Source organism: Verrucosispora sp. WMMC514 (genome assembly GCF_027497295.1).
Taxonomy (GTDB): Bacteria; Actinomycetota; Actinomycetes; order Mycobacteriales; family Micromonosporaceae; genus Micromonospora; species Micromonospora palythoicola.
In genome coordinates this window covers 5,091,057-5,146,534 of the sequence record NZ_CP114906.1, presented here as the reverse complement: position 1 = coordinate 5,146,534, position 55,478 = coordinate 5,091,057, and the positions used below count along the sequence as shown (strand labels likewise).

Annotated in this window: 57 protein-coding genes and 1 other annotated feature (2 of these 58 cut by a window edge); of the genes, 25 read left to right on the top strand and 32 right to left on the bottom strand. The window is 71.0% G+C overall.

The window, feature by feature from the left end:
- The 3 genes from sulP to O7597_RS23905 all read left to right on the top strand — a co-directional run.
- A protein-coding gene (gene sulP / locus O7597_RS23915) for a sulfate permease (protein WP_269740966.1) crosses the window boundary here: on the top strand, positions 1–324 show its final stretch. The gene continues 1,440 nt to the left of window position 1, outside the view; the window shows 324 of its 1,764 coding nt (coding positions 1,441–1,764); its start codon lies beyond the left edge, outside the window; its stop codon occupies positions 322–324.
- A 2-nt stretch (positions 325–326) separates the two neighbouring features.
- On the top strand, positions 327–743 hold the full coding sequence (locus O7597_RS23910; protein ID WP_269740965.1) for a carbonic anhydrase: 417 nt from the start codon (positions 327–329) through the stop codon (positions 741–743).
- Positions 744–815: 72 nt separating this feature from the next.
- On the top strand, positions 816–2,204 hold the full coding sequence (locus O7597_RS23905; protein WP_281583311.1) for an MBL fold metallo-hydrolase: 1,389 nt from the start codon (positions 816–818) through the stop codon (positions 2,202–2,204).
- Positions 2,205–2,286: 82 nt separating this feature from the next.
- Here the strand turns inward: O7597_RS23905 and O7597_RS23900 are convergent, their stop codons facing one another.
- Positions 2,287–2,742 (bottom strand): DUF3291 domain-containing protein, encoded by a 456-nt coding sequence (locus O7597_RS23900; protein WP_281580792.1) that lies wholly within the window; start codon positions 2,740–2,742, stop codon positions 2,287–2,289.
- Between the two features lie 22 nt (positions 2,743–2,764).
- Positions 2,765–3,382 carry a helix-turn-helix domain-containing protein gene (locus O7597_RS23895; protein WP_281580791.1) on the bottom strand — a complete coding sequence of 206 codons (618 nt, stop codon included), beginning with the start codon at positions 3,380–3,382 and terminating at the stop codon, positions 2,765–2,767.
- A 118-nt stretch (positions 3,383–3,500) separates the two neighbouring features.
- Between O7597_RS23895 and O7597_RS23890 the strand changes: the two genes are divergently transcribed.
- From O7597_RS23890 to O7597_RS23865, 6 genes are all read left to right on the top strand, one after another.
- Complete coding sequence (locus O7597_RS23890; RefSeq protein ID WP_281580790.1) at positions 3,501–4,106, top strand: YdeI/OmpD-associated family protein; 606 nt, start codon at positions 3,501–3,503, stop codon at positions 4,104–4,106.
- 107 nt (positions 4,107–4,213) lie between these two features.
- Positions 4,214–4,615 (top strand): DUF6069 family protein, encoded by a 402-nt coding sequence (locus tag O7597_RS23885; RefSeq protein ID WP_281580789.1) that lies wholly within the window; start codon positions 4,214–4,216, stop codon positions 4,613–4,615.
- Between the two features lie 34 nt (positions 4,616–4,649).
- On the top strand, positions 4,650–5,003 hold the full coding sequence (locus tag O7597_RS23880) for a YciI family protein (protein WP_281580788.1): 354 nt from the start codon (positions 4,650–4,652) through the stop codon (positions 5,001–5,003).
- Between the two features lie 17 nt (positions 5,004–5,020).
- Entirely contained in the window at positions 5,021–6,220 is a 1,200-nt protein-coding gene (locus tag O7597_RS23875; RefSeq protein ID WP_269740958.1) for an RNA polymerase sigma factor, read from the top strand.
- The gene (locus O7597_RS23870) at positions 6,217–6,795 is read left to right on the top strand and encodes a dihydrofolate reductase family protein (RefSeq protein ID WP_269740957.1); all 579 of its coding nucleotides are present in this window, start codon (positions 6,217–6,219) and stop codon (positions 6,793–6,795) included. Before O7597_RS23875 ends, O7597_RS23870 begins: the two co-directional genes overlap by 4 nt.
- Before the next feature lie 37 nt (positions 6,796–6,832).
- The gene (locus tag O7597_RS23865) at positions 6,833–7,438 is read left to right on the top strand and encodes a class I SAM-dependent methyltransferase (RefSeq protein ID WP_269740956.1); all 606 of its coding nucleotides are present in this window, start codon (positions 6,833–6,835) and stop codon (positions 7,436–7,438) included.
- A gap of 7 nt (positions 7,439–7,445) precedes the next feature.
- On the opposite strand, the gene O7597_RS23860 is transcribed toward O7597_RS23865, so the two are convergent.
- The 5 genes from O7597_RS23860 to O7597_RS23840 form a co-directional block, all read right to left on the bottom strand.
- Entirely contained in the window at positions 7,446–8,186 is a 741-nt protein-coding gene (locus O7597_RS23860; protein ID WP_269740955.1) for an alanyl-tRNA editing protein, read from the bottom strand.
- Positions 8,187–8,298: 112 nt separating this feature from the next.
- On the bottom strand, positions 8,299–8,598 hold the full coding sequence (locus O7597_RS23855) for an AzlD domain-containing protein (protein ID WP_281580787.1): 300 nt from the start codon (positions 8,596–8,598) through the stop codon (positions 8,299–8,301).
- Positions 8,598–9,305 carry an AzlC family ABC transporter permease gene (locus tag O7597_RS23850; RefSeq protein WP_269740953.1) on the bottom strand — a complete coding sequence of 236 codons (708 nt, stop codon included), beginning with the start codon at positions 9,303–9,305 and terminating at the stop codon, positions 8,598–8,600. Before O7597_RS23850 ends, O7597_RS23855 begins: the two co-directional genes overlap by 1 nt.
- Positions 9,302–9,553: a hypothetical protein gene (locus O7597_RS23845; RefSeq protein WP_281580786.1), complete on the bottom strand. Its 252-nt coding sequence runs from the start codon at positions 9,551–9,553 to the stop codon at positions 9,302–9,304. The genes O7597_RS23850 and O7597_RS23845 overlap by 4 nt, the downstream gene beginning before the upstream one ends.
- 26 nt (positions 9,554–9,579) lie before the next feature.
- Positions 9,580–10,653, bottom strand: coding sequence for a L,D-transpeptidase family protein (locus tag O7597_RS23840; RefSeq protein ID WP_281580785.1), 1,074 nt, complete (start codon positions 10,651–10,653; stop codon positions 9,580–9,582).
- Between the two features lie 151 nt (positions 10,654–10,804).
- On the opposite strand from O7597_RS23840, the gene O7597_RS23835 reads away from it, so the two are divergent.
- Both O7597_RS23835 and O7597_RS23830 read left to right on the top strand, forming a co-directional pair.
- Positions 10,805–11,158: a DoxX family protein gene (locus tag O7597_RS23835; RefSeq protein ID WP_281580784.1), complete on the top strand. Its 354-nt coding sequence runs from the start codon at positions 10,805–10,807 to the stop codon at positions 11,156–11,158.
- Entirely contained in the window at positions 11,155–11,517 is a 363-nt protein-coding gene (locus O7597_RS23830) for an FAD-dependent monooxygenase (RefSeq protein WP_281580783.1), read from the top strand. Before O7597_RS23835 ends, O7597_RS23830 begins: the two co-directional genes overlap by 4 nt.
- On the opposite strand, the gene O7597_RS23825 is transcribed toward O7597_RS23830, so the two are convergent.
- From O7597_RS23825 to O7597_RS23785, 9 genes are all read right to left on the bottom strand, one after another.
- Entirely contained in the window at positions 11,450–14,446 is a 2,997-nt protein-coding gene (locus O7597_RS23825; RefSeq protein ID WP_281580782.1) for an AAA family ATPase, read from the bottom strand. The genes O7597_RS23830 and O7597_RS23825 overlap by 68 nt on opposite strands.
- 57 nt (positions 14,447–14,503) lie before the next feature.
- Positions 14,504–14,872 (bottom strand): 4'-phosphopantetheinyl transferase superfamily protein, encoded by a 369-nt coding sequence (locus O7597_RS23820; RefSeq protein ID WP_269740948.1) that lies wholly within the window; start codon positions 14,870–14,872, stop codon positions 14,504–14,506.
- On the bottom strand, positions 14,856–16,088 hold the full coding sequence (locus tag O7597_RS23815) for an acyl-CoA dehydrogenase family protein (protein WP_269740947.1): 1,233 nt from the start codon (positions 16,086–16,088) through the stop codon (positions 14,856–14,858). Before O7597_RS23815 ends, O7597_RS23820 begins: the two co-directional genes overlap by 17 nt.
- Positions 16,081–16,683: a hypothetical protein gene (locus tag O7597_RS23810; RefSeq protein WP_269740946.1), complete on the bottom strand. Its 603-nt coding sequence runs from the start codon at positions 16,681–16,683 to the stop codon at positions 16,081–16,083. The genes O7597_RS23815 and O7597_RS23810 overlap by 8 nt, the downstream gene beginning before the upstream one ends.
- Positions 16,680–17,528 (bottom strand): hypothetical protein, encoded by an 849-nt coding sequence (locus tag O7597_RS23805; RefSeq protein WP_269740945.1) that lies wholly within the window; start codon positions 17,526–17,528, stop codon positions 16,680–16,682. The genes O7597_RS23810 and O7597_RS23805 overlap by 4 nt, the downstream gene beginning before the upstream one ends.
- 37 nt (positions 17,529–17,565) lie before the next feature.
- On the bottom strand, positions 17,566–17,823 hold the full coding sequence (locus tag O7597_RS23800; protein ID WP_269740944.1) for a phosphopantetheine-binding protein: 258 nt from the start codon (positions 17,821–17,823) through the stop codon (positions 17,566–17,568).
- Between the two features lie 91 nt (positions 17,824–17,914).
- A complete protein-coding gene (locus O7597_RS23795) occupies positions 17,915–19,294 on the bottom strand; it encodes an alanine racemase (protein WP_281580781.1) in 1,380 nt (459 codons plus the stop codon).
- Positions 19,287–20,678, bottom strand: coding sequence for an ATP-grasp domain-containing protein (locus tag O7597_RS23790; RefSeq protein ID WP_281580780.1), 1,392 nt, complete (start codon positions 20,676–20,678; stop codon positions 19,287–19,289). Before O7597_RS23790 ends, O7597_RS23795 begins: the two co-directional genes overlap by 8 nt.
- Before the next feature lie 11 nt (positions 20,679–20,689).
- Positions 20,690–21,649, bottom strand: a complete 960-nt coding sequence (locus O7597_RS23785) for a 3-oxoacyl-[acyl-carrier-protein] synthase III C-terminal domain-containing protein (RefSeq protein WP_281580779.1) — start codon at positions 21,647–21,649, stop codon at positions 20,690–20,692.
- Positions 21,650–21,980: 331 nt separating this feature from the next.
- Between O7597_RS23785 and O7597_RS23780 the strand changes: the two genes are divergently transcribed.
- From O7597_RS23780 to O7597_RS23765, 4 genes are read left to right on the top strand one after another with little or no spacing between them, the layout of a single operon-like run.
- Positions 21,981–23,753: a condensation domain-containing protein gene (locus tag O7597_RS23780; protein WP_281580778.1), complete on the top strand. Its 1,773-nt coding sequence runs from the start codon at positions 21,981–21,983 to the stop codon at positions 23,751–23,753.
- Positions 23,750–25,489: a condensation domain-containing protein gene (locus tag O7597_RS23775; RefSeq protein ID WP_281580777.1), complete on the top strand. Its 1,740-nt coding sequence runs from the start codon at positions 23,750–23,752 to the stop codon at positions 25,487–25,489. The genes O7597_RS23780 and O7597_RS23775 overlap by 4 nt, the downstream gene beginning before the upstream one ends.
- Positions 25,490–25,491: 2 nt before the next feature.
- Complete coding sequence (locus tag O7597_RS23770) at positions 25,492–26,499, top strand: ATP-binding cassette domain-containing protein (RefSeq protein WP_269742721.1); 1,008 nt, start codon at positions 25,492–25,494, stop codon at positions 26,497–26,499.
- The gene (locus tag O7597_RS23765) at positions 26,483–27,244 is read left to right on the top strand and encodes an ABC transporter permease (protein WP_269740938.1); all 762 of its coding nucleotides are present in this window, start codon (positions 26,483–26,485) and stop codon (positions 27,242–27,244) included. Before O7597_RS23770 ends, O7597_RS23765 begins: the two co-directional genes overlap by 17 nt.
- Before the next feature lie 374 nt (positions 27,245–27,618).
- On the opposite strand, the gene O7597_RS23760 is transcribed toward O7597_RS23765, so the two are convergent.
- On the bottom strand, positions 27,619–28,587 hold the full coding sequence (locus O7597_RS23760; protein WP_281580776.1) for a glycoside hydrolase family 6 protein: 969 nt from the start codon (positions 28,585–28,587) through the stop codon (positions 27,619–27,621).
- Between the two features lie 163 nt (positions 28,588–28,750).
- Here O7597_RS23760 and O7597_RS23755 point away from each other — a divergent pair, with 163 nt between their 5' ends.
- Positions 28,751–29,875, top strand: a complete 1,125-nt coding sequence (locus tag O7597_RS23755; RefSeq protein WP_332317144.1) for a LacI family DNA-binding transcriptional regulator — start codon at positions 28,751–28,753, stop codon at positions 29,873–29,875.
- 563 nt (positions 29,876–30,438) lie between these two features.
- On the top strand, positions 30,439–31,899 hold the full coding sequence (locus O7597_RS23750; RefSeq protein ID WP_281580775.1) for an SDR family oxidoreductase: 1,461 nt from the start codon (positions 30,439–30,441) through the stop codon (positions 31,897–31,899).
- Between the two features lie 188 nt (positions 31,900–32,087).
- Here O7597_RS23750 and O7597_RS23745 read toward each other — a convergent pair whose 3' ends face one another.
- From O7597_RS23745 to O7597_RS23720, 6 genes are all read right to left on the bottom strand, one after another.
- Positions 32,088–32,717 (bottom strand): TetR/AcrR family transcriptional regulator, encoded by a 630-nt coding sequence (locus O7597_RS23745; RefSeq protein ID WP_281580774.1) that lies wholly within the window; start codon positions 32,715–32,717, stop codon positions 32,088–32,090.
- The gene (locus tag O7597_RS23740) at positions 32,612–33,961 is read right to left on the bottom strand and encodes a methyltransferase (RefSeq protein ID WP_281580773.1); all 1,350 of its coding nucleotides are present in this window, start codon (positions 33,959–33,961) and stop codon (positions 32,612–32,614) included. Before O7597_RS23740 ends, O7597_RS23745 begins: the two co-directional genes overlap by 106 nt.
- Complete coding sequence (locus O7597_RS23735) at positions 33,958–34,857, bottom strand: hypothetical protein (RefSeq protein WP_269740933.1); 900 nt, start codon at positions 34,855–34,857, stop codon at positions 33,958–33,960. Before O7597_RS23735 ends, O7597_RS23740 begins: the two co-directional genes overlap by 4 nt.
- Positions 34,858–35,225: 368 nt before the next feature.
- A complete protein-coding gene (locus O7597_RS23730) occupies positions 35,226–36,569 on the bottom strand; it encodes an MFS transporter (RefSeq protein WP_281580772.1) in 1,344 nt (447 codons plus the stop codon).
- The gene (locus O7597_RS23725) at positions 36,566–37,393 is read right to left on the bottom strand and encodes an SDR family NAD(P)-dependent oxidoreductase (RefSeq protein WP_281580771.1); all 828 of its coding nucleotides are present in this window, start codon (positions 37,391–37,393) and stop codon (positions 36,566–36,568) included. The genes O7597_RS23730 and O7597_RS23725 overlap by 4 nt, the downstream gene beginning before the upstream one ends.
- Positions 37,390–38,733, bottom strand: coding sequence for an NAD(P)-binding domain-containing protein (locus O7597_RS23720; protein WP_281580770.1), 1,344 nt, complete (start codon positions 38,731–38,733; stop codon positions 37,390–37,392). The genes O7597_RS23725 and O7597_RS23720 overlap by 4 nt, the downstream gene beginning before the upstream one ends.
- A gap of 126 nt (positions 38,734–38,859) precedes the next feature.
- On the opposite strand from O7597_RS23720, the gene O7597_RS23715 reads away from it, so the two are divergent.
- Entirely contained in the window at positions 38,860–39,990 is a 1,131-nt protein-coding gene (locus tag O7597_RS23715; protein WP_269740930.1) for a PucR family transcriptional regulator, read from the top strand.
- Positions 39,991–40,193: 203 nt separating this feature from the next.
- On the opposite strand, the gene O7597_RS23710 is transcribed toward O7597_RS23715, so the two are convergent.
- Positions 40,194–40,505 (bottom strand): hypothetical protein, encoded by a 312-nt coding sequence (locus O7597_RS23710; RefSeq protein WP_281580769.1) that lies wholly within the window; start codon positions 40,503–40,505, stop codon positions 40,194–40,196.
- A gap of 122 nt (positions 40,506–40,627) precedes the next feature.
- Between O7597_RS23710 and O7597_RS23705 the strand changes: the two genes are divergently transcribed.
- Positions 40,628–41,026, top strand: coding sequence for a transposase (locus tag O7597_RS23705; RefSeq protein ID WP_281580768.1), 399 nt, complete (start codon positions 40,628–40,630; stop codon positions 41,024–41,026).
- On the top strand, positions 40,933–41,703 hold the full coding sequence (locus O7597_RS23700; protein WP_281580767.1) for an IS701 family transposase: 771 nt from the start codon (positions 40,933–40,935) through the stop codon (positions 41,701–41,703). Before O7597_RS23705 ends, O7597_RS23700 begins: the two co-directional genes overlap by 94 nt.
- Here the strand turns inward: O7597_RS23700 and O7597_RS23695 are convergent.
- Positions 41,681–42,955 carry an IS701 family transposase gene (locus tag O7597_RS23695; protein ID WP_281583310.1) on the bottom strand — a complete coding sequence of 425 codons (1,275 nt, stop codon included), beginning with the start codon at positions 42,953–42,955 and terminating at the stop codon, positions 41,681–41,683. The two genes, O7597_RS23700 and O7597_RS23695, sit on opposite strands and share 23 nt — an antisense overlap.
- 153 nt (positions 42,956–43,108) lie before the next feature.
- Between O7597_RS23695 and O7597_RS23690 the strand changes: the two genes are divergently transcribed.
- The 3 genes from O7597_RS23690 to O7597_RS23680 all read left to right on the top strand — a co-directional run bounded on the left by O7597_RS23690 (position 43,109) and on the right by O7597_RS23680 (position 45,157).
- Entirely contained in the window at positions 43,109–43,306 is a 198-nt protein-coding gene (locus O7597_RS23690) for a hypothetical protein (protein ID WP_281580766.1), read from the top strand.
- A 64-nt stretch (positions 43,307–43,370) separates the two neighbouring features.
- Positions 43,371–43,637, top strand: coding sequence for a hypothetical protein (locus O7597_RS23685; protein WP_281580765.1), 267 nt, complete (start codon positions 43,371–43,373; stop codon positions 43,635–43,637).
- A gap of 470 nt (positions 43,638–44,107) precedes the next feature.
- Positions 44,108–45,157, top strand: a complete 1,050-nt coding sequence (locus O7597_RS23680; RefSeq protein ID WP_348650768.1) for a methyltransferase domain-containing protein — start codon at positions 44,108–44,110, stop codon at positions 45,155–45,157.
- Positions 45,158–45,323: 166 nt separating this feature from the next.
- On the opposite strand, the gene O7597_RS23675 is transcribed toward O7597_RS23680, so the two are convergent.
- The 6 genes from O7597_RS23675 to O7597_RS23650 form a co-directional block, all read right to left on the bottom strand.
- Positions 45,324–46,250: an IS3 family transposase gene (locus tag O7597_RS23675; RefSeq protein ID WP_281580763.1), complete on the bottom strand. Its 927-nt coding sequence runs from the start codon at positions 46,248–46,250 to the stop codon at positions 45,324–45,326.
- Positions 46,179–46,292 (bottom strand) — a sequence feature (AL1L pseudoknot). It overlaps the preceding gene by 72 nt.
- Positions 46,247–46,558, bottom strand: a complete 312-nt coding sequence (locus tag O7597_RS23670) for a transposase (RefSeq protein ID WP_269742286.1) — start codon at positions 46,556–46,558, stop codon at positions 46,247–46,249. It overlaps the preceding feature by 46 nt. Before O7597_RS23670 ends, O7597_RS23675 begins: the two co-directional genes overlap by 4 nt.
- Before the next feature lie 50 nt (positions 46,559–46,608).
- Positions 46,609–47,163, bottom strand: coding sequence for a hypothetical protein (locus tag O7597_RS23665; protein ID WP_281580762.1), 555 nt, complete (start codon positions 47,161–47,163; stop codon positions 46,609–46,611).
- A 37-nt stretch (positions 47,164–47,200) separates the two neighbouring features.
- Entirely contained in the window at positions 47,201–48,538 is a 1,338-nt protein-coding gene (locus O7597_RS23660) for a hypothetical protein (protein WP_281580761.1), read from the bottom strand.
- 1 nt (position 48,539) lies between these two features.
- Positions 48,540–49,076: a type VII secretion system-associated protein gene (locus O7597_RS23655; RefSeq protein ID WP_281580760.1), complete on the bottom strand. Its 537-nt coding sequence runs from the start codon at positions 49,074–49,076 to the stop codon at positions 48,540–48,542.
- Positions 49,076–50,704, bottom strand: a complete 1,629-nt coding sequence (locus O7597_RS23650) for a hypothetical protein (protein ID WP_281580759.1) — start codon at positions 50,702–50,704, stop codon at positions 49,076–49,078. The genes O7597_RS23655 and O7597_RS23650 overlap by 1 nt, the downstream gene beginning before the upstream one ends.
- Before the next feature lie 431 nt (positions 50,705–51,135).
- On the opposite strand from O7597_RS23650, the gene O7597_RS23645 reads away from it, so the two are divergent.
- Positions 51,136–51,435 carry a hypothetical protein gene (locus tag O7597_RS23645; RefSeq protein WP_281580758.1) on the top strand — a complete coding sequence of 100 codons (300 nt, stop codon included), beginning with the start codon at positions 51,136–51,138 and terminating at the stop codon, positions 51,433–51,435.
- A 20-nt stretch (positions 51,436–51,455) separates the two neighbouring features.
- Positions 51,456–52,094: a hypothetical protein gene (locus tag O7597_RS23640; RefSeq protein ID WP_281580757.1), complete on the top strand. Its 639-nt coding sequence runs from the start codon at positions 51,456–51,458 to the stop codon at positions 52,092–52,094.
- 177 nt (positions 52,095–52,271) lie between these two features.
- On the opposite strand, the gene O7597_RS23635 is transcribed toward O7597_RS23640, so the two are convergent.
- On the bottom strand, positions 52,272–55,478 hold the 3' portion of the coding sequence (locus tag O7597_RS23635) for an FtsK/SpoIIIE domain-containing protein (protein WP_281580756.1). 1,170 nt of this gene lie beyond the right edge of the window; 3,207 of the gene's 4,377 nt are visible here — the last part of the coding sequence; its start codon lies beyond the right edge, outside the window; the stop codon is at positions 52,272–52,274.

Below are 55,478 nucleotides of genomic sequence, written 5' to 3'. Positions count from 1 at the left end.
CTGCTCGGCCTGGCCGAACGCCGGCCGGAGCTGACGGCGCTGGTGCTCGACGCCAGCGCGATCGGCGACGCCGACGTCGACGGTGCCCATGCCGTCGCCGAGCTGCACGAACGTCTCGCGACCCGGGGTGTGGCGCTGCACCTGGCAACGGTTCGTGGGCCGGTACGCGACCTGCTCGCCCGGGCGGGCGTGTGGCAGACGGTGCACGGCGCCAAGCGGGTGCACCCGGATCTGACCGCCGCACTGGCCGCCGTCGACGGCCGGGCGGTGGAGCCGTTGGCCGACGCCGCCGCACGGCCGCCGTCACCCCAGGAGGTGCTGTAGCCGTGTCCGATCGGTTCGCCACCCTGCTCAGTTGCATCGACGGTCGCATCCAGCGCCCCCTCGACGAGTGGGTGCGCCGGCATCTCGACGTCGAGTACCTCGACACCATCACCGAGCCCGGACCGGAGGCGGTGCTGGCCACGACGGGTGAGGCCCGGCTGGACGCGCTCCTGGCCAAGGTGCGGGTCTCGCAGCGTGCGCACGGCAGCGCGACCCTGGTCGTCGCCGCGCACTCCGACTGTGCGGGGAACCCGGTGAGCCTGGCCGAGCATCATCGCCAGCTGCGTGCCGGCCTGTCCCGGCTGGCCGGACGGCTGCCGGGCACCCGCTTGCTGGCCGTGCACGCGGGCCGCTGCGGCCACCGGTGCTGGGCACCGGAACTCGTCGCGGAGGTGACACCGCCGGAGAGCGGCCCGTAACTCTTTGCCCATCACATACCCCCAGGGGTATACATGAACCTGACAGCCGTACCGTCCCTGAAGGAGCTGACCATGCTGTTCACCCAGTACTACCTGGACTGCCTGTCCCAGGCGTCGTACCTGATCGCCGACGACACCACCGGCCGGGCGATCCTGGTCGACCCGCGCCGCGACGTCGAGGAGTACCTCGCCGACGCCCGGGCCCGCGGGCTGAGCATCGAGGGCGTCATCAACACCCACTTCCACGCCGACTTCCTCGCCGGCCACTTGGAGGTGGCCGCGGCGACCGGCGCGTGGATCGGGTACGGCCGGCGTGCCGAGACCGAGTACCCGATCCGCAAGCTGGCCGACGGCGACCGGATCAGCCTCGGCGAGGTGACCCTGCAGATCATGGAGACGCCCGGCCACACCCCGGAGTCGGTGAGCGTGCTGGTGTACGAGCACGCCGACGACCAGGTCCCGTACGGGGTGCTGACCGGTGACGCGTTGTTCATCGGCGACGTGGGTCGACCCGACCTGCTCGCCTCGCTCGGCGTGACCGCCGACGAGCTGGGCAGCATGCTCTACCACAGCGTGCACCACAGGCTCATGGCCCTGCCCGACCAGGTGCGGGTCTTTCCGGCCCACGGCGCGGGCTCGGCCTGCGGCAAGAACCTGTCGACCGAGCGGCAGTCCACGATCGGTGAGCAGCGCCGCACCAACTACGCCTGCGCGCCGATGAGCGAGGAGCGGTTCGTCGCGCTGGTCACCGGCGGCCAGCCGGCGGCGCCGGGATACTTCGCGTTCGACGCGGTGCTCAACCGCAAGGCCCGCGAGCTGTTCGACCACGCCCGCCGCCCCGCCCGGCCGCTCACCACCGCCGAGTTCCTCGCCGCCCGGGCCGACGGCGCCGTCGTCGTCGACACCCGCGACCCACACGAGTACGCCGCCGGGCACGTTCGTGGCGCGCTCAACATTCCCGCCGACGGCCGCTTCGCCGAGACCGCCGGCAGCGTCGTCACCCCGGATCGCACCATCCTCGTCGTCGCCCACCAGGACCGCGAGGAGGAGATCGTGACCCGCCTCGCCCGGATCGGCTTCGACCATGTCGCCGGTTACCTGCGCGACCCCGAGCAGGCCTTCCGCGAGATGGTCGCCGAGCTGACCCCGGCCAGCCGGGTCACCGCCACCGAGCTGCGCGACGCCCTGGACCGGGCCGAGCCGCCGCGCGTACTCGACGTGCGCAACGCCGGCGAGCGCGAGCAGGGCGCCATCGACGGGTCGCTGCACATCCCGCTGGCCGAACTGCCCGGGCGACTCGCCGAGGTGCCCGACGACCGGCCCGTCGTCGTGCACTGCGCCGGTGGCTACCGCTCCTCCGTCGCGGCCAGCCTGCTGCGGGCGGCCGGCCGTACCGACGTCTCCGATCTGCTCGGTGGCTACGGCGCCTGGCAGGCGCTGCGACAACCCACCGCGGCCTGAGCCCGATCGGGTGCGGGCGTGGCCGCGACGGCGGCGGCCACGCCCGCACCCGGTCGCACCGTTCGTGCCGTCCCCCGAACGGTCACGCGGCTCGCGCGCCGGGCGAGGGGTACGGCTCACGAAGGGTGAACGCCTCCGGCGACGGGCCGGCGGTCAGCAGTTCCAGCCGTTCGGCAGCCTCGGTGATGGTCGGCAGGACGCCCACGGGAATCCACCACAGCACGAGGTGGGGACGGTCGAGCGGGACGAACCACTCCCGCCGCCGGCGCATCGGCTCCAGGTGCGCCGTCCGGTACACGAAACCGCGCACTGACTCGACCGACTGCCAGACGGTCAGGTTCACGATGATGTCCGGCCCAAAAGGCCGCAGCGCGGTGGCGTCGCCGGACTCGTCCTGCAGTCGCCAGACGTAGCCGGGCGACCGCTCGGCCAGGTCGTTGATCTCCGGAAGTTGGGCGACGAAGTCGGCGAGTTCGGGGCTGTCGATGGGGGCGCGCAGTCGGGCGATGTTCAGTTGCGCCAGATGATGGTCGGCCATGCGACCAAGCCTAGGTTCTATGTCAATCCTGATTGTTTTTAGAGCGGATCACGACGCAGCACCCGGTCGGGCCGGGGTCGAGCCGGACGTCCCAGCCACGCTCGCCCACCAGACCGTCGAGCAGCGCCAGGTTCAATCCGCAGACCAGCGCGGGATACGCCTCGGCCAGCGCGTGGAAGGGACAGTTGCGCAGTCGGACCGTCTGGTCGGCGTCCGCGAACGGCTCGTAACCGAGTGTCCCCAGGCGCGCGAACACGTCACCGCCGGCTAGCTTCGCACCCAGTTCGCGCGCTGCAGCGTGGACCGCCGGTTCCACACCGGACCGCTCGACCGCGCTCGCCAGCACATCGGCCAACAACCGGTAGTCGCGCGGCGGCAGCGTCACCGCGTGCTCGGCGGCCGACCGGCGGTACAGCTTGGCCGGCCGGCCCGCACCCGGCCCACCGCTGCGTGGCGCGTAGGCCGTCTCCAGCAGCCCCGCCTCGGTCAGCTTCTCCAGGTGAAAGGCGGCCAGGGTACGGCCGATGGCCGTCGCCTCGGCCACCTCGTTGCGGCTCACCGGCTCCGCCCGCGCGACCACGTACTCATAGACTGCCCGGCGCACCGGCTCCCGCAGCGCCCCGACGGCCTCCAACGACATGCTGCCGACGCTACCCGCCCGAGCACGGTCACCGGCCGAGGCGGCGGCGTCCGACCAGGGTCGCCGGTCCGGGCGGCGACGCCGCCAACATGTCCGGGTACCGCACTAGTCTGCCGTCATGGCGAGCGCTGAACTGGATGAGTTGATCGTCGCGGACGCCGAGGCGCTGCGTGCCTGGTTGTCGGCCAACCACGCCACCTCACCCGGCGTCTGGCTGGCCCTCACCAGGAAGGGCGGCTCGGTCACCACCCTCACCTGGCAACAGGCGGTCGACGAGGCCCTGTGCTTCGGCTGGATCGACGGGCAGGCCCGGAAAGGGGATCACGAGACCTCCTGGATCCGGTTCACCCCGCGCCGGTCGCGCAGTTCCTGGTCTCAGCGCAACGTGGCACACGTCGCCCGACTGGAGGCGCAGGGGCGGATGCTGCCACCGGGTCGCGCCGTCGTGGAGGCCGCGCAGGCGGACGGCCGATGGGCGGCCGCGTACGCCCCACCGTCGGAGGCCGAGGTGCCGGCCGACCTGCTCGCCGCCATCGCGACGGAACCCGCCGCCCAGGCCATGTTCGACGTCCTCACCAAGACCAACCGGTTCGCCCTCATCCACCGGCTCAACGCCGTCAAGCGGGCCGAGACCCGCGAACGGAAGATCGGCGAGTTCGTCGCCATGCTGGCCCGCCACGAGACGTTCTATCCGCAGAAGGCCCGGCCCGCACCGGCGGACTGAACCTCCTCGAAAAAATTCTGGCGCACCTGTCGATCGGGGCTGGTCCTCTTCGTAGCTGTGGTGAGAGCCCGGCACCGAGCCGGGACACACGCCGCCTGGAGGGCACGATGAGCACCACCGCGAACACGACCCGCGCCATCACGTCGACCATCGGGACCGGCGTCGTCGCCACGGCTGCCGCCAGCGTCGCCACGATGGCCGTCGCCGCCGCCGGCAACGCGGTGGGCATCAGCCTCGACATCGGCGGAGCCCCCATCCCGATCACCGGGTTCGGCGTGCTGACCGCGGTCTTCTCGCTGCTCGGCGTGGCCATCGCCGCGCTGCTGTCCCGCTTCGCCCGGCATCCCCGGCGTGCCTTCGTCCGTACGACGGTGGTGCTGACGATGCTGTCGCTGGTGCCGGACGTGATCGTCGACGCCGCTCCGGCGACCAAGGCGCTGCTGATGCTCACCCACCTGGTCGCGGCCGCGATCGTGATCCCCGCTGTCGCGCGCCGCCTGGCCGCCTGACCACACCCACCCATCGAACCATCGGAGGATCGTCATGAAGCAGTACCTGCTGTCCGTGCACTTCGTCGAGGGCGCGCCGGAGCCGACCGAGGAGGAGATGCAGACCGTGTTCCGGGAGACCGCTCTGATCAACGACGAGATGCAGGCCGCCGGCGCCTGGGTCTTCGGCGGCGGACTCCGGTCGCCGGACACCGCCACCGTCGTCCGGAACGACAACGGCGCCACCACCATGAGCGACGGGCCGTTCGCCGAGACGAAGGAACACATCGCCGGCTTCTGGGTCATCAAGTGCGCCGACCTGGACGAGGCCCTCGCCTGGGCCGAGAAGTGCGCGGCGGCCTGCGGCCCGGTCGAGGTGCGCCCCTTCGACGACCTGTCCCAGGCCTGAGGAGCCGGGCACCCGAGATGGATCTGGCGAGCGTCTACCGCGCGGAGTACGGCCGCTGCGTCGCCACCCTGACCCGCCTCCTCGGCGACCTGCACCTCGCCGAGGAGGCGGTCCAGGACGCCTTCGCCACGGCGGTGCAGAAGTGGCAGACCCTGCCGCCGAACCCGGGCGCCTGGATCGTGACCACCGCCCGTAACCGGGCCGTCGATCGGCTCCGCCGGGAGACGACCCGCGAGGCCCGGCACGCCGAGGCGCTGCTGCTGCACCAACAGGACGAACCCCAGGAGGTGGGACCGGTGCGGGACGACCAGCTACGACTCATCTTCACCTGCTGCCACCCGGCCCTCGCCCCCGACGCGCGTACCGCCCTCACCCTGCGCCTGCTCGGTGGCCTCGACGTACCGGAGATCGCCCGGGCCTACCTGATCCAGGAGGCGACCGTCGCCCAGCGCATCGTGCGGGCCAAGAAGAAGATCCGTGACGCCGGCATCCCGTACCGGGTACCCGCCGAACACGAGTTGCCGGATCGGTTGCCGCCCGTGCTCACCGTGCTCTACCTGATGTTCAACGAGGGCTACACCTCCACCGCGGGGCCGCTGATCAGGACGGACCTGTGCGGCGAAGCGATCCGGCTCGCCCGGGAACTCGCCGCGCTGATGCCCGACGAACCCGAGGTGCTCGGCCTGCTCGCCCTGCTGCTGCTCACCGAGGCACGCCGGCCGGCCCGGCTCGACCCGGCCGGCGACCTGGTGCCGCTGGCCGAACAGGACCGGTCGTTGTGGGACCGGACGCTCATCGCCGAGGGCCACGAACTGGTCCGCCGCTGCCTGCGCCGCAACCGGCCCGGGCCGTACCAGATCCAGGCCGCGATCGGCGCGGTGCACACCGACGGTGCCGCAACCGACTGGCGCCAGGTGCTGGCACTGTACGACCAACTGCTCGCGCTGGTGCCGACCCCGGTCGTCGCGCTCAACCGCGCGGTGGCGGTGGCCGAGGTGCACGGGCCGGCGCAGGCCCTCGCCGCGTTGGCGGAGATCGACCTCCCCGGCTACCACCGGCTGCCCGCCACCCGCGCCGAGCTGCTGGCCCGGCTCGGTCGCGACACCGCCAGCCGGGCCGCCTACGACGAGGCCATCGCGCTGGTCACCAACGAGACCGAACGCGCCCACCTGGAGCGGCGTCGCACCGAACTCACCCGTACGAGGAGAACATCATGACCGCGACCTACACCTTCGACGTCTTCTCCAGCCTCGACGGCTTCGGTACCCATCGCGGGGACTGGGGCGGCTACTGGGGCAAGCAGGGCCCCGAACTGCTCGCGCACCGCCTCGCCGCGTACCGCCCGCGGCAGCGCATGGTCTTCGGTGCCGACACGTACCGGGTCTTCGCGCGGTTGCTGGCCGAGAGCACCGACGAGTCCGAGGTGCGGGACGCCTGGGTCACCCGGATGCGCCAGCTACCCGCGACGGTGGTGTCGTCCACCCTCGACGGGCCGCTCGACTGGCCGGACGCGACGATCGCGCGCGGTGACGCCGTCGACGTAGTCGCCCGGCTGAAGGAGGAGTCCGAGGTGCCCCTGCGGTCGCACGGCAGCCTGTCGATGAACCGGGCACTGATGGCCGCCGGTCTGGTCGACCACGTCCAGGTGACGATCTTCCCGGTGATCACGGGCCGGACCGGCACCGAGCCGATCTTCCAGGACGCGGCCGACTTCGACCTGGAGCTGATCGAGAGCCGGACCCTCGACGGTCACACCCAGGAGCTCGTCTACCGTCCCACCCTGCACGGCTGACCACGCGGCCACGCCCGAAACCGTCGGAGGTGACCCCATGACGTTCCACACCGAGGTGCCCGCCCGGGTGCGCCGCGCGCTCGCCCGCGCGTCCGAGCTCGGCTTTCCGGGCGTCTGCGAGGACCCGGTGGGCCCGCTGCTGGCGACGTTGGCGGCCGCGGTCCCACCGGACGGGCGGATCCTGGAACTGGGCACCGGCACGGGTGTCGGCACCGCCTGGCTGGCGGAGGGGCTCGGCCAGCGCGGCGACGCGCGGCTGGAGACGGTCGAGCTGGACGAGTCCCTGGCCGCGGCCGTCCGGGCGGACGACTGGCCGCCGTACGTGACGGTCCACACCGGTGACGCCGAGACGTTGCTGCCCACGCTGGGCCGCTTCGATCTCGTCTTCGCGGACGCGGTGGCCGGCAAGTGGACCGGCCTCGATCTGACGATCGACGCGCTGGCGCCCGGTGGATTGCTCGTCGTCGACGACATGGAGCTGGCCCGGTACACCGACCCGCGGCACCGTGCCGCGGTGTTGCGGGTCGAGCGGACCCTGGCCGAGGACCCCCGGCTCGTCGTGGCGCGGATCTCCGCCGGCACCGGCCTGATCATCGGCACCCGACGGCCGGACCACCGCCCGTCCCGGAGCCGGTACAGCTAGTGCGGTGTCACGTCAGTCTGATGCGGACCCGCCGGTTCTGCCGGCCCTTGCTCTCGACCTTCGTGACGGTGACCCGGCCGATCTGCGCGGTCGACGCCACGTGCGTACCGCCGTCGGCCTGCACGTCGAGGCCGACGATGTCCACCACCCGCACCTGCGGCAGTTCCGGTGGGGCCTTGAACTGGGTGCGTACCAGGTCGGGGGTCGCGTCCGCCTCCTCCCGGGAGAGCATCCGCACGACGATTTTGCGGTCCGCGGCGATCTCGGCGTTCACCGCGTCCTCCAGGCTCTGTTTGAAGCCCGGCGGGATTTCCGGCAGGTTGAAGTCCATCCGCGCCTCGCCGGGCTCCATGTTGCTCCCGGTCACCAGGACGTTGAAGTCGCGGAAGACGGTGCCGCAGAGCACGTGCAAACCCGAGTGGGTACGCATGAGCGAGCTACGGCGCTCGTCGTCGATCGCACCGGTCACCGTGGCGCCGGCCGGCGGCACCGGGTCCCCCGGAGCGGGCAACAGGTAGAGGTCGTCGCCCTTGCGGGTGCCGACGATCCGCGTCTGCACGCCCTGCCAGATCAGCACGCCGTGGTCCGGCGGCTGACCGCCACCGCCGGGATAGAACGCGGAGCGGTCCAACACGATGCCCTGCTCGGGATCCGCCGGATCCGACCACAGGACCGTGCAGTCCCACTCACGGAGGGTGACGTCCGCCCAGTCCAGCCGTTGGGTCCGGCCGTGGTGATCAATACCCATAGGTTGATGGGAGGGCGGCCGTCACCGACCCGCCACTCCGTCTCCCTTCAGCACTCGTATGGTCATCAGGACTACTCGTACGGTGGACACCGGCAACGAACGTCCGGTGTCGCTAAGTGATCAGACGCAGCACCGCCGCGGTACCGGCGCCCAGGGCGACGACCAGCAGGAACGGTGCCCGCAGCAACGCCGCCACCAGGGCGACGGCGAATCCGGCGGCGCGCGCGTCGAGCACCAGATCGTGGCCGGTGGCGAAGGTCTGCACCGCCACCAGCGCGGCCAGCAGCGCCACCGGCAGCAACGCCGACGCCTGCTGCACCTGCGGCTGCTCCAGCATCGACTTCGGTACGCACAGCCCGACCAGCTTGAGCAGGTACACCCCGAGGGTGCCCAGCAGGACCGCCGTCCACATCAGCGGCCACCCGTGCGACGGGCGGCGAACGCCGCGACGACGGCGGTCAGCCCGGCCACCAGCACCGGTGTCCCGGCCGGCAGCAGCGGCACCATGACCAGCGCGAGCCCGGCCGCGGCGACCGCGAGCGCCCACAGCCGCCGGCCGCGCAACCGCGGCAGCAGCAGGGCGACGAACGCGGCCGGTGCGGCCACGTCAAGACCGAGCGCCTCCGGGTCGGGCAGCACGTGCGCGCCGAGCGCGCCGCCCAGCGTGGCGATGTTCCAGAGGACGAAGACGCTGATCCCGGTGGCCCAGAACGCCAGCCGTGCCTCGCGGGAATCGGTGCGGGCCATCGCCATCGCCGAACTCTCGTCCAGCACCAGATGGGCGCCGACCAGGCGCCGCACCCCCCGTAGTCGCAGCAGGGACGCCAGGTTCAGGCCGTAGAGGCTGTTGCGTACCCCCAGCAGGGTTGCCGTGGCCGCGCCGGTCAGTGCGCCGCCACCGGCACCCAGCACCCCGACGACGGCGAACTGCGACGCGCCGGAGAACATCAGCAGCGACAGCGCACAGGTCTGCGCGACGGAGAAACCGGCAAGTACCGACAGCGCGCCGAAGGAGAGGCCGAGCGCACCGACGGCCACGCCCACTCCGACCGCGTCGCGGAGGACGGCGGTACGCGCTCTCGGCCAGTCTCGATCCGCGATCATGCCTGTCGTACTCACGTCGGCGTCCCTTCGCGTAGCTGCTCGGTGAGCCCTACACCGCACCGGCTCGCGCGCCGGATCGCGGCGGGCGCGGCCGGAAGGTCGGTGGCACCGAGAATCCGGCGGAGCCGCACCTCGACAGGCGACTCCACGCAGCGGGCGAGGGTGGCGACGGTCCGCAGGCAGCCCTCACGGCGTTCGCCAAGCAGAATACCGAGGTAGGTACCGCTGTGGGGGGCGCCGACCCGAGCGACCGGCCGCGTCACCGGGCGCCGACCACGGTCTGCGCTCCTCAGTAGACCCAGACCGTGGTGCCGATCGGCATCTGGTCGGTACGCCACAGCCAGTCCATGGCGGCGATGGTCACCCGGACACAGCCGTGCGATGCCGGGTAGGGCGGAACCTCGGGATAGCCGTGGACGGCGATCCCCTGGCTGTGGAAGTACTTCGGCCGGTACAGCCGGCCGAGCGGGCCCGGGTCCCAGGCGTCCACCTGCCAACCGATCTCCCAACGCCCGCGTGGCGTGTCCGCCAGAAAGCGTTCACCGTCGTGGGTGTAGTACTCCCAGGTGCCGGTCGAGGTGCTGAAGATCTGCTCGACAGTGCCGTCGTCGACAAGCATCATCAGCTGCTGATCGAGATCCACCTCCACCACCCGGCCCTTGTCGCTGCGGGCCGACGGGCGGATGCCCTCGTCCAACGCCTCCCGGGTTTCGGGCCCGACGATGCCGTCCCGGCTGCCCCCGGCGGCCTTCTGGACCGCGTAGACCGCCTGCTCGGTCAACTCACCGAAGACCCCGTCCACCGGGCCGACCCAGTACCCCAGCTCGCGCAGCCGCCGCTGCACCGTCTCGACCGCCTCGCCGGTGTCACCACGCCGCAGCAGCTCCGAACCGGGCGGAGTCGGCGAAGGTTCGTCAGGCGGCGCATCCGGCGGTGTGGTCGGAGGCCCGGTCGTGGTCGGAGGCATGGTGGTGGTCAGTGGCGTGGTGGCTGGCGGGCTCGTACGCGGCGGCGTACCGCTCGGCGTCGTGGCGCTCGGCGTCGCCACGGTGGGCGGACCCGTCGGCCCGGCCTGCTGCCCGTTGTCCGATCCGCATCCGCTGGTCCCGACGAGCACAGTCGTCCCGACGATCGCCAGCCACCCGGCGAACCTTCGCATCGCTGGTGCCTCCTCCGATTTCGTCTCGGGCTGACCGGCCGCCAACACCGCGCCGTCCACCAGCGCGAACGCACCGACGATCACCCTGTTCAGGTCGAGGTCGAGCCACCCCAGCAAACCACCCACGGCCGCTCCGACCACCGCGTCAACGGCGGCGAGTCGCGCCACCACCGCGGGCCGGTGCCGCCGGCCGCTGCTGGTCACCAGCCCTCGCGAGCGGGCCGGCACCGGCGAGTCCGGCAGCGGGGAGCGCTGCGGGCGCGGGCGCCCGGCGACCGCCGGGAGCACGACGGATTTGGGGTGGAAAGGCGATCCTGGGCCGTCATGCCATCGAATGGCGATTGGAACTTGTCTGATGACGCTCGTCGCGACCATCCTCGCTGTGCTGCTCGCGCTGGTCTTCCTCACCCTGGGCACGGCCAAGACCCTGGCCCTGCAATCGATGCGCGAACGTGCCACGGAGGCCGGTTTCTCCGTCGCCGCCTATCGCCGCATCGGCCTGCTCGAGGTCGCCGGTGCGGTCGGACTGCTCGTCGGCCTGATCGTGCCGCCCATCGGCGCCCTCGCCGGCGCCGGGCTGCTGCTCCTGCTGATCGGGGCCCTCGCGGTGCATCTGCGCAAGGGAGACGGCCCTCAGAAGTACGCACCGGCCCTCGTCTGCGGGCTCCTCGTCGCCGCCTACCTCGTCCTCCAGTGGCTGACGCGATGACAGCGGTTCCGGTGGTGATCGTCGGCGCTGGCCCCACCGGGCTCACCGCCGCGACGCTGCTCGCCCAGTACGGCGTCGAGTGCCTGATCCTCGAACGGTGGGATTCGACCTACCCCCAGCCCCGGGCCGTCGCCCTCGACGACGAGGTCCACCGCATCCTGGCGCGGCTCGGGCTCGGGGACGAGTTCGCCGCGATCTCCCGGCCGCACCTGGGTCTGCGCCTGCTCGACCGGGACATGCGGGTGTTGGCCGAGTTCCGGCGCGACCACCGTTCGAGTTTTCGGGAACGCGTCAGGAGGACTGTGCCGACGCGAGCCCGCCGAGGTGGAAGCGGCGTACCAGGGCGGCCCGGTTGGTGACGCCCATCTTGGCGTACACGTGGGACAGGTGCATCTCCACGGTCTTCTGGGTGACGAACAGGCGGGCCGCCACCTGCCGGTTGGTCAGTCCTTCGCTGACCAAGGCCGCCACCTGGGTTTCCCGCCGAGTCAGGGTCGGCGAGCCGCCTTGGCGGCGGGCCCGCCGGGCGCCGCCCGAGCGGTCCGCCAGCAGCCGCCGTCGCTCGGTGTTCACCTGGCGGGCGAAGAGACCGGCGCCGCAGCGGTCGAAGATCTCCTCGGCCAGCCGCAGCGTCGCGACGGCCCGATCCGGGTCGCCGTCGGCCACCAGCGCTCTCGCGGCCACGATGTGGGCCTGCGCGGCGTCCAGCGGCATTCGGACCCGCGTGAGCGTCTCCGCGGCGGCCGCCGCGGCCTCGGCGGCGGCGGCGGGGTCCCGCAGCGCCAGCACGCGGGCCCTCGCGGACGCGGCCAGCGCACTGCGGCCCGGCCGACCGAGTCGCTCGGCCAACTGGTACGCGCGCTGCGCCCACTCCTCCGCTGCGTCCGGATCGCCCTCGGCCAGGGTGGCCCGGGTCAACAGTTCGTACCAGCCGACCTGCGCCCAGGGTTCGAGCTCGGGCAGTCCGGCGGTCGCGGCCACGGCCAGGCACCCGGCGGTATCCCCCAGCGCGAGCAGCGTCTCGGCGTTCGCGCTCAGCGCCAGCCTGCCCGGCCAGCCGGAGGCGGGCAGATCCAGGGTGTACGGAACCACGGCTGGTTCGACCTCTTCGGTTCCGCTCCAGACGGTCAGCAGTCGACCCATCGCCTCGGCCGCGACGTGCAGTTCCCGGAACTGTGTGCCGGACGCCAGTCGTAGCACCTCGGCGCAGTCGGCGGACGCCTCCGCCAGCCGCCCGGCGCACCGGTGGGCCAGGCTCCGGGTGCACAACAGGTGCAGCAGGGAAAAGTAGCTCCGGGCTCCGGGTGAGACGTCGATGGCCCGGCTGAGGTGGTGCACCGCGGCGTCGGAGCGGTCCAGCAGGATCTCGCTCCAGCCGACCCAGAGGGCGCTCTCCGGCTCGTCACCGAGTTCGGCGTCCAGCGTGGTGTTGAGCTGCAAAGCGGCCTGGTTGGTCTCGCCGCCGGCGGCCCGGTTACCGCGCAGGTGGCTCGCCGCCGCGAGCAGACCCAACGCGTGCGCCCGTACCGCCCCCGGGATGGTCGTGGCGCGACGGGCGGCGCCCAACGCGGCTGCCGCCCACCGGCGTGCCTGCCCGGCCCGGCCGCTGGTCAGTTCCACCGCACCGAGCGCGAGTGCCAGCGCCGCCCAGTCCGCCGGTTGGGCCTCGTCGGGTCGCGTCAGACCGGTGCGGAGCAACGCCGCCGCTGCCCCGTGCCGGCCGAGCTGACGTTCGACCTGGGCGCAGAGCAGGCTCGCCGTGGTGCGGTACGCGGACGGGCGCTTGTCGAGCAGCCGCAGGGCGTCGTGCAGTACCGCTCGGGCGGCTCTCGGGTGGCCGGCTGCGGCCAGCGCCTGGCCGAGTCGCACCGTGAGCATCACGCGGGGCTCGCTGGGGTTCGCGCTGCTCGGCGAGAGCCGGATCGCGGCACCCAGCCACCGGACGGCGGTGTGCGGGGCCCGGTCGAGCACGGCGGTGGCCGCCTCGCTGAGTACCTCGACGGCGACCGTGTCGCCCGGCACCGCCAACCGCAGCAGGTGCGGTGCCTGGGCGGCGGCGCTGCTCCGGCGGCGACGCAGCTCCGCCAGCGCGCGGGCGTGCGCGGTCAGGCGCCAGCCGGCGTCGGTGGTGAGGTACGCCGCGTGTTGGACCACGGGATGTCGGAAGGCGAAGCACCCACTGCCGGTCACTGGGCGCAGCAGGTCGGCGGCGACGAGTTCGTCGATGGCGGCCGGCACCTGCTCGGCGGCGATCCCGGCCACCGCGGCCAGCAGGCCGGTGTCGACCGGTTCGGGCCCGAGCACCGCCGCGGCCGAGGCCACCTGGTGGGCCGCGCGGGACAGCAGTTCGAGTTCGGCGGCCAACGCGGCCTCCACCTCGGCTGGGAGCGCTCCCAGCTCCACGTGTTCACTCGCCGGGCCGTGCGGCAGCGCGCCGGCCAGCAACGCCGACAGGTACTGCGGGTTACCCTCCGACAGCTCGTGCAGCACGGCACGCTGACCGGCCGACAGCGGTAACTCGGTCAACTCGTCGAGGTGCGCCCGCTGCAGCGGCGTCACCTCGATGCGGGTCACCTGTCCGGCGGTGTCCAACGCCAGCCGCAGCCTGGCCGGCGACTGGCGACGGCGATGCGCGATGACCAGCAGCAACGGCGTACGCAGGGGCGCGTCGAGCAGGTGGCAGACCAGGTCGATGGTGGCCCGGTCGCCGTTGTGCAGGTCGTCGATCGTGATCAGCAGCGGCCGTTCGGCGGCCAGCGTCTCCAGCAACAGCCGTACGGCGCGCAACTGCCGGGCGCCCGCCGGCACCCCGGCCGGCGCCAGTGAGCGGGCGCCCGGCAGGCGCAGCGACGGAAAGGTGTCGTTGAGCAGTTGCGCGTGATCGGAGCGGAGTTCGGCCAGCCGGGCCGGGGAGACCTGGGGCAGGTACGGGTCCAGCGCGTCGACGATCGCCGCCATCGGCACGTCCGAACCGGGTACCGGTGCCCGGCCGGCGAGCACCTGTACTCCGTGTTCTCGTGCCACTGCGGCCACCTGGTCCAACAGCCGGCTCTTGCCGATCCCCGGCTCCCCCGTCACCTCGACGATTCGTCCCGTGCCGTCGAGTAGGGCGGCCACGGCCGCGGCCAGCGCCGCGCTCTCCCGTTCCCGGCCCACCAACGGCCGGCGGTGCTCGTCGGCCACCGCCGGCGGGCCGGGCGGCAGGGACGACGACGCCCAGCCTGCCGGTCGGGACAGCTCCGACCTCCGCTGGTGCCGATGGCCGGAACGGATCGAGGACCGGGTCAATGTGTGCTCCTCAGGGACGGGTACGGCGGGGTGGTGGTGCTGGTCACCGAACAGGCGTCACCATCCGGCGGCGACCACGGCGACCAGGTCCCGCTTGTGGGTGACGGAGACGGTCACGTGGGTGATCGAGGCCGACCGCGCTGCCTGAGCGGCACTGCCCCGCAACGTGACGCTGGGCGACCCGCCGGGCTGACGCGGCAACGCGATGTCCCGGGGAGCCACCCCCTCGAACAGGCCCGTGCCCAGAACCTTGAGCACGGCTTCCTTCGCGGCGAACCGCCCCACCAGGTACTCCCGACGTCGGCTGTCGCCCAGCGCCGCGGCCTGAGCCAGTTCCTCGGCCGCGAAGAAGTACCGCAGGAACCAGCCCCGGCGCAGGAGACGGTCCAGTTCGTCCAGGGCGACAAGATCAATGCCGAGCCGCACCGTCGACCGCCCGCTCCGTCACCGGCCGCTGGGCGGCCCGGTCCCGCAGCAGTCGTTGGAACACCGACATGGCGTGCAGGTTCGTCGTTCCCTCCATCAGTTCGAACGCCCGCACGTCGCGGTAGGTCTTCTCGACCCAGGGATGCTCGATCAGGCAGGCCGGACCCAGCAGCTCGGCCACGAGGCGGGTGGCGTCCTCGGCGACCCGCGCCGCCCGCGCCTTGACCGCACCGATGCCGGCCACGTCGATCACACCGGCGTCGATGTCGCTGGCCACCGCGTACGTCCGGTGCCGGACCGCGGCGATGCGGTCCAGGATGTTGTCGAGTCGGTGCCGGTCGCGCCGGGGCAGCGTCGGGCGGTGCGTGACCAGGTAGTCGCAGGCGGCCTGCGCGCAGCCGATCGCCATCGCCGCGATGCCCGGGCGGAACCGGTAGAGGATGTAGGTGGCACCGTAGAGCCCTCGGCGGCTGGGTGACCGTTGCGCCCCGAGCACGTCCTCGTCGGCCACCGTGACGTCCTGGAAGCGCAGCCGGCTGATCCGCGCGCCGCGCAGGCCGACGGTGGGCAGCAGTTCGCCGCTGAACCCCGGCGCGCTGGTGTCCAGCAGCACTGCCTCGATGCCCCACGGTCCGGGTGCTCGCCGGCAGAACACCACACCGAGTTGAGCGCGTGCACCGTTGCCGATGTAGCACTTCACCCCGTTGAGCAGCCACCCGCCGCCCGGCGCCGGGGTCAGCGTCGTCTCCAGTTCCGTCGCGGCCGAGCCCTTGCCCGGCTCGGTCAGGGCGAAGAACGTGTGGGTGGGGTTGGACGCCAGCCGACCGAAGTACCGCTTCCGCTGCTGCTCGTCGGCGAGCGCCTGGACGGCCCCGCCGGACAGCGACGGCCCGGGGCTGGCCAGGAGCACGTTGGGATCGCCGTAGGACACCTGCTCGGTGGCGACCACCTGACCGAGGACGGTGCTGCTCACCTCCACCAGCCGCGCCGGGAACTCGCCCACCGACCGGTACTCCGGCGGCAGCATGCCCTGAACGGGGAAGCGCACCTCCGGCGCGTGCAGGAACTCGGTGATGACGTCCGGGTCCTGGTCCAGCCGCATTCCGATCGCGCGTAACCTGCCGGCCATCGCCGCGCAGTAGTCGGCCAGCTCCCGGGTGCGTTCGTCGAGCAGGTCCGTCCCGGCGGGCGCGGCGGCCTCGCGAAGCTCATTCATCGGCGTTCTCCGTGTCGGCGTGCAGGTAGACGTTGCCGACCACCTCGGCGAGGTGCAGGTCGCCGGCGGGGCCGTCGGCGAGGAAACCGCTGGCGCCGAGCAACCGCAGCAGGTCCCGGCCGATGTCGACCAGCCTCAGGTGACAGCGCCAACGGGCGTCCCGGTCGGCGTGCCGACGCGCCTCGGGAACGGCCGTGTCCTCGGCCAGCCGCAGCGCGATGTCGGCCAGTTGTCCGGCCACGAGTTGCTTGGCCAGCAGCGTGGTGTTCGCTGAGGTGCGTCCTTCGAGGTGACGCAAGGTGTGGGTGAGGGTGACGTCGAGCAGTTCGCGGTGCGTCGCCAACAGGGCCACCGCGAAGCGGTCGGCGGCCGGCCCTTCGCCGAAGGCGGACTCGGGGGTGGCCTCGGCGACGGCCAGGCCGAAGCGGGTCAGCGGCCCGGCCGGTGCGTCGGGCAGCGCCACCGTGGAGGCGAGAACATGGCCGGTGGGAGACGCGACCAGCCGGCCGGGTGCCACCCGACCGTGCAGCGCGTCCAGGACGAGGGGGTAGGGCGTCCCCGCCGCCTGCGGCGACACGGGGGGTGCGGGTTTCATGGTCGGGCCTCCCTGCACTCGGGCGCGCCGGCGTTGGACAGTACGGCGAGTTGGCTGCGCCCGGTCCGCGGATCGGTGTCACAGAGGACGAGGTTGGCGTAGCGGGTGGCCCATTCCTCGTGGTGACGGGCCAGGTCCAGCCAGACGCTGGTGCAGTAGCCGCCGGGCTGGCAGCGGTGCACCGGCAGATCGACGCCGCTGAGCTGATCGTCCGCTGGCCACGGGCCGGCGACCAGCAGCGTCGGCCCCGGCGCGAGCGCCGTGCGGTGGTCGGCCAGCAGGTCACCCAGCGGTACGTCCACGCCGGCCGCCCGGCTTGCGGTGAAGCGGAAACCGGATCGGGAGTCGGTGTCGAAGTAGAGCAGGACGCCGGTGTCCAGCAGGGGGGTGTCGTGCACCAGCGGATCCCGGTACGGCAGCGTGGTCTGTTCGCAGACGAACAGGGCCAGGCTGGCCTTCTTACCGGACCGGGTGTACGCGTCGGCGACGCGCAACGCGGTGAACGGCGCCCGCAGGCCCTGTTCGGAGACGGCGAAGCTGTGGCTGCGCCCGCCGAACAGGGCGTTGAGCCGCGTGGTGACGGTCTTGAGGGGATATCGGTCGGGCAGGCCGTAGGCCAGGATCAACAGGTCCGGCGGCCCGAATGGACTCGGGCGCCGGTCCATCAGTTCCTCGGCCAGTTCGCGGAACCCGATGTTCCGGGACTGCTTCATCAGGTCCTCGTCGACCTCGATGCCGTACGGCGCGAGCAGGTCCCGGTGGTAGGCCAGCAGAGCCTCGTCGGGTTCGTAGGGGAGGCCGTCGGGGCGTACGAGCGCCGCCGCGCCGCGCAGGGTCAGGGACATGACCACGTCCTCGGTGATGGGGCGGTGGGCGCGGCGGTCAGGAACGCACCTTCCGCGCGCGCTCCAGGAAGTCCGTCAGGGTGCCCACCGTGCGGAAGTCGTCCATGTCCAGGTTCTCGGGATCCACCTCGATGCCGATGTTGTCCTCCAGCGCCATGAGCAGTTCGAGAATGGCGGTGGAGTCCAGGTGCATGTCCTCGAAGAGCCGGGTTCCCTCGGCGAGCGGACCGAAGTCGCGCATCAGCACCTCGGTCAGCGCGGCCCGGATGTTCTCGACGATCTCGTGGCGTTCCATGTTTCTTCCTCTCGGGATACCCGGTCCGCGGACCGGGTGACGCGGGACTGCTGGGGTCGGCGGCGGTCACCCCGACGGCGGTGGGACGGGCTCAGGTCGCTGCCCGTCCGGCGGGCACCGGTGCGGACGACGGCCGCGGTGGGGCATCGGCTGACGGTGGGCCCGGCGGCGACACGCTCGCGGCCGGCACGACGAGGTGCTGCGGCCGGAGCAGGTCCTCGACGGTGTCCGCGCGGCGGACCAGGTGCGCCACGCCGTCGAGGACGAGCACCTCCGACGGGTGACCGTGGCTGAGAAAGAGCACCGGAGACGCGCTCGGTCCGTAGGCGCCGGAGCGCTCGACACCGATCAGGTCGCCCGGGCGGACCTCGGGCAGCGGCACCCTCTTGCCGATGACATCGTTGGGAGTGCAGAGCGGACCGGTGACGGTGTAGTCGCGCGCCGGCGGGTCGGCGGGACGGCTCAGCGACCGGATGGGGAAGTTCCGCTTGACGAAGCTGCCGATGCCGACGGCCGCCATGTGGTGGTTGGTGCCGCCGTCGGCGACGACGAACCACTCGCCGCGCGACGCCTTGACGTAGCGTGCCCGGACCACGTAGGTCCCCGCCCAGCCGACCAGATAGCGGCCCAGTTCGGTGATGACCCGGGTGTCGGGGTGTTCGTCGCGGAATCGCGCCACGGCGCGGTTGACCCCCTCGGCCACCGCCTCGATGTCGAGGGGGGACTCGTTGTCGAAGTAGGGGACGCCGAAACCGCCACCGACGTCGACGACGTCCAGCGGCAGGTCCAGCGCGGTGGCAAGCTCCGCCGCCGCGGTGAGCACGCTGTGGGTGTTGTGCGCGATGTCAGCGCCGTCGAGGATGCGGGTACCCATGTAGGCGTGCAGACCGATCACCCGTACGTGGCGCAGCGCGCGCAGGGTCGAGCCGGCCTCCGCGACACGTTCCTGGTCGATGCCGAACTGCCGGGGCTTGCCGCCCATGGCCAGCCGGGAGCCCTTGGTGGCGAACGACGGGTTGACCCGCAACATGACCCGCACCGGCTCGCCGGGGACGTCCGGCAGCGCCGCCGCCATCGCGTCGACGGTGCTGACCTCCTCGAGCGACTCGCACACGATCGCGCCGATGCGCTGCTCGATACAGGCGGCCAACTCCGCCGCCGACTTGCCGGGGCCGAGGAAGATGATGTCCCGCCCCGGCACGCCGGCCCGGCGGGCGGTCACCAGTTCGGCCAGGGACGACACCTCGGCGCCGGCGCCCAGGGAGTGCAGCAACGCGCAAATGCTGATGTTGGGGTTGGCCTTCAGCGAGTAGTAGATCTCGACCGACGGGTCGAGCAGCTCCCGCAGCTGTCGGTACGTCTCGCGGATGACCCCACCGTCGTAGAGGTACAACGGCGTGCCGTACCGCTCGGCCAGTTCGGCGACGGGCAGGCCCTGGACGGTGTGGCCTTCGACGGCCGCTTCAGGCATGGCTCTCCTCCGCAACGGACAAGGTGGTGACGGCGGCCTGGACCGCGCGGTCAAGGTCATCGAGCCGGTCCCGGTCAGCGGCGACCAGCAGGGCGTACAGCCGGCCGTCGAACGGCTCCGGCGGGCCACCGGCACCGACGGGCAGCAGCGCGTTGGCGGCGACGGTGGCGAAGCAGGTGACCAGCACCCGCTCCGTGCCCCGCGCGGTGGCCACCGTGGCCAGTGCCCGACGTACGGCGTCGAACTCCAGGGACGCGTCGAGCCGCAGGGGGTAGTGCCGGGCCAGCGCGACGGTTCCGGGCGGCTGGCACAGCTCGGTGACCCCGCCCTGGTACGTCGACATGTTCAGCCGGGCATTGATCTCCAGCACCGGGTAGACCGTCTCGTCGGCGCCGACGATGGCGTCGACACCCACCACGCCGTGGTAGCCGTCGGCGTACAGTCGGTCCGCGACCGCACCGGCGGCGTACTCGATCTGCCGGTACTGCCCGTCGCTCAGCTCAGCCGGCATGAGATGGCCCTGGTGCACACCCTGCGCGGTCAGCGCCTGCTTGACGAAGTCGAGTTCGGCCCGCCCGTCCCGCGCGATGGTGATCTGGTAGTTGAGGTCGCACCGCTTGGGCAGCCATTCCTCGACCACCACGTGTATCCGGTCGTCGCCGGTGCGCGCGGCCCGACGGTCCACCATGCGCAGCAACTGCGCCGCCCGCCCGGGGTTCTCCAGCACCAGCAGTCCCTTGCCGGAGACGCCGTAGGCGTCCTTGACGACGAGTGGTTCGCCCGACTCCAGCCGGAGCCGGTGGCGGGTCAGCACCTCGGCCAGTTCCTGCCGGGTCTCGCAGCAGACGCCGGGTACCGGTCGCAGGCCGGCCGCCTCGGCCAGCCGCCGACCGTAGATCTTGCTGTTGACCCGCTCGACCACCGCGGCGGCCGGGGTGGCCAGGGTGAGGCCGCCACGCCGGGCCAACTCCTCCTCGTCGGCGGTGGTGCCCATCGGCAGGAGGTGGGCACCGGCCGCACCGAGCTGGCGCAGCCGATCGAGCAGGACCGGCGAGTCCAGCGCGTTCGCGGTGGTGGAGCGCTCGGGCCGGCAGTTCTCGGGTACCAGCATGGTGGGCAACGCCAGGCCCTGCCGCGTCAGGTAGTCCCGGTAGTCCGGGTCGGGTGGACGGCTGAGCAGAATCGCGTCGCCCGCGCCGGCGAGCAGCACGCCCAGCTCCTCCATCGCGGCCACCACCGGGCTGGTGGCACCCGACGGTACGGGCAGTCCCACGTGGTTGCGGGCCCATCGGGCCTCGGCCTCGAAGTTGCACAGCAGCACCAGCGGCGTATCGGCCGAACCCGTCAGGGCGCGCTTCAGCTTGCGTAGGTATCCAGTGGACATGTTCGGCTCCCTCAGCACTCGACGACCATGGCGGAATAGGTGGCGCCCAGGCCGACGGCGGTGACCAGGTAGCGGCCTCCCGCGACCAGCGCGCCACGGCCGGCGAGCGTCGCGAGGTTGAGGAAGGGGTCGGCGCAGGAGCAGTGCGAGTACTCGCCGACGTTGTTCAGGAAGACTCGGTCCCGGTCCAGCCCCAGGGTGGCGCAGATGGTGATCCAGGAGGAGATGTTGACGTTGTGCGGGATGACCATGGTGATGTCGTCCAGGTCCAGCGCGGCGTCGTCCAGCGCCTCCCGGATCACCTCGGCCAGGTGGGTGTGGTACGTGCTGCCGAAGCGGTGCAGTGCCTCCCCGGCGAGTTGGTACCCGTCGAAGAACTCGCCCACGGTGCGGGAGGCGTACGACAGCACCCGGGTGCCCGCACCGCCGAGTCCGATCAGGCAGGCGGAGGACGCCTCGCCGATGATCGAGGTGTTCCAGAGCACCTGGATCGCCCTGGTGAACGGTTGTTCGCCGGTGAGCACCAGCGCGAGGGCGGAGGGATCCCCGTCGGCGCGCAACAGCTCGCCGGCGATCTCGACGGCGAGCAGGCCGCTGGCGCAGGCGTGTTGCGTCACCGCGAACGCCTCGGCGTCGGTGAGGCCGAGGCGCTCACGCAGCGTGTCGGCCGCGACCAGGGTGGTCGGGGTGAGGTCCTGCGCGGTGTGCGCGAAGATCAGGTAACGGATGCGGTCGCGCTCCTCGACGGTGGAGAGCAGGGCCTGGGCCGGCGGGCAGACCAGGTCGAAGAGCCCGAGGTCGGGGTCGATGCGCAACCGGTCCAGCCCGCGGATGCGGCGGAACAGCCGGGTCTGGTAGCGGTTCAGGCCCAGCCCCGCCGCGATCTCCTCCACGGTGACCGAGCGCTCCGGTGCGTACGCCTCCATCCGGCGCAGCACGACATCGGACCGGGTCGGTGCCAGCGTGGTCATGGGGCAATCCTCCGGTCATTTATTGATCGTCAGACGCCACTACGTTAGGAGCCGGTAACCGGGCGAGCAATGGGGGAATCCCCAGTATCCCGAGGACCCCGAGAAGACCGGATAAAAGAGACGTTGCCGATTGTAATCCAGAGCAGACAATTCAGTCGCTTTGCCGACCGTTCATCGCCAAACCCCTGGCAATTCGTACCGAACGGGACGTACGGACCGCGTTCGCGCCCCACGCCCGGCGAACAATGGGGTTTTCCCGACTACCTACGACGGAGCCGCGCGGGCGAGGGTGGGCGACAGTCACGCCGATCGCCGACGAACGGGAGACCCGATGTCCAGTCCCACGCTGGCCGACCGGATAAAGATCGCATTCGAGGGTCTCCGGGCCGGCGAAGGACCTCTCACCTGCGGCCAGACCAACACCTGGCAGTGGATGCGAACAGACGTGTCCAATCCGATGGCCACTCTGCAGTGGAAGCTGCCGCTGCCGGCCGACACCCCCGTCGCGGACGTCGTGGAGGCCTTCGCCATCCTGCTCGCCCGGCACGAGTCGCTGCGTACCACCTTTCACGAGCACGACGGGGAGATGCGTCAACGGGTCCTGCGTAGCGGGGTCCTCGCGGCCGAAATTCACCAGGTGGACGCATCCGCCGACACGGAACTGACATCCCAGCGGATGATCGACCAGCTCCGCCAGAAACCGTTCGACTTGGTCAATGAATTACCGGTACGCCTGGCGATCGCGCTGGTAGAGGATAGAGCACTGGCAGCGGTTACCGTCTATTCACACATGGCGGTCGATTATGGAAGTATGGCCATTCTTGGTCGGGAGTTCGCCGAGCTGATCGGCGCCGCCGGCAACCGGTCCGTCGGAGCCGCTCGGCACCAGCCGCTCGACCAGGCGGCGGAGGAGGCCGCACCGCGCGGGCGGCGGCGAACCGCAACGGCCCTGCGGTACTGGACCCGACACCTGCGCCAGATACCCCAGTGCCTGATGGCGTTGCCGCCGGTCGGCGACGGCGACGGCCCGGCCAGCGCCGCCCTGCGCTCCTCGTCCGCCACCGCCGCCCTCGACCGGATCGCCGCCCGGACGCAGGCCAGTCCGGCGGCCGCCGTGCTGGCCGCGTTCTCCGCTGTGGTGTCGGTGCGAGTCGGCCAGTCCCGCTGCGTGTTCGCCTCACTGTCGAGCAACCGGTTCACCTCCCGGCTGCGCGACTACGTCGGCACCCTGGCCCAGGACGGCCTCGTGGTGGTCGACGTGACCGGACCGACCTTCGATGACCTGGTCCGGCGGACCAGCGCGGCCATGCTGCGAGCCAACCGCAGCAGCATCTTCGACGTGACCGAACTGGTCACCCATGCCGTCCAGATCAACGACGAGCAGGGCATGGACTTCAGCCGCGACTGCGTCTTCAACAACATCAGCGCCCACCTGCCCTCGGGCACCGACGAGACGACAAATGTCCAGTTGCCCCCGTTGGATCCCCCCGATCTGCGCTGGTCGCCCACGGCGGAGGCCGCCGAGCACAGCACTCTCACCTGGATGCCGGCGCCACCCTTTCCCAACCGCCTGGTGCTCCAACTGATCGCCGCCCAGCCGGCTCTGGTGGTCGGCCTGAGTACCGGAGACACCCGACACGTGCCCCAGCCCGAGATCGCCGGCCTGCTGCGGGGGATGGAAGGCGTCCTCGTCGCCGCCGGTGCCGGGCCGCTGCGCCTGGCGGACGTACCTGACCTCAGCGGACTGACCACGGTGCCCCGCGACGGCGACTGGGTGCGGGTGGGGGTCAGCTGGGTGCAGCTCAGTGAGGTTCAGACCCTGCTGCGCGAGGCACTCGGCACCCCGGCGTACGCGACGGCCGAACCGGAAGGTGACGGGCACCGGCTGACCGCGCACCTGCTCGCCACCGACGGCGTCCGGACCCCGCGCCAGGCGCACACCGCGTGCATGGCCCACCTCGGTGGCCGGTACGCCGTGGCCGCCCCGCACCACTACGTCCTGCACGACTCGGCTCCGACCGACCTCACCGACCTGACGGCCTGGCGTTCCCGGCCAGTGCTGGCCCGCGGTGACGGCCGCGCATCCACGGAGGACCACCGATGACCGCCCCGAGCGAGACCGTCCGGACCATCCGCCTGCGTGTCGACGGCGACCGCGAGGCGCAGGGCCCACTGACCCTAGGTCAGGCGAACGCGCTGCAATGGATCTCCGCGCTCACCGACGACCACTTCCTCGGCCTGGTGCAGTGGATCTTCAAGGTGCCGGCGGGGACCACACTCGAGCGCGCCTGCGCCGCCCTGAGCGCGCTGGTCCGCCGGTACGAGTCGCTGCGCACCACCTACCACGACGGGCCGGACGGCCCGGTGCAGCGCGTGGCGCGTACCGTCTACCTGCCGATCGAGATACACCAACGACCGGCCCAGCCGGACGGCACGACGCTGTCCCGGGAGCTGATCGCCCAGCTGCGTGCGCACCCATTCGACCTCGCCAAAGACCTGCCACTGCGCCTCGCCGTGGCGGCCGAGGGCGACCTGGTGCACGCGGTGGTCGCGGTCTACTCACACATGGCCGCCGACTACGTGAGCATGACAGTGCTGGCCGAACGCTTCACCGGGCTGCTCACCGGGACCGTGACCGACGGGGACGCACCACCGCACCAGCCGCTGGACCGGGCCGATCGGGAACGTTCACCGAAGGGCCTGCGGCAGGCGGACGCGGCGCTGCGGTACTGGTCCGGAATCCTGCGGCGGCGCCCCCGCTGCGTACTGCCCCGACCGACCACAGGTGTCGAGCCGTCGACGACGCCCACGCCGCGCAGCGCGGACCTGCACTCGTCACGGGTAGCCGCCGCGCTGGACCGGATCACCGCCCGCACCGGCGCGAGCCGGGCCATGGCGGTGCTCGCCGCGCTCGCCGCCGTGCTCGCCCTCCGCACCGGCCAGCGGCACGTGGCGCTCTACTCCCCCGCCGCCAACCGGCTCGGCGTACCGCTGCGCGACTATGTCGGCACCGTCTCCCAGGACGGCCTGATCAGCCTAGACGTCGACCAGCCCGACTACGACGCGCTGGTGCGGCACGCCGGGACCGCGTTGCTGCGGGCGAACCGGAACAGTGTCTTCGACGCCGAGGCGCTGCAACGCGCGCACGACCGCATCGCGCACGAGCGCGGCATGCCGATGGTCCGTGACGGCGTCTTCAACAACATCTCCGGCAACGCCCCACCGGACCTGCCGACGGTAGCCACCACGGAGACGTTCATCGACTGGTGGACGCCGACCGGCTTCACCAACCTGCTGCTGTTCCACCTGGTCCGGACCGAGCAGGCGCTGATCCTGGAACTGATCACCGGCGACAACCGGTACCTTCCCGACGCGGAGATGGAGGCGCTGCTGCTCGGCACCGAACGGGTGCTCGCCGTGGCGGCCACCGGCAACGTCGCCCTGGACGACCTCGGCGCCCTCGCCGGCATCGACCCGATCCCCCGCGACGGCGACTGGCACTTCGTCGATCACAGCTGGATCCAGCTCAGCGAGGTCAACCGGGTACTGCGAGCAGCCCTGCCCGGGCCGGCCCGAGCCTTCGTGACCGACGAAGGACCCGAGGGGGCGACAATCGTCGCCCACCTGGCCGCCGGAGCCGAGATCACCGACCCCGCGCGGGCACACCTGGCCTGCCTGCGACGGCTCGTCGACTCACCCACGGCGATCACCCCACACCGATACGTCCTGCACCGGGACGCACCCGCCGATCCGACTGATCCGCAGGCGTGGCGGGAGCTGGCGGTGCTGGCCGAGGGCGACGGCCGGGCTACGGACGCGGGAAGCGAGGCAGGCACATGAGCATCATCGAAGCCAACGAGTTGACCCGCACGTTCCGGTCCGGCCGGCAGAGCGTCGCGGCGGTCCGAGGCGTCAACCTGCGGGTCGAGGCCGGCGAGATCGTCGGCTTCCTCGGACCCAACGGCGCCGGCAAGACCACCACCCTGCGGATGCTGACCACGCTGCTCCGCCCGACCAGTGGCACGGCCCGGATCGCCGGCGCGGACCTCGCCACGGCTCCCCGCGAGGTACGCCGCCGAATCGGGTACGTCGCCCAGTACGGCGGTACCGACCCCAACGCCCTGGTGGACGAGGAACTGTTCCTGCAGGCGCGCCTCTACCGGATCCCGGTCGCACCCGCCCGGCGCCGGGTGGCCGAACTACTCGAACAGTTGGACCTCGGTGGGCTGGGTAAGCGGCCGGTCGGCTCGCTCTCCGGCGGCCAGCGCCGCCGCCTGGACATCGCGCTCGGCCTGGTCCACGATCCGCAGATCGTCTTCCTCGACGAACCCACCGCCGGCCTGGACCCGCACAGCCGCAACAACCTGTGGGAGCACACCCGCCGGCTCCGCGAGGACCACGGCACCACCGTCTTCCTGACCACCCACTACCTCGACGAGGCCGACGCGCTCTGCGACCGGATCTTCGTGATCGACCACGGGCGGATCGTCGCCGAAGACACCCCCGCGAACCTCAAGCGCCAGCTGGCCGCAGACGTGCTGACCGTGGAGGTGGTCGGCGATCCGGCAGCTGGCCAACGGCTGCTGGCCGGACTGCCGGGCGTCCGGCAGGCCGCGGTGACGAGCACGGGCGGTATCCAGGTCACCCTGGCCGACGCCGAACAGGGGATCACCGACGTGATCACCGCCCTGTCCGGCGCGGGCATCGGCGTCCGTGCCCTGCAACTGGCGCGGGCCAGCCTGGACGACGTCTTCCTCAGCCTCACCGGCCGCGCACTGCGCGACGACCCGCAAGACCAACAGTTTCCCATCCCGACCACCGAGGGGGCGGACCATGTCCCTGCTCGTTGACATCCTGCTGGTGTTCCAGCGCCACCTACGCATCTCCCTGCGCAACCCGCTGTGGATCGTCATCGGGCTCTCCCAGCCGGTGGCCTTCCTGGTGCTCTACGGCCCGCTGATGACGAGCACCCTGTCGATCACCGGCGTCGCGCCGGAGCGCGCCTGGCAGACGTACGTGCCGGGGGTGCTCGTGCAACTCTGCCTCTTCGGCTCCGCCTTCGTCGGGTTCGGAGTGATCGCCGAATGGCGCGGAGGGGTGATCGAGCGGCTGCGGGTCACTCCGGTGAGCCGGGTCGCGCTGCTGCTCGGCCGGGTGCTGCGTGACGTCGCGCTGCTGGTGGTGCAGGCGGTGCTGCTGGTCGTGGTGGCGTTGCCGCTGGGTCTGCGCGCGTCGGTGCCGGGCGTGCTGGTGGCGCTCGGTGTGGTCACCCTCCTCTCGCTCGGCCTGGCCTGTCTGTCCTGCGCTCTCGCGCTGACCGTCAAGAGCGAGGACACGTTGGGCCCCACTCTCAACACCGGCCTGATGCCGCTGCTGCTGCTGTCCGGGGTGCTGCTACCGATGTCCTTCGCTCCCCGCTGGCTGGACCTGGTCTCCCGGCTCACCCCGTTCCGGTACATCGTGGACGGCATGCGCAGCGCGTTCCAGGGTGAGGTGTTCAGCGTGACCGTACTGTCGACAGTCCTGGTCGCGCTGTCGATCAGCGTGCTGTCGGTGCTGCTCGGCGTACGTACCTACCTGCGGCAGAGCGCCTGACCCGGTCGGGTCGACGAATTCCCGGCCAATGTCGCACCGACGGGTCCCCCGGAGTGGGCCGCAGCTGCCGGAGACGTACCGACGGGAGGCGACCGTAGGTACCAACCAGCTTGATGGATCGCACCGCGCGGCCTCGGAGGTGTAGTCGTTGCAGTCGGCGGATCTCCGAGGCGGCGATCACCACTTCCGCGTTCCGGGGCCGTTGCGCCATTCCCCGCGCGAACGGGTGGTAGCAGTCATCCAGTCCCCACGCCACAGGTGGGCGTGCTCGGCGCCTCTCTGGGCCCAATGCCTGGACACGGAGAGGCGCCGTTGGTGTGGTAGGGCACGGAGAGCATCGGCCGCGTGCGACGTCAAGCTCTCCGTGCGCTGCGCTAGTAACCGTAGATCATCTTGTAGGCCACCTCGGGCAGGAACTGCCCGGCGCTGGATCCGCCGCCGACTCCGCAGTTGCCGTCGGACTCCCCCGGCGTCTTGAGCCACAACAGCATTTCCGCGCCGCCGCCCATCCGGCTGGGTGTGCCGATCCGGCGCCCGCCAGGGTTGCACCATTGACCGTTGGAGCCGTTGCCGTTGCGACTGGTGTCGATCACGTACGGCTTGCTGTATCCGAATCTCCATAGCGCGGAAGCGACCTGATTGCCGTAGTTGGTGTTCTCGCCGGTGGTGAAGTAGTTCGAGACGTTCAGTGCGAAGCCGCGTGCGTTGCGCACGCCGGCCATGTCGAGCCGCTGCGCCATCGTCTGGGCGTCGACCCAGCGGGGATTGCCGGCGTCGATGTAGGCCCAGGTGTTGGGCGCCTTGGACCGGAATTGGCCGATGGCGCGGGAGAGCATGCCCACTCGGTCATTGATCTGCGCCTGGCTCATGCAGTTGAAGTCGCCCAGGGAGTCCGGTTCGAGGACCACTACGGCAGGACGGCTGCCGATGGCGGAGGCGAAGGAGGCGATCCATGAGTCGTACGCGGCGACGCTGCCGGCGCCGCCACCGGAGTGGCCGCCGCACGCGTCCCGGCCGGGAAGGTTGTAGGCCACCAGCAGCGGAAGCTTGTCTACAGCGTCTGCGGCTCCCACATAGCCCCTGACCGCGCTCCCGATGTCGCCGCTCCAGTTGCCGAACCATCTGGCCATCGGCTTCTGCGCGATCTCGGTGCGGATGGCGGCGGCGCGTCCGTCGCCCGGGTTCGCGGCCGCCCACCTCGCGGGGCTCGAGTTCGGGTCGACGTAGAAGCCGCTGGTCTGGCTGATCGGATCCGCGTGCGCAGCTGGTGCCCCGAGCAGGATCGCGGGAACCGCCAACGCCAGAGCGGCGGCAAGTCCCCAGGGGCGGGTAAAGCGTTTCATGGACAGCTCTCCTCTGGGTGAAACTGGAAGCGCTTCCAGCGATGTTCATCCATGCATTGCCGTCCGATGGTCGGTAAGTTTCAGGTAGATGTCAAGAGAGACCACCCCCATCACAAGATCAGGTTCAGAGATTTCTGGGACCGCTTCCAGCCCGACGAGGACAATGGACCACCTCGACGCCGTCGATGCCGACCGATACGATCGGTCGGCGGTAACGGCACCGGCCGGCGGTAGCGGCTGCCCGACGTCGGACAGGGAAGGACTCGGCATCGCGATGGCAGCGCGGCGGCCCCGGCGGCAACCGACCCTCGACGAGGTGGCCGAACGCGCCGGCGTGTCACGTTCCGCCGCGTCCCGTGTGATCAACAAGGCACCGCATGTCAGCCGCGCCACGCGCGATGCCGTGGAGCGCGCCATCAAGGAGATGGGCTATCTGCCCAACCGCACCGCCCGTGCGTTGGCCACCCAACAGACGGGGATCGTCGCGCTCGCGGTCTCCCATGACGATCCCGAGCTGTTCGCCGACCCGTTCTTTGCCCAGGTCATCGTCGGCGTGTCCGCAGCGCTCGAGGAGACCGATCTTCACCTGCTGCTGTGCCTGGCCAGCTCCGGCCGGGGCCGGTCCCGGCTGACCAACCTGCTGCACACGCGCGGCGTCGACGGCATCATGCTGATGGCCCTGCACGGCGACGACCCGCTGACGCACATCGTACGTCGGGCCGGCCTGCCGGCGGTGTACGGCGGGCGGCCATTGACTTTCGAGCCACAGTTCTACGTCGACTCCGACAACCTCGGCGGGGCGCGACTTGCCACCGAATACCTCATCGGCCTCGGCCGAACCCGGATCGTCAGCATCACCGGCCCCCTGTCCACCGACGTCGGCCGTGCTCGCCACCGCGGCTACCGAGAGGCGATGATCATGGCAGGGCTGACCCCGTACGCGACGGCGGAAGGCGACTTCACCGAGACCGGTGGTGCCGCAGCGATGAAAACACTGCTGGACAGCCACCCCGACCTGGACGCCATCTTCGCCGCCAGCGACGACACGGCGGCGGGCGCCCTACGCGTCCTCATCGACGCCGGCCGCTCCGTGCCAGCCGACGTGGCAGTGGTGGGCTTCGATGACCTCGGCACAGCCGAACGAACCGATCCGCCGTTGACCACCGTCCACCAGTCGGTCCAAGCCCTGGGCAAGGAGATGACCCGCATGCTCGTCGAACTCATCGCGGGACACGAACCCTCGTCCGTCATCCTGCCCACGAAGTTGGTGCTACGCGACTCGGCATAGGAGCGTGTCTCAGGTGGTGAGTTCGAGGTAGCGTTCGTGGCAGGTGAGGGCGGCCGCGGGGGTGACGAACGCGCAGTAGAGGCTGGCCGAGCGCTCGTGCGCGTTGCCGCCAGGTCGCACGTGGCAATCACGTCGGTTGGCGCGGTGCCGAGACATCGCCGGGTGGCCTCGGCATGCACCATGGCGACAAAGCCCTCAGCTCACGATCGAGCCGTCCCAACGGAGTCCATCCCGCTTGATCGCGAGGGCCGTGGGGTCGAGGTTGTCGGTGCGCTCCAGGTGGAAGAACAGGGCGCCTCACCGACCCGCGCACCGCAGCCGGGATGGGACTACCGCATGGGCTGGCGCCCGGACCAAGGGCCAGCTGGCGATCTCCCTCCGTCCGGGGAAGGGCGCAGGTCGACACAGCTGGTCGGCCCGTTGATCGGCTCCGGTATGGGACTTGCTGGCCCGTCAACAGGCGCGGGATGCGTCGGAGGCCGCGTGGTGCGTACAGTTCCGGGTCGGACTTGGGGTGGGCCGGGCAGGTTCCGGCACAGGGAACGGGACGAGACAGCGACAGCATGACGACGGACAAAATTGGGGAAAACGGTCAATACCGCATTGACCCGGCCCGGCTGGAGACCTGTCTCAGCGTCTTCGAGGCGTTGGAGGACCTGCCTCCCGATCACCCCGACGTGGTGCGGGTGCAGCGGGCCACCGCGAAGCTCTACAAAACGATCAAGCAGCGGCGACGTGAGGAACGGCGGGATGCCATCGCGGCGGCCGACCGCGCGGTGACGGCGGCCACCGCCACCGGCGCCCCGGGCCGCATCGACGACGAGACCCAGGGCAACCCGCTCACCTCCCCCACCGTAGGTGCCACGGCCGGCGTCCTGCACAAACCGCGCGGCTGCTACATCTGCAAGCAGCGCTACCGCGATGTGGACGCCTTCTACCATCAGCTCTGCCCGCCCTGCGCCGCGCTGAACCGGGAGCGCCGCGACGCCCGCACCGACCTGACCGGCCGACGCGCGCTGCTCACCGGCGGCCGGGCGAAGATCGGCATGTACATCGCGCTGCGGCTGCTGCGCGACGGCGCGCACACCACGGTGACCACCCGGTTTCCCCACGACGCGGTCCGCCGATTCGCCGCGATGCCCGACAGCGGGCAGTGGCTCCACCGCCTGCGGATCGTCGGGATCGACCTGCGCGATCCCGCCCAGGTGATCGCCCTCGCCGACTCGGTCAGCGGCCAGGGACCACTGGACATCCTGATCAACAACGCGGCGCAGACCGTCCGCCGCACGGCTGCCGCGTACGCGCAACTCGTCGCCGCGGAGGCGGCGGCCCTGCCGGACGGCCCACTGCCGGAGATGATCACATTCGGCAAACCGACCGACCGGGGCAACCCGGCGGGCAGCCTGACAGCCCCACTGAACTCGCCCACCATCACCCCGCACGCGCTCACCGCACTGGCGCTGACCAGCGGCTCCGCCTCACCGGAACGGATCGCGTCAGCCAGCGCCATCGACGCCGGCGGCCTGGTCCCGGACCTCGACCCGGTCAACAGTTGGGTGCAGCGGGTGCACGAGGTGAACCCGGTCGAGCTGCTCGAAGTGCAACTGTGCAACGTGACCGCGCCGTTCGTGCTGATCAGCCGACTGCGACCGGCGATGGCCGCAGCGACCGCCCGCCGCAAGTACGTGGTGAACGTGTCGGCGATGGAGGGCCAGTTCGCCCGCGGCTACAAGGGACCGGGACACCCGCACACCAACATGGCCAAGGCCGCGCTGAACATGCTGACCCGCACCAGCGCCCAGGAGATGCTGTCCGACGGCATCCTCATGACCAGCGTCGACACCGGTTGGATCACCGACGAGCGGCCTCACCCGACGAAGATGAGGCTGGCGGACGCCGGCTTCCACGCCCCGCTGGACCTGATCGACGGCGCGGCCCGGGTCTACGACCCGATCGTCCGCGGCGAACAGGGCGAAGACCTGTACGGCTGCTTTCTCAAGGACTACACACCCTGCGCCTGGTGATCGCTGCTGCCCCGCCGAAAACCTCATCCCACGAAGGGACCCGAAGCACTGGCCGCGAGGACCAGACGACCCGGTGGTCGAGCCATCGAAGTTCGGGGGGATCCTCAATCAAGTCCTCGCCAGACAGCTCTACCGCTGCGTCAAGAGCCGCCGCCAGGCGCTCCCGACCGCTCGGCCGGCATTGTGGTCTAGCGTCGGGTCGCTTTGCTGATCTTGTTGTTGATGGCGCGCCGGGCGATCGGGCCGAGGTCGTCGACGATCTCGATGAGCACGGCGAGTTGGTCCAGCGCCTCGATGGCGCGCTCGGCTGAGGGCCGGTCGACGCCGTCGTACAGCTCCAGGCCGATGAAGGCGGCCGACACCGCGCGGGCGAGCCCGGGCACGTCGGCGACCTCGGCGAACGGTGAACCCGCCAGCAGCCGGCGTAGTACCAGCTCGATCTCGTCCACCCACAGCTGCAGGGACTCGGCGGTGGGGGCGGCGAGGCGCTCGTCAGCCTGTGCGCCGGCGAGCATCTGGGCCAGCACGGACACGTTGCCCAGCTCGCGTTCCTCCTCGTGCAGGGTGCGCCCCACGTCGAGCAGTTCGCGCAGCGACCCGACCTGGCGCAGCCGGGCCGACCAGTGGGCGACCCGCTCGGCCGTGCCGGTCCGGCACGCCGCTGCCAGCAGCTCGTCGAGCGTTCCGAAGTGGTAGAAGACCAGCGCCTGGTTCACTCCGGCGGCGGCGGCGATGGTGCGGGCCGAGACGCCGGCGATGCCATGCTGGCGGATCGCGGCGAGGGTGCCGTCGAGCAGGCGTCGCTTGGTGTCGGACATCGCTCTCCTCCCGCCGGGTGCGGCGGTGCGATCATCGCATCCGTCACCAGTTGCGCCAGCCAGGTCATGCCGGGCAGCCGCAGGGCCCAGCCCACCCCGGCCCAGCCGAGGTTGAGGTGTTCGAGAGCACGGGCGACGGCGGCCACCCCCCGTTCCGAGTGGCCGTCGCCGCCCGTGTACCCGGCCCGCAGCTGCCCGGCCTCGGCCGGCGCGATCGCCAGGTTCACCGGGTCCCGCCGCGCCAGGAACCGCCAGACCGCCACGCACGGCCCGCACCCGGCGTCGAGCCGCAACACCGCGGGCGCGCCCGCGATGTACGGTCGCCAGCGCGGACACCAGTCGCGTACCGCCCGTCGCCAGTCCCGCCAGGCGTCCCCGTGCCGGCGAGCCAGGTCGTGCTCCTCGTGCGGCCGGGCCACGGCCGCACTGAAGGCCACGGCGAGGGCGGTCGCGGCCAGCAGCGCCATGCTGCGGGTGACCGCCGCGGTCAGCAGGAGCAGGGCAGCCGCGCCGACCTGCATCGGGTTCGCCAGGTACGCGTAGGGCCCGGTGCTGACGAGCCGGGCCGGCGGATCCCACGGGTACGGGGTGCCGCCGCCTCGCGCGGCGAACTCGCGTACCGCGATGAGCGCCGGGGTGGCCACCAGCAGCGCGACCTGGGCCAGGACCAGAAGGGCGGCCCGGGACAGCCCGGTGAGCGGGGCCCACGAACCGCCACCCAGCTCGAAGGCGACACCGGGCACGAGCCACAGCAGCAGCGTGGCGAAGACGACGACCTGGAGCAGCACCCGGGCCCGCAGGTGCCGGCCGTCGGCGCTCCACCGGCCGAGCAGCTGCGCGGGGAGGGCCACGGCGAGTAGCCCCACCACCTCGCCCACCAGCCAGTGCGGCCCGAGCAGGACGAGCGGGTGCAGCGCCGGCATCGCCACCACGTCGAGCCAGAGCAGCAGGCCCAGCGCGACGGGCAGGGGCAGGAACCGGCGCAGCAGCACCGGCAGCGCACCCCAGAGCGCCGCCCAACCCAGCCACAGGTCGACCGGCATCCCCCGGTAGGCCCCGTGCACCGGCGCGAACGCGTACCAGCCCGTCCGGCGGGCCGACTCGTTCAGCGCGGCGACGCCCAGGGCGACGGCCACGGCGGCGAGCAGGGCGGCGGCCCGTGCCCGCCGGTCGCGCTCGATCCGGGCTGCGGCCAGCACCGCCAGCAGGGGCACCCCCAGGGCGAGCCAGCGGGCGGCGGTCACGGCAGGACGAGCATGTCGAGCAGGTGCCCCACGCCCTCGTGGAGCAGGCCGCCCTGGAGCGGCCCGAAGTACCAGGAGGGATCGAGACCGCGCTCGTACGCCACCCGGACGCGCACCTCGGTACGTTCCCGATCCACCGCCTGCCAGGTCACCTCCGCGTGCCGGAAGGTAACCCACCGGCCGGTGATGGCGGTGTCCTCGACGAACCGGAAACCGACCCGGCCCGGCGCGGTGGCGGTGACCTCGGTGAGCAGATGCCCGCCCGGCCCGTGCGACCCGTCGTGGTAGGCGAACATCCAACGGTCCCCGGTGGCTAGGCCGTCGCCGGTGACCCGGGTCGGCACGGGTACGCCGAGCAGGCGCAGCGGCACCGACCGGACCGGCACCGGGCGAGGACCGGTCGCCAGCCGCTCACCGACCGCGTGGGCCGGAAGGGTAACCACCCGGACCACCTCGACCGACTGCTCCGGGGCAATCCGAGGGGCGAGCCCGGTGCCCTCGAGCCCGGACAGGAGCAGCAGGGGCACGGCGACCAGCGAGTACGACCGGGTGGCGTCGCGGCGGGCCAGCCTGATCAGGGCGGTGGTGCCGTGGGCCACGGCGTACACCAGCGGCGCGGACAGGATGACGCAGATGGCGCCCTCGTGCAGCGCCACCGAGGCCAGCAGCAGCGCGATCGTGGTGGCGGCGAAGACCCGGCCGTGGGTGGTACGGCCCGGGGTCAGGGCGAGGGCGGCGGCCAGCAGCACCGGCAGCCCGACGAAGAGCAGGGCACTGTCGGCACGCCCCTGGGCCACGGTGACGGCGTAGACGACGATCCCGAAGGCCGCGATGAGGCCGGCGAGCATCCAGTTGGCCCAGGTGCGCCTCGGCTCCGGCTCCGGCTCACTGGTCATGCTTCCTCCCAGGTTTTAAGCGACCGCTCAAACAGAGGGTAGGCTAATTTAAGCGGTCGCTCAAGAGGTGGCCCGGTCGAGCTGGCCGAGCCGGGAGGGCTACAACAACGGCCAGCACCGCGCCCAGGCGCTGCTCGACGCCGGCGTGCGCCGGATCCTCATCGAACGCGTCGCCGATTGACCAACCGTCGATGCGGCGGTGCGGGACGCTTTGGCAGCGGTGGCACCGCGTGATCGCCGAACCCGAACCGGCGCAATGCCGGCAACGTCAGCCCCCATTCTGGCTGCTGGCTCCCCGCCCGATGCTCGGGACGCTGGCCATGCGAGCTTTCGCTCGGCGACCGGTGCCCGGCCGGAGCACGCAACGCTCAACCGGTGTGGCGTGTCCGATCCAGCTTCCAGCGCACTTGGAATGTCAGCGCCACGGCCATCAGCACCGCCGGGACCACGGTGAAGCCGATCAACAGGGCGGTGTGGGCGGACTCCGGCTGCGTCACGGTCTGCCCCTCGGTGGTGGCGATGAAGCCGCCCAGGGCGAGCACGGCCGAGTACACGTACGGGCCGATTGCGGTGCCGGTGGCTTCGGTGGCAGTCCAGACACCGGTGTAGGCGCCAGCCCGGACGGTACCGCGCTGCTCGGCGGCCGCGACCGCGTCCGGGACCATCGAGAACGCGAACAGCTGCAGCCCGGCGAACGCGATGCCCAGGATTCCGACCACCGCGACAGCCGGCCCGGTGCCGTAGCCGAGCAGCGGCGCCAGCGAACCGGCCACGAAGACCGCCTGGCAGATCAGCAGGCCACGCTGCTTGCCGATGCGCCGGGACACCTGCATCCACACCGGACCGGCGACGACCGCTGGACCGAGGAACGCCCCCATGAACACCGCGGTTAGCCCAGAGTTGTCGAAGACGTAGTTGGTGTAGAACGGCAGCGCTGCGAGGAACAGGTGAGTAGTGGTGCCGGTGAACAGGTAGGACAGCACCAGCGCGCGGAAGTCGGGATCCCGCCAGGCGACCGCGATGTCACCGATGGTCGAGTGGGCCGCCTGCTGGTCGGGCATCCGGAAACCGGCGTGGGCGGTGAGACGCCGTACCCCGGTCAGTGCGACCAGCCCGGAGATCACCATGACGCCGGAGAGCAGCAGGGCCATCCAGCCGTAGTCGCCGCGCCGTCCCGACTCCACGAGCGCCGGTGCGGCCACACCGGCACCAAGCAACCCGAGGGTGAGGAAGAGCATCCGGAACATGAACACCCGGGTGCGCTCGTGGTACCCGACTCGGAGATCGGACGGGGTGGTCAGGTAGGGCACCTGGAAACACGCGAAGAGCAGGTTGCCGGCGATGAACCAGCCGCCCACCCAGAGCGCCGCCGATGCGCCGGAGAAACCGGCGGGCACCGAGAACATCGCCACCATGGCCACCGGAAGCAGCAGACCGACCCGCAGCATGCTGAGCCGGTGTCCGCTGCTACGCGCTTCCCGGTCGGATCGGCTGCCCAGCATCGGATGCACGATGATGTCGATGATCTTCGGCAACAGCAGGGTGAGACCGGCCAGGAACGGCGAGACACCGAGCGTATTGGTGAGGAAATAGAGCAACAGCAGGCCGGGAACGGTCACCCAGACGCCCATCCCGACCGAACCGGTGGCGTACGCGATCAGGTCACCTGCCCTGGTCCGCACCTCGCCCGCCGCCCCGCGCAGCGCCGTCATCGGGTCGCCTCGTGCCGTGCGACCACACCCGCAGCCAGCTCGGCGCCCTGGAACGCGCCGGAGCGGACCCGGCCGGCGAGGATGCGCGCCACGATCCGATCGGTCAGCGCGGGCAGGTGACGGGCCAGGAAGAACTCGACCGCGCCCCGCCGGGTGGTGGGTAGATCACGGCGAGGACGACGACTGAGCGCGGCGCGCAGCACGGTCCGGACCACCCCGTCCAGCGGCTCGTATTGGCTCATGCCCTCCAGCGAGAGCCCGGCCGCGGCCGTCGAGTCGTGGATCGGGCTTCGTACCGCCGACGGGTACACGCAGGTCACGCCGACATGGGTGCCGAGCTCCAGACGCAGCGCGTCCGCGTACGCGACCAGGGCGCGCTTGGAGGCACCGTACGCAGCGGCCAGCGGCAACTGCATGACGGCCATCCGCGAGCTGAGCATGACGATCCGGCCACCGGCGGCGACCAGCGCGTCCACACATGCGGCGGTGACCCGCCAGGTGCCCAGCAGGTTGATGTCGAGCTGGCGGCGTACTTCCGCGCCCGGCGCCAGTTCGGCCGGGGCGGGCCCACCGATCCCGGCGTTGTTGATCAGCAGGTCGAGCCCACCGAGCTGGTCAATTGCTTCGCGTACCACCGCCGGCACCGCGTCGTCGTCGGTGATGTCGCAGGCCAGGACCCGGACCGGGTCATCGGCACGGGGGGCCAGGTCCAACCCGACGACCTGGGCCCCGAGTTCGTCCAGCCGGGCACAGATGGCCCGGCCGAACGTGCCGGAGGCACCGGTGACGAGGACACGCAATCCGCGGGGGTCTCGGGCGCTCAAACCACACTCTCCTCGGCGGTGAAGGTGCGTCCGCCCCGGGCGAGGCGATTCCGACCAGCCGCGATCTCCCTGGGCAGGTCGGCGACGTACCGGTCGAAATCGATACGCATGTGCGGCCGCGCGTTCGTGCCCCACCGCTCGATGGCGGCGCGCAAGGCTCGCTGCACGGCGTGCTGCTGTTCGTCGGCGTTGGGCAGGGCATAGCCGCCGGAGAGATACGCGGCGACCAGTTTGGCCTGGACCTCCACGACCGGCAGGGCGGCACCGGTGGACTGCATCAGGCCGACGAATGCCAGGCTGGGGTCGTCGAGATGGAAGACCCGCTGGTACAGCGGCAGCTGCTGGGGGTCGGGGCCCAGCCATCGAGGGGACAGGAACGGGATACTCACCCGGTACCCGGTGGCCCAGACGATCACGTCGACCGGGTCGGCGCTGCCGTCGGTGAACATCACCCGCTCCCCTTCCAGCCGTTCGATGCCGGGACGTGGGGTCACCTCGCCGTGGGTGAGCCGGTGCAGGATCGTGTCGCTGATCGTCGGATGGTTCTGGAACAGGCCACCGGCCGGGGCGGGTAAGCCGTACCTCTGCGGGGTCCCGACGGCGAGCCGCAACAGGGTCTCGGCGATGCACTGCCGCAGCCGCCACGGCAGAGCGGCGAGGGTGCCGCCGGTCGCGTCGGCCGGGCGGCCGAACAGGTACTTGGGAACGATGTGGACGCCGCGCCGGGCGGAGAGCAGGACCGGCCCTCGAGCGACGTGCGAGGCGTCCACCGCGATGTCCATGGCCGAGTTGCCCATGCCGACGATCAGCACCCGCCGATCCAGGAAAACGTCCGGAGTGCGGTAGTCGTGGGCGTGCATCTGGGTGCCGTGGAACGTCCCCGGATAAGCCGGATCCGGATAGCGCGGATGCCAGTTGTGGCCGTTCGCGACCACCACGGCGTCGTACCGCTCGGTGTCACCGGACTCGGTCGTCACCGCCCAGAGCCGGTCACGCTCGACGCGGGTGACCGTGCTCCCGAACCGGATGTGCGGAATGAGCCCGAACGACTGCGCATAGTCGGCCAGGTAACTGGCGACGCGACTGGCCGACGGATAGTCGGGCCAGTCCGCGGGCATCGGAAAATCCGCGAACTCGGTGCGGCGTTTGCTGGTGTTCAAGTGTAGGGAGGCGTACGCCGCAGACAGGCCGCTGCTGTTGTCCCTGACCCACAGGCCACCGGGCCGGTCACCCTTTTCGTACGCCACCACCGCACAACCGGCGTCGAGCAGCGCCTTCACCGTGGCGAGACCGGCTGCTCCCGCACCGATCACCGCCACCCGACTCGAAGAAACGGCCATGGTGCTCCTCGACGGTTGTAGCTTCCGCCAAACCGTAGGGCCTGGTACAGGGGCGAATACATGGCGTGGACCACGCAGTTTCGGGTTCTTGTTGTAGCGCACCACAACGGCGGGGAGCATGACAGGATGACGCATCCGGACGGCTGGACGACGGTGGTGGACCTGATCGAACGCGTCGTGGGCGATGACGAACTGCTGCCGTCGGTGGTCGCCGGAGTCCGTACCACCGTGCGGGAGGTCTCCGCACTGCCCACCTCCGACATCGCCGGGCACACCCGCGCTCTGCTGGTGGCCGCAACCCGCGCATTGGCCGCACGGCGCGGCCCCACCGAAGCTGAGCTGTCGTTCGTCGCGGACCTCGGTGTCACCCGTGCCCGGCAGGGCGTGCCGATCGAATCGGTGCTGGGCGCGATCCACTTCGCCGAGCGCGCGATCTGGGCTCGGGCCCGGGAACTCGCCCGGGACCAAGGCGTCAGCGCCGAGCAACTGCTGGACGTCCGGGACCTTTACGACGACTGGGCCGAGGCCGTCCGGGCCCGGCTGATCAGCGCGCATCGGGCTACCGGAGCCAGCACGGATCCGCTTCCCGGGCGCCGGGACACGGCACTGCTGCGGCGGCTGCTCCAGGGTGGTTCGGCGGCCACGCTGGCAGCCGCCGAGGCCGGCCTTCCGGTCACCGACGGGCTGTGGGTGCTCGTCGCCCGGCCCGGGGAGACCGCCGCCGGCATCGAACGAGCCGTGCGCGAGCACCCGCCGGTGCTGTGCGCAACCGTGGACGACCTGATGGTCGGAGTTCTGTCCCGGGCTCCGTCCGCCCGCCTGAAGGCGACCGGGGCCGTGGCAGGACTCGCCGGCCCAGCCGAACCGGAGAAACTCGCGCCGGTGCAACGGCTCGCCACCGCGGCCCTGACCGCCGCCGAGTCCACCGGCCGCACCGGACTGATCCACATTGCCGATGTGGCCTGGCTGGCGGCGTTGACCGAGCGGGCAGACCTGGCAACGGTGCTGCTCGACCGGTACGCGCCCGCGTGGGCGACACTCGGACCGACTGCCGAATCGGTGGCGCACGCTGTGCTCGCCTGGCTGGAGAGCGACCGCGATGTGGACCTCGCCGGGGCGAGACTTTTCGTGCACCCCAACACAGTTCGCAATCGGGTCCGGCGCTTCGCCGCCGTCACCGGCATCGACCCGGCGGGCACCTTCGGTGCCATGACCGCCTGGTGGCTTTGCCGAACATGGCTGCACGACGCGACCTGATCTCGCACCGTGCGGCGCGTTGTCCAGGCGATCGTTCCACTATCGTTGCCTGAGGCTGACGAGGACGTCGCAGACGAAGTCGAGGACTTCTGGGTCACGATGCAGTTGAGCTCAGGAAGTTGTGTGACAAGGCACGTGGGTCAAGCATTGACCACATAGCCAATCCCACTCGCGATGACTAGTACGGCAGCGGCATGTAGCAGTCAGCCGTAGCCCTCGCGCCAGGGCAGTCGTTCGAGCTGGTCAAGGTGGCCTTCTCCGCAGTGCGTCATGAGTTCGGCGAGTTGTGCACGGGTGACGTCGCGTAGGTGGCGTGGCGTGTCGTCGTCTTCGAGGTTCTCCCAGACCACCAGACCGCTTGGGAAGGCTGACAGGGTCCAGCCGCTGTCGTGGGAGACCGACACGTCGGGGTGCTCGTCGTCGACGTAGGCGTCGAGTTCGGCGACAAGCTCGGGGACCTTGCCGGGGGTGTAGTCCTCCATGGCGCCAGCGCGGTGGGTGATGACTGCGGACATCGGGATCTCCGGCTTGCTGGGGCTGCGCGAGGGCGGCCACCGCGTGATCCTGGCTGTTTGTGAGGACAACTGAATCTGCGGTGGCCGCTGGCCACAGGGTAGACCCTGCCGCGTGGTGGCAGGTGTTCGAGGATGTGCTGATCCGCATCGGTGCCCGCTTCGCCCGCTCGGAACCGCGCCGCACTGTGCGTGAGCTGCTGTTGGGGCTGCTGTCGCCGGTCGAGCGCAAGAACGGCTGGTGGCTGGCCGAACAGGCGGGCCATGCGAGCCCGGACCGGATGCAGCGCCTGTTGCGCACCGCCGTGTGGGAAACCGACGCTGTCGCCGCTGACCTGCGTGGCTTCGTGGTCGAGCACCTGGGCGACCGAGACGGGATCCTGGTGGCCGATGAGACCGGTTATCTCAAGAAGGGCCTCCACTCGGTCGGGTGCAGCGGCAGTACTCCGGCACCGCCGGCCGGGTCGAGAACTCGCAGATCGGGGTGTTCCTGGCGTACGTGTCCCCGCTTGGACGGGCGCTAATCGACCGCCGCCTGTACCTGCCGCGCAGCTGGTCTGACGACGAGATCCGCTGCACGGCGGCCGGGGTGCCCGATGGCGTGCTGTTCACGACCAAGCCCGAGCTGGCCTTGGCGATGGTCGACGCCGCTCTGGCCGCCGGGGTGCCCGCCGGGTGGTTCACCGCTGACGAGGCCTATGGCCTGGACCCCGCCCTGCGGGCCGGGCTGCGCGAACGCGGCATGGCCTATGTGGTGGCCGTGGCCTGCAATGTCCAGGTCAACACCACACTGGTGCAGCGCGAACGCGTCGACCGGGTGGCCGCGCTGCTGCCCGAACAGGCCTGGCAGACCCGCTCGGCCGGCACCGGCTCCAAGGGCCACCGCTACTACGACTGGGCATGGGTGACCATCCACGAACAGGACGAGGGCTGCCACAGCCTGCTCATCCGCCGCGGCAGCGACGGCCAACTGGCGTTTTACCTGTGCTGGAGTCCGAGGCCGGTGCCGCTGGTGCGGCTGGTCACCGTCGCCGGCAGCAGATGGTCGATCGAGGAAGCGTTCCAGACCGCAAAGGGCCAGGTCGGGCTCGACCAGTACCAGTGCCGCGGCTGGACCGCCTGGCACCGGTTCACACTCCTGGCCATGATCGCCCTAGTACGGCAGCCGCCGTTCGGGATCATGGCTGGAGTTCGAGGTTGAGGCGTCGGGTGTAGTGGGCTTGGCGGGCTCGGGCTTGATGGCGGCGGCGCCAGTCTGACCAGCGCAGACGGTGGGCGAGGTCGCGGATCGGGCGGAGTACGAGGGTGTTGATCAGCCGGCGGGTCTCGTTGACGGTCAGCTTGATCAGACCGGTGTCGGTGGAATCATCGTCGGCTTCGGCGGCGCAGATCGCCAAGACGGCGAGGGCGGCCAGGGCGAGGGTGGTGAAGCGGTGCCAGGAGTCCCAGCGGCGGACTTGGTGTTGGTCGAGGCCGACCTGGCCCTTGGCGGCTTGGAAGCTTTCCTCGACCGTCCAGCGGATGCCGGCGACCCTCACGAGCTGGGCGAGGGTGGCCGGTCTGGGTGTCCAGCAGCGGTAGAAGGCCAGTTCACCGGTGGTGGTGTTGCGGCGGATCAGGAGGCTGTGGTGGCCGCCGTCGTCGGGGTCGGCGTCGGTGCAGACGTCGTCGAGCCAGGCCCAGTCGTAGAAGCGTGGGCCCTTGGATCCGGCGCCTGCGCTGCGGCGCTGCCACGCCGAGGCGGGCAGGCCGGCGGCGACCCGGTCAGCCCGCAGGCGGGTCTTGCCGCCGTCGAGGGGGACGAGGTGGCTGCGGGACACGGCCAGGACGTAGCCCAGGCCGTGTTCGCGCAGGTGAGCACGGAAGACACTGCTGTTGCCGTAGGCCTCGTCCGCAGCCGCCCACCCAGCGGGGACGCCGGCGTCGAGGGCAGCGGTGATCATGTCGGCGGCCAGCTCGGACTTCGTGGCGAAGACGACCTCGTCGGGAACTCCGGCGGCCTGGCATCTGTCCCGGTCATCGGTCCACGACACCGGCAGGTAGACCCGGCGGTCGATCAGTGTGTGCCCATGCCGGCTGGCGTAGCCACAGAACACCCCTACCTGCGCGTTCTCGATCCGGCCGGCGGTGCCGGTGTACTGGCGTTGCACCCCAACCGTATGCGTGCCCTTCTTCAGGTCCCCGGTCTCGTCAACGACCAGCACCGCGTCCGAGTCACCGAACCGGGCCACGACCACGTCACGCAGATCGTCGCGGACGGCGTCGGCATCCCACACCGCCCGATACAACAACCTCTGCATCGCATCCGGCCGCGCATGCCCGGCCTGCTCCGCCAACTGCCAGCACGTCTTGACCTCGATATCCGCCAGCAGCCCGGTCACGAACGCCGCCGCAGCCCGCCGCGGCTCGACCCGCCCGAACCGACCCGCGAACGCATCACACACCCCGGCCAGAACCCGCCGCCACCGGGCAGGGTTTACGCTGTGGCACGCGGCCACCGCCAGATCTGAAGTTATGTCCACAGCAGACAGACGATCACGCGGTGGCCGCACCTCGTCTACCCGGCCCCACCAGCGACATCTCAAACGGCGGCTGCCGTACTAGCCGTGCTGACCATCGTCGCGATCCAGCAGCGAACCGCCACTACGAGCCCTGACCTCGTCGAGCTCAGCCTCGCCGAGACGCGCCGACTGCTCAACTGCTCCATCCACACCAGCACGCCCACGGCCGTCGTCCTGGCCTGGTCACGATGGCGCCGCCGACAACCAAGCCCGCGCGAGATGCAGCCACTACAAGCGCCGTGACAACGCCACTACCAGCGCATAAGCGCTACATGCCGCTGCCGTACTAAGCTGGGAGACTCGCCTTATGAAGCCACCGCTGTGCCTCGTCTGCGGATCAACCGACCGAGCAACACAATTCACCGTGGTGCACTTCGCCGACAACGACCAGGAAAAGGCCGCATTCGCCAGACGCGAAGCCGCACACTGGGTAGGCCACCCGGAAAACGCCTACTGGTTCTGCGCCGAACACCTCCACTTCGGCACCGAACGCCAGTCCATGCACTGGCGCGACGCCGTCGACGACATCATCGCCGTCACCGACCGATACCCCCGCCGACCACCCGGACCGTAACCACCACCACCGCCCTCGAACACTCCGACACCACCGGCAGCCCCGGATGCCGGAACCGTGCGTCACGCGCACCCAGCTCCGCCGTCGGCGCCAGTCCGACGACCACACGAGTCGTACCGAACCGGTGGTCCGTTCCGGTGCGGACCGGTGACACTGGCGGCGGCCAAATCAACGCTCGCAGCAGCACCGTCTGCAAGGAGGAGGCATCACCCAGGTCATGTCCACGCCGACGGCGTATCCGACGTTGACCCACCAGTCCGGAGGCGGCCTCCATGCTTGCGTGTTCGACTTTCGAAGCAGCTCGGGCCGCCGCTAACGTCGTCCCCGACGATGACGACGTCTGGGCGATGAGCTGATCCGCCGCTACTGCGCCGCCCATGGCGTGGGCGCAGGCCGCGGCCGGCGTATGACGCCTCCTGCTGTGCTCGACCTCGTCAACGCCCCGCCGGACGGAATGGGGGTGCAGGACCGTGAACGTCGCAGCCGTATTCCGCGCCGTGCCCGAGCTCTACTACGTCCACAACGAGGACCGTGGTGAGACTCTGCACCGCTCCGCAGCCGAGTCGATCCACCGTGAGGTGATCGCCCTCGACGTCGTTGAAGGCGCTCGCGTGCTGGAGATCGGCACCGGAACCGGATACTCCGGCGCGCTACTGGCCGCCTTGGCCGGAGCGTCCGGTCGAGTAACCAGTATCGACATCAGCGAGAACCTCATCAGCTGGGCCGACCGGCTACATCGCCAACGCGGGCTGACCACCATCACCTGCCACGCCGTCGACGGTATGGCCGGCTACCCGCCGCACGCCCCCTACCAGCGGATGGTGGCGTGGTGCACACCGCCGCGGCTACCACGCGCGTGGGTGGACCAACTGACCACCGACGGCCGGATCGTGACCTGCCTACCCATCGCCGCGCAGCCATCCACCACCCTGATCACGACCATCAGCCTGACCACAGGACAACCACGCGTCGACACGATGACCTTCGGCGGCTACGCCCAAAGCACCACCAGCGCCGTCGAAGACGCGCTGACCATCCCCGGCCGTTGGGTCGACCACATCCACTACCAACCGGAACCCGCGTGGATCTCCATAGGCTGGCGCGACCGCGACGACCACCAGCACACCGGCGCTCGAGCAGCACTGCGTCTGCTACTGAATCCCCGGCACACCGAGACCTACGCCGGATCACCGCTGGACTGGCTGTCGTGGACGGCCTACTCGGTCGTCGCCGCCGGCAACCATCGCAGCGTCGCCGCTCTCCACGACGGCATACGCGGCATCGGCCACACCACCGCCTCCTCAGCGGCCATGATCCTGACCAACTCCACCATCATCGCTGACAGCCCACGCTCCCCATCCCTGGCAGAGCTGCGGAGCTGGCTCGACCAGTGGGAACACGCCGGCCGGCCCGCCGCGACCTGGTACAGGCCCACGCTCACACCGAACGACGACGAAGACCTCCCCGGCTGGGATCTCACTATCGATCCCGGAACTCCGCCGACTGCTGAACGCCGCTGACACCGCCCGCCCCACACCACCACGGATAACCGTCAGTAATGGCCTGGCCCGCTCCCACTCAGATCAGGTCGACGCGTTCCTGGACGATCGGATAGCCAGCACTCGCGAACATGGCGACCATCGGGAGATTGGTCTGTGAGGTTCCCCCGATAACGCGGAGGGCGTTTTAGCAGGCTAGAGCCTGTTCGTGGGTGGTGTTCACGGGGTTCGGTGTATCGATGTTCTTTGTGTACCAGGCGGCTTCGTACTCGTCGGGTGACAGCCAGCCGAGGTCCTTCTGGATGCGTTCGCGGTTGTACCACCCGTCGATGTAGGCGAAGATCGCGTTCTCCGCTTCGTCTCGGGTACGCCACGAGGTGCGGTAGACCAGTTCGATTTTCAGGGTGCTGAAGAAGTTTTCCATCAGGGCGTTGTCGTAGGAGTCCCCGACGGAGCCCATCGAGGGCAGGATCCCGTTGTCTGCCAGGCGTTCGGAGAATTTGATCGCGGTGTAGGTCGATCCGCGGTCGCTGTGATGGATCAACTGACCGTCACGCACGTCGCGTGACCAGATCCCGTACTCGAGGGCGCCGAGGACGAGGTCGGTGTTGCACCGGTCGGAGGTTTTCCAGCCCACGATCCGGTTGGAGAACGCGTCGCGGACCGCGGCCAGCCAGAGCACACCATCACCGCAGGTGATTCGGGTCGCGTCGGCCACCCACAGCCGGTTCGGGGCGTCGGTGGTGAAGTTCCGGTTGACCAGGTCCGGTGCCGGATCGGCCTTCGGGTTCTGCTTCGTGGACCCGCCCCGCCAGCCCTTACGCAGGAAGGCTCCTTGCCGGTCGTGTTCACGCATCAGCCGCTCGATGCGCTTGCGGCCCACGCGGATGCCCCGGCGGGCGAGGGTGGCATGCACGCGCGGGCTGCCATACGTCTGCCCGGACCGGTCGTGGATGTCGACGATCTCCGACAGCAGCCCGCGGTCTTCGACCTCCCGCGGGCCGGGAGTGGCCTCGCGGGCCAGCCACCCGTAGTAGGTCGACGGGGCGATGTTCAGGACCCGGAGGACGGGCTCGACCCCGAAGCGGTCGCGCAGCTCGCTCACGAGCGTCATGACCGTCGCCGGGTCGGGTCGAGTTCCGATGCGAAAAAAGCGGACGCGGCCTTGAGGATCTCATTGGCTCGGCGCAGCTCAGCGACCTCCTTGCGGAGCCGGCGCAGTTCCTCGGCCTCGGCGGTGGTGGGCTGGTCGAAGCGCTCACCGTGATCAGCCTGGTCCTGGCGGATCCAGTTACGCAGCGCCTCGGGATGCACACCGAGTTGCTCGGCCAAGCGCTTGATCACCGGTTTGGGGTCGGACTCCCGGTAGAGCCGCACCGCACGCTGGCGCAACTCGTCCGGGTACTTACGAGGGGCGGGCACAGAAAACCTCCTGGTCAGGGCCTATCAGACCATGATCGAAAGTCTCCGAGCTATCGGGGGAACCTCAGAGCGACCACGAACCACTGCCCGTCGGCGCCCTGCCCGGCGGTCTGACCGGGCACCCGGTCGTCCACGAAGCGGTAGATCGGCCACCCGCCCACGGTGACCTGCTGGGTGCCGTCGGCGCGAGCCACCGCGCCGAGCCGGGCGGGGTCGAGATCCTTGAACCTGACCCTGTCGTTCACCAACACCGGCAGCCATGCGGCCAGACACTGACCGAAGCAATCGGACCGCGACGGCGCGGCGCTGTCCCCGTCGAAGCGGTAGAGCGTGAAACCCTGCCCGTCGAGCACCACCGGGCCGAGTTCGGGGTGGTCGCCAAGTTGGACCGACGCCGGCCAGTACCCCCCTTCCGGGCTGCGCTGCCCCAGGTCGCTGGCCGGGTTGGCGGCGCCCGGCAGCGGCGGGGCACCGGCCGAGGTGGTGGCGGCGTCGGCGGCGGGCAATGCCACCGGGTCGCCCACCGTGGTGGTGCACCCGCTGACGAGCAGCGCCGCGCCCAGCGTCAGGGCGCCGAGCAGTCGAGGGGGAACAGGTGCCGTCATCGCCACATTAATCCTTTGCTGGGTTCGGGCAGAAGGGTCAACCACCGAGGACCGGGATGAGCCGACCGCGCGCAGTGGGACGGTCCAGGTGCAGGCCGAGCACCCCGACGTCGAGCGCGCCGGCGGCGTCGATCTCGAACCGCCAGACGGTGTTTGGCACGTCGCCTACGACCACCACGGCCGCCGTGCCGTCGGAGGCCGCCGCCACCGCTGCGAGCCGCTCCACCTCGTCGGGCGGTAGCCCGGTGGTGACCACGACAAGATGGTCGCGGAGCACTGTGGACCGGTGGGCGTCCCCCCCGTTCTCGTCGGGCGGGGTGAGCGCCGTCCGCACGTCGACGGCGACCCGAACCCGCTCCGGGATCGGCCAAAGTGGGGGTGGTGGGCCGACGACGCTGATCGCCATCGACGTCGAGGCGTGGCGACTGATCTCGTCCAGGAAGGCACCGGCCAGGCGCTGCGCCGCCGCTGCATCCCCGGTGAGAGCCACGATGCCGGGCGCGCGTCCCAGGTTGACGACCGTCAGCTCACCGCCGACGGTGCCGACGGTGGCGAGCAGCGGCAACCCGCCGCCGACGCCGGTGCCGTCCTGCTCGACCTCCCAGCTCGACACCTCCCAGATCGCACCCTGCTGCCGCGTCCGCCACGGGGACGGGGCGTCCGGCAGTGCCGGCGCCAGTCGCAGCGACACCCGGTCCGCGCCGACCATTGCCGCGTACACCTGGGGTTGTGACGCCTGCGCGGCGAGCTGCCGCAGGGCACGATCCAACATCTGGCGTGAGCCCGGTGCCGGTCGCGCCGGCTCGACCGGGCGACGGTGCCGGACCAGCCGGATCAGCACCGGTACGACGATCGCCAGCAGCACCGCGCCGACGCCGAGCAATGTCGCCGTGACCGGTCGGAGCCCGAGCACCCGCGGCTGGCTGTCGTCGGCCGGGGGCGCCGCCGCCGGTGCCTCCGGCCCCGGTCCTCCGGCCGGCGGAGCCCCTGGCTGCTGACCCGGGTTCGGCAGGGCCGACGGTGGCGGACCGACGCGGATCTCCCCGGAGGTTGCGCCCTCGGGCAGGACGAAGACCCAGCCGGCACGGATCGGCTGCGCCGGATCAGTCAGCGTGCGGCCGTCCGGTTGGGTACGCCCCTTGTTCAGCTCGAAGATCTCCGGCCAGCGCCGGCTGTCGCCGAGCACCCGGTCGGCGACGCCCGGCAGCGTCAGCTCACTCTCCGCGCCAGGTTGGCCGGGCACCACCCAGTACGGCACCGGCGGCTCGACGGCGTCGGCCCGGCCGGGAGCCGACAGGACCAGAGCGGCCACCATGGCCAGCACCACTCCCGTGCCGGTCTTCCGGCGTCCGGCGTACGCCCTGGTCACGGACATCTCACTCGGCTCCGTTCGCGTCGACCGACTCGCGCAGGGCGTCCGCAAGCAAGCGCATCGACCGTGGGCCGCCCGGGTTAACCAGCACGTCGAGGCCGTCCGGGAGCAGCCGCACCAGCTCGGCCAGATCGACCTGCCGCCACTGTGGCGCGTCGACCCGCGACTGGTCGAGAGCGCCGGAGGCGACCACCACACAGGCCACCCCGTCCGGGGCGGTCGCCACGGCCACGTCGCCCGTCTCGTCGAGCGCGACCATGACCAGGCTGTCGCGCAACGTCCGCAGCACCAGGCCGACGTCGGCCCGGTCGGTGGCGACCAGCTTCACCGCCGCGTCCACCGCGCTGGTCGGTGAGTCGGGGTTACGCGGCTGGTACAGCGGGTTGCTCTCGAACCGCCCGATGGTTCCGTCGTCCTCGACCAGCCAGCCGCCGACGATCGTCTCCACCGCAGGGGCCTGCGTCGGCTCCTCGTCGGGTTCGTCGCTGTCCAGCAGCAGCATCCAGTCGCGCCGCACGTCCGTCTCGTCGGACTCGTTCATCAGGCCCTTCCCCTCGGCGTCGGAGTGATCCTTCGAAATTCGCCCTTGCCGTCGTTCGTGTCGTTCGTGCTCTCGACGGCCAGGGTCGCGATGGTCTCACCAGGTCTGGTGAACAGGCCGTCGAGATCCTGGCCCTGGGTCGCGTGCACGGTGTTGTTCGCCGCGAAGATCGGTCGCTTGTTGCCGAGGTCGCGCATGACGTCCGCGAACTGCTGGCCGGCGTCGCCCGCTGTGTTGGCGAAGTTGCAGGAGATCATGGCGATCGCGGCCCTCGGGTTGGCCTCCGCGAGCGCTCTGAAGTTGGGATCGTCGTTGAGGATTTTGGCCATGCTGGCACCCGGGACGCTGACCACCTTGCCGTTCGAGAGGGTCACGGCGGCACTGTCCGGGCTGCCGTGGGCGAAGATGAACATCGGGTCACTCTTCAGCCTGCTCCAGGGAGCCGCCAGGAACTCGTTGCCAGCGAGGGTGGGATCCTTGCCGGGCAGTTGTCGGATAATCTTCAGACCCTCGACGTCCATCGAGCCGCCCAGGTTCTTACCCGCGGCGAGGTTGGCCTGCTGCGCTCCCCAGTCGGTGAAGTTCGCGACGTCAGTCGGCCTGCTGGGGAAGATGACCCCGATCTGCTTGCCGTTGCTGTCCTTCAGGGGGACCGACTGGACGTCGTCGATACTGAACGTCCTCAGGCGGCCCTTCTGGTCCATCCCGGCCACGAGCCGGGGGTCGTTGGCGCGCCTCTCATTGGAGATCCGGAGGTCGCGCGCGAAGCGCAGATCCTCGATCTTGTTGCCGATCGACGTGAACACGCCCTTGATGGTCTTGCCGAGGCCGAGCGTGGTGACGGTGGTGTCGATCCCCGCCCCCGGCGTGGGGGCCTTGCCCGCACTCCGGGCGCCACCCGGCGAGCCGCCGAGCCCCTTGATGCTGTTCCTGATCCCCTCCGAGACGGTACCGGGCAGTTTGTTGCCGACACTGCCGGCGACCTTGACGATGCGACTGACGAGCCGCCCACCCGGCACCAGACCGAGCACCAGACCTCCGGCGGCCAACCCGATCGCGGCGGGGTCGCCGGAGACCGCCGCCGCCGCGAGGTCGATCGCACCCGAGAGAAGGCCGATCGCCTGGCCGAGCGGCGGGAAGATGAACGAGGCGATCACCGACAGCGCGTCCAGGATCGCAGTGATCCACTGGACGACCGTGCTGCGGAGGAAGTCGATGAAGGCCTGAAACGCCTCGACGATCTTCTCCCACAGCGAGCGCTGCGGCGCGTCCTTTGCCAACCCCCGCAGCGTCTGCGCCGCCGTCCGGCCAGCCTGATCACGCAACGCCGTCGCCTGACCCAGCAACGCCTTCGCCTGGTCGAGCGCCTGCTGGGCGTCTGACGCGCGGCTCTGCGCGGCGGCGTCTTCGTCACTGGCCCTGTCCTTCGCGGCCTGGTCCGCCGCCGGGTCGGCACCCAGCGCGGTGACCGCCGCCTGCGCCAAGGCCAGGGCCGCCTGCGCCGCAACCTGGTCGCCGGATGCCTGCCGGGCCTGGTCGAGGGCCCGCAGCGACATCGCCTGCGCCTCCTCCAGCGACGGCAGGTACCGCAGGTAGGCGTCAGCCGCCGTCGCGTAGGAGTTGGCCATCCGATCCAGCCGTCCGGGCAGCTTGCCGATCAGGTCACGGAACGCCTCCATCGCCTTGCCCTGACCCAGTTGGACCTGACCGCCGGAGGCGAGCAGGTCGTGCGCCTCCCGGGTAGTCCTGGAAAGCTCCTGGTAGGCCCGAGTGATCTCGTCGAAGGACTCCGGATCACCGGGTACCGGGTCGGAGTCCAGTTGCAACACCGACCACTCGGCGTCTCCCGGACGCGTCATGACCAACCTCCCCATCGCACCGACCGCTCCCCGCTCCGGCCAACGCCGAGAGCCGACTCGCACACGTAGCCGGCGCGCGATCGGTTCAGCGGGACTGAACCGATCCGATCGGCCGTCCGTGTATGGCGCGGAGTCATTGGCCGGACCGGGAGGAGAGCGGGGATGGGCAAGCGGGGCAGGCTCGACGCCGGGGTGGCGGCATGAGCGTGATCGACGTACCCGGCGCGGAACTGGAGCGGGTGCACGACCTGTTGCAGCGCACCAAGGAGCTGATGGACAGCTCATCGATCAGGTCGATGGGTCCGGTCGTCGACACGCTGGGGCAGCGCGAGTTGGAAGCCGCCGCACGCGAGTTCGAGAAGCGGTGGGGTGACGGACGGTACGTCGTGGCCAAGGACCTCGAAGGGGTCCGCGACGCGGCGAAGGCGGTGGCCGACGCGTTCCGGGAGACCGACGACCAGACGGCAGCCTCGCTCGAGTCGGACGGAGCGACGAGTTGACCGGCGGAGGAGGTACTGCGATGGCGGTCCCGACCGGATTCGAGCTGCGGACGCCGCAGGACTGGGTCGACTTCTCGGTCGCCGACGAGGCGAGCGAGAACCGCGTCGCGGACGAGGTGTGGACCCGGGCCCGCGAGGGCGGATTCACCGAGGAGCAGGCAGGGCAGTACGCCGAGCAGCTCCGCCGGTCGGTGCGGCAGGCCCGCACCGCTGGTGCGGTGCACGCCGCCGGCACGTTCCAGGTGTACGAGAACGGCGCGCTCATCGCCACGGTGCTGGTCTCGGTGGTCACCCCGCCCGCCACGGGCGACATCATCGGGGCGTTGACCGCGGTGGCGCAGCCCGCCCACGCCGACGGCACCTGGCGTCGGGTGAGCACCACCCAGATTCCCGCAATCGGCACCGTCGGCCGGGTGCACGGCATCCAGAACGTCACCCAGGACGGCGCCACCATGCGCTGCGCGGTGATGCACACCGTCGTGCCACTGCCCGGAACCGTGAACGTGCTGGTGGTCACCGGTTCGAGCCCGAATCTCGCCGAGGCGGAGGAGATCTTCGAGCTCTTCGCCACGATAACCGCGACCCTGAGCTTCACGTATCAGGAGGAGGCTGCCGCGCCCACGCCGCCGGCCGCCTCCTCGGGGGAGGTCGGCGGTTAGGGGGTAGCTGCCGACCGACGTTGGGGGGACACCTGGGGGGGTGTCCCCCCAACGTCGTTTCGGTACCCGGGCTGACGTCGGTGGGGTGTCACCCGTACCGGCCGGCCCCGGACACGGTCGAGTCCGGCCACCGAACGGGAGCCCGACCCGGTCGTCCTGGTGGCGTCCTGGTGGCGTCTACCCGCCGCCACCGACCCCGGCCAGCAGCTCCCGCAGGGCGGCCGGCTCGGTCCGGGGCACCTGCACCAGGTGCAGCCGGCCGTCCCCGAAGTGGGCGTGCACCCGACCCGGCCGACCTCCGCCGAGCTGGCTGCGGGAAAGCTTCACGCCGATCAGCTCACCGTCGCCGAGGCCCTGCGGGCTGAGCAACGCGCCCTGCCGGTTGCGGCGGGCGTCGACGTGCCAGCCGCCGAAGCCGCCGGAGAGACCGTCGATCGAACCACCCATGATCAACCCGAGGCCCTGCTCCGCCCCGACCCGGGCGATCTCGCCGAGGTCGCTGCCGGCGTCGCACTTGAGCAGTTGCTCGGCGTCGTCCAGCACGACCACGGCCGGTCCGGTACGCCGGTCGAGGGCCGCCGCGAGCCCGGCGGAGGTGAAGTTCTCGCTCGTCACCAGGTCGAGAACCCCGGGCACCCCGACCAGCTCCCGCAGCGGGGATCGGCGCGGCGCCGCGATCACCACGGGCGTCCCCCGCTCCAGCAGACCGGCGACCATCGTCAGCAGGGTCGTGCTCCGCCCGGACCGGGGCGGTCCGGCCAGGATGAAGGAGGGGGTGGTAGCGAGGTCCGGGCCGATGGCCGAGAGTTCGTCCCCGCCGACCCCCAGCATCGTCCAGAGCGGACCGCTCGGCCGGGGCAAGGTGCTCGCCTGTGCCAGGGTCAGCTCATCGGGCAGCACGTCGATCCGGAACGGGCGGCCGGCGACGTCGATGTCGGCGTCCCGCAACCGCGCCGCCTCGGCGATGGCGGCGAGCGCGCGGGCCTGGCCCTGTCCGGAGCTGTCGTCGGTGAGGAGGGCGATCTGCGCCTCCGTGCCGTCGACCGCTCGGATCGCCCGGCCGGTGCCGATCTCGTCGGGCAGCTGGCGGTAGTTGATGTCGACCAGGCTGTAGTCGCTGCGTTCGGTCAGACGGAGCACCAATTTGTCGTCGGTCGTCGACGAGATCCGGGTGGTGAACATGCTCCGGTCGCCGGCCATCACCACGTGGATCCCGGCCCCGGCGCCCTCGCGCAGCAGGGTGAGCAGAGCCGCCATGACGCTGCCGTTGTCGTAGTCGGCGAACGTCTTGTCGAAGACCTCGAACCGGTCGAGCAGCACCAGGATGTGCGGCGGGCGGTCGGCCTCGGCCGCCCCGGCCCGGTACTCCACCAGCCCGGCCGAGCCGGTGGAGGCGAGCACCTGCTGGCGGCGTCCCAGCTCCGCGACGAGGCGGGTGAACAGGCGGCCGAGCCGTTCGGCCTCGGTCCGCTGCACCACCGCGCCGCAGTGCGGCAGTTCGGTGAGAGCGAGCAGAGCCCCGTTGCCGCAGTCGACGCCGTAGAGGTGCACGTCGCGGGTGGAGTGGACGCGGGCGACGGTGCCGGCGATCGTCCGCAACGCCTGGGACCGACCGCTGCGCGACGAGCCGATGACGTGCAGGTGCCCCAGCGTTCCCAGGTCCAGTTCCAACGGCGCCTGCTCCTGCTCGGCCGGCAGGTCGACCAGGCCGTACGCCACCGAGGGCAGGTGGTAGCCGCTGCCGCGCGGCGCGGGGAGCTCGGTCACGGTCAGCGTGTCCGGGATCGCCGGCAGCCACGGGCTGTGCGGCCGCTCGATGGCGAGCTGCTCGCTGGCGCCCTTGATCGCCTCCACCAGCACGGCGAGGTCGGTGAGTTCGGCCGACGGCGCGGCCTTGACCCCGGGTCGGCTGGGGCGGGGCCGACCCAGATCCTGCCAGGAGACGGGGGCGAGCCAGGGCGCCTGCCGGACCTCGGCGCGGGCGCCCGGGCGAAAACCGCCGACCCGCCCGGCCTGGAACGGCACGAGCGAGGACTGGGCGAGGCGGACGAAGGCGCGGCCCGGTGTCGACTTCAGGATGGAGGCGGCGTCCGGGGCGTTGAGCACGTCCTGGCTCTCGCTGGTGTCGGTCACCCGCAGGGCGATGCGCAGGTTGGTGTTCGCCCGGATCTCGGGTGACACCACCCCGCCCGGACGTTGGGTGGCCAGCACCAGGTGGATGCCGAGCGACCGGCCCCGCTGTGCGATGTTCACCAGACCGGTCACGAAGTCCGGCAGGTCGCGGATCATCGACGCGAACTCGTCGATGACAATCAACAGTCGGGGCATCGACGTCCGGGTCGGCTCGCGACGTAACAGGTCGACGTAGTCGTCGATGTCCTTCGCCCCCGCCTCGGCGAGGATGTGCTCGCGCCGCTTCAGCTCGGCGGTGAGCGAGGTCAGCGCCCGGCTCACCAGGTGGGTGTCGAGGTCGGTGACCATGCCGACGGTGTGCGGCAGCAGGACGCAGTCCTTGAACGCGCTGCCACCTTTGTAGTCCACCAGCACGAACGTCATCGCGTCCGGCCGGTTGGCGACGGCGAGGGAGGCGACCAGGGTCTGCAACAATTCCGACTTGCCGGAGCCGGTGGTGCCGGCGACCAGTGCGTGCGGTCCGTCGCGCTTGAGGTCCAGAGCGAACGGCCCGTCCAGCGAGACGCCGAGCACCGCCTCGGTGGTCCGGCCTCCGGTGGCCCACCGGGCGGCCACCGCGTCGGGCTCGGGCGGTTCCATGCCGAGCACGTCGAGCAACCGACTGGCGTCGGGCAGGGCGGCGCCGTCGTCCGCGCCTCCGGTGTCGCGCAACGGCGCGAGGGCGCGGGCCACCGTACGTAGCCACTGCGTCGAGAGCAGGTCCGGATGCACCGCCGGGATCGGCGCGGCGAGTGTCCGGGTCACCAGCAGCGACCCGTCGGCCTGCTCGGCGACGACGGCCTGGCACTCCTCCGGCAGCAGCTTCTCCTCGGCGTCGACACAGATCGCGTACACCCCGACCGCGGGCCCCTCCCGCAGGATCTGCGTCACACCGGGCAGCGAGCGCAGCCGGCGGGCCCCGTCGAGCACCACGAGGATGTCGCGGAACGCCCCGTCGGTCCGCTCGGCGGAACGGGCCGCGATCACGGCACTCAATTCGGCCACGCGGCGGGCCATGGTCTGGGTGTCGGTACCGACGGTGGCGAGGGTGTCCTGGCCGTCGCGCGGCGCCGCGTGCGGCAGCCAGCCGACCCACGACCAGCCCTCCTCGTCGCCGGCACCGGCGAGCAGATAGATCTGGAGGTCCTCGGGGCTGTGCAGGGTGGCGGCCTGGGCGACCATCCAGCGGGCCGTGACCCGGGCGACGGCGGC

What these genes read in the sequence shown, in the direction of transcription:
- O7597_RS23905 (WP_281583311.1), top strand. Translation starts at nt 816, where the DNA reads ATGCTGTTCACCCAGTACTACCTGGACTGCCTGTCCCAGGCGTCGTAC.
- O7597_RS23900 (WP_281580792.1), bottom strand. Translation starts at nt 2,742, where the DNA reads ATGGCCGACCATCATCTGGCGCAACTGAACATCGCCCGACTGCGCGCC.
- O7597_RS23895 (WP_281580791.1), bottom strand. Translation starts at nt 3,382, where the DNA reads ATGTCGTTGGAGGCCGTCGGGGCGCTGCGGGAGCCGGTGCGCCGGGCA.
- O7597_RS23890 (WP_281580790.1), top strand. Translation starts at nt 3,501, where the DNA reads ATGGCGAGCGCTGAACTGGATGAGTTGATCGTCGCGGACGCCGAGGCG.
- O7597_RS23885 (WP_281580789.1), top strand. Translation starts at nt 4,214, where the DNA reads ATGAGCACCACCGCGAACACGACCCGCGCCATCACGTCGACCATCGGG.
- O7597_RS23880 (WP_281580788.1), top strand. Translation starts at nt 4,650, where the DNA reads ATGAAGCAGTACCTGCTGTCCGTGCACTTCGTCGAGGGCGCGCCGGAG.
- O7597_RS23875 (WP_269740958.1), top strand. Translation starts at nt 5,021, where the DNA reads ATGGATCTGGCGAGCGTCTACCGCGCGGAGTACGGCCGCTGCGTCGCC.
- O7597_RS23870 (WP_269740957.1), top strand. Translation starts at nt 6,217, where the DNA reads ATGACCGCGACCTACACCTTCGACGTCTTCTCCAGCCTCGACGGCTTC.
- O7597_RS23865 (WP_269740956.1), top strand. Translation starts at nt 6,833, where the DNA reads ATGACGTTCCACACCGAGGTGCCCGCCCGGGTGCGCCGCGCGCTCGCC.
- O7597_RS23860 (WP_269740955.1), bottom strand. Translation starts at nt 8,186, where the DNA reads ATGGGTATTGATCACCACGGCCGGACCCAACGGCTGGACTGGGCGGAC.
- O7597_RS23855 (WP_281580787.1), bottom strand. Translation starts at nt 8,598, where the DNA reads ATGTGGACGGCGGTCCTGCTGGGCACCCTCGGGGTGTACCTGCTCAAG.
- O7597_RS23835 (WP_281580784.1), top strand. Translation starts at nt 10,805, where the DNA reads ATGACGCTCGTCGCGACCATCCTCGCTGTGCTGCTCGCGCTGGTCTTC.
- O7597_RS23830 (WP_281580783.1), top strand. Translation starts at nt 11,155, where the DNA reads ATGACAGCGGTTCCGGTGGTGATCGTCGGCGCTGGCCCCACCGGGCTC.
- O7597_RS23815 (WP_269740947.1), bottom strand. Translation starts at nt 16,088, where the DNA reads ATGAATGAGCTTCGCGAGGCCGCCGCGCCCGCCGGGACGGACCTGCTC.
- O7597_RS23810 (WP_269740946.1), bottom strand. Translation starts at nt 16,683, where the DNA reads ATGAAACCCGCACCCCCCGTGTCGCCGCAGGCGGCGGGGACGCCCTAC.
- O7597_RS23805 (WP_269740945.1), bottom strand. Translation starts at nt 17,528, where the DNA reads ATGTCCCTGACCCTGCGCGGCGCGGCGGCGCTCGTACGCCCCGACGGC.
- O7597_RS23800 (WP_269740944.1), bottom strand. Translation starts at nt 17,823, where the DNA reads ATGGAACGCCACGAGATCGTCGAGAACATCCGGGCCGCGCTGACCGAG.
- O7597_RS23795 (WP_281580781.1), bottom strand. Translation starts at nt 19,294, where the DNA reads ATGCCTGAAGCGGCCGTCGAAGGCCACACCGTCCAGGGCCTGCCCGTC.
- O7597_RS23790 (WP_281580780.1), bottom strand. Translation starts at nt 20,678, where the DNA reads ATGTCCACTGGATACCTACGCAAGCTGAAGCGCGCCCTGACGGGTTCG.
- O7597_RS23785 (WP_281580779.1), bottom strand. Translation starts at nt 21,649, where the DNA reads ATGACCACGCTGGCACCGACCCGGTCCGATGTCGTGCTGCGCCGGATG.
- O7597_RS23780 (WP_281580778.1), top strand. Translation starts at nt 21,981, where the DNA reads ATGTCCAGTCCCACGCTGGCCGACCGGATAAAGATCGCATTCGAGGGT.
- O7597_RS23775 (WP_281580777.1), top strand. Translation starts at nt 23,750, where the DNA reads ATGACCGCCCCGAGCGAGACCGTCCGGACCATCCGCCTGCGTGTCGAC.
- O7597_RS23765 (WP_269740938.1), top strand. Translation starts at nt 26,483, where the DNA reads ATGTCCCTGCTCGTTGACATCCTGCTGGTGTTCCAGCGCCACCTACGC.
- O7597_RS23760 (WP_281580776.1), bottom strand. Translation starts at nt 28,587, where the DNA reads ATGAAACGCTTTACCCGCCCCTGGGGACTTGCCGCCGCTCTGGCGTTG.
- O7597_RS23755 (WP_332317144.1), top strand. Translation starts at nt 28,751, where the DNA reads ATGGACCACCTCGACGCCGTCGATGCCGACCGATACGATCGGTCGGCG.
- O7597_RS23750 (WP_281580775.1), top strand. Translation starts at nt 30,439, where the DNA reads ATGACGACGGACAAAATTGGGGAAAACGGTCAATACCGCATTGACCCG.
- O7597_RS23745 (WP_281580774.1), bottom strand. Translation starts at nt 32,717, where the DNA reads ATGTCCGACACCAAGCGACGCCTGCTCGACGGCACCCTCGCCGCGATC.
- O7597_RS23735 (WP_269740933.1), bottom strand. Translation starts at nt 34,857, where the DNA reads ATGACCAGTGAGCCGGAGCCGGAGCCGAGGCGCACCTGGGCCAACTGG.
- O7597_RS23730 (WP_281580772.1), bottom strand. Translation starts at nt 36,569, where the DNA reads ATGACGGCGCTGCGCGGGGCGGCGGGCGAGGTGCGGACCAGGGCAGGT.
- O7597_RS23720 (WP_281580770.1), bottom strand. Translation starts at nt 38,733, where the DNA reads ATGGCCGTTTCTTCGAGTCGGGTGGCGGTGATCGGTGCGGGAGCAGCC.
- O7597_RS23715 (WP_269740930.1), top strand. Translation starts at nt 38,860, where the DNA reads ATGACGCATCCGGACGGCTGGACGACGGTGGTGGACCTGATCGAACGC.
- O7597_RS23710 (WP_281580769.1), bottom strand. Translation starts at nt 40,505, where the DNA reads ATGTCCGCAGTCATCACCCACCGCGCTGGCGCCATGGAGGACTACACC.
- O7597_RS23685 (WP_281580765.1), top strand. Translation starts at nt 43,371, where the DNA reads ATGAAGCCACCGCTGTGCCTCGTCTGCGGATCAACCGACCGAGCAACA.
- O7597_RS23675 (WP_281580763.1), bottom strand. Translation starts at nt 46,250, where the DNA reads ATGACGCTCGTGAGCGAGCTGCGCGACCGCTTCGGGGTCGAGCCCGTC.
- O7597_RS23665 (WP_281580762.1), bottom strand. Translation starts at nt 47,163, where the DNA reads ATGACGGCACCTGTTCCCCCTCGACTGCTCGGCGCCCTGACGCTGGGC.
- O7597_RS23660 (WP_281580761.1), bottom strand. Translation starts at nt 48,538, where the DNA reads ATGTCCGTGACCAGGGCGTACGCCGGACGCCGGAAGACCGGCACGGGA.
- O7597_RS23655 (WP_281580760.1), bottom strand. Translation starts at nt 49,076, where the DNA reads ATGAACGAGTCCGACGAGACGGACGTGCGGCGCGACTGGATGCTGCTG.
- O7597_RS23650 (WP_281580759.1), bottom strand. Translation starts at nt 50,704, where the DNA reads ATGGCCAACTCCTACGCGACGGCGGCTGACGCCTACCTGCGGTACCTG.
- O7597_RS23645 (WP_281580758.1), top strand. Translation starts at nt 51,136, where the DNA reads ATGAGCGTGATCGACGTACCCGGCGCGGAACTGGAGCGGGTGCACGAC.
- O7597_RS23640 (WP_281580757.1), top strand. Translation starts at nt 51,456, where the DNA reads ATGGCGGTCCCGACCGGATTCGAGCTGCGGACGCCGCAGGACTGGGTC.